This window comes from Deinococcus sp. QL22, from assembly GCF_023370075.1.
In the GTDB taxonomy this organism is placed as follows: Bacteria; Deinococcota; Deinococci; order Deinococcales; family Deinococcaceae; genus Deinococcus.
This window is the reverse complement of record NZ_CP097149.1, coordinates 1,365,001-1,421,244: the sequence shown is the minus strand read 5'-3', so window position 1 is coordinate 1,421,244 and position 56,244 is coordinate 1,365,001. Positions and strand designations below refer to the sequence as shown.

Sequence of the window (56,244 nt, the reverse complement as noted above, 5' to 3'; positions counted from 1 at the left end):
GCTTGCCGCCGCAACTGAAGCTGCACGGCGTCTATGACGGCCACAGCATGCCCGAACTGGCCCCCACCGACACCCGCAAACTGATGTATTCCATGATGAACGAACGTCAGCAGCGCACCTTCGAAGAACGGCGCGAACTGGATTTCAGCTTCGCTCTGGGAGAAAAAGCCCGTTTCCGCGTCAACGCCTTTATGCAGCGCGGCAATGTAGGCGGCGTCCTGCGACTGATTCCGACCCAGATCAAGAGCGCACAGGAAATGGGCCTGCCCCAAAATATCGTGGACATCGCCAATGCCCCGCGTGGATTGGTGCTGGTCACGGGGCCGACTGGATCGGGCAAAAGCACCACGCTGGCCGCCATGATCGACTACATCAACACGACCCGCAAGCTGCACATCGTGACGATTGAAGACCCGATCGAGTTCATGCACACGCACAAACAGAGCATCATCAATCAGCGCGAAGTCGGCTCGGACACCATGAGTTTCAACGACGCCCTCCGCGCCGCCCTGCGCCAAGCGCCCGACGTGATTCTGGTGGGCGAAATGCGCGACTACGAAACCATCAAGGCCGCCGTGACCGCCGCCGAAACTGGGCACTTGGTGATGGGTACGCTGCACACCAACTCTGCGCCGGAATCTATTGACCGAATCGTGGACGTGTTCCCCGAAGAACAGCAGGCACAGATCCGGGTGCAGCTCGCCAACAACCTCGTGGCCGTGATGACCCAGCAACTGTTGCCGCGTGCCGACGGTGCGGGCCGCGTGCTGGCCTACGAACTGCTGCTGGCCAATCCTGCCGTGCGTTCACTGATCCGCGAGGGCAAAACCTACCAGATCGTGTCGACGATGCAGACCGGGGCACGGGAAGGCATGGTCACGATGGACGCCTACCTTGCCAACCTGTACCGCCGCCGCATCATCGCCTACGACATCGGCCTGGAACGGTCTATTGATCCCAAAGAGTTTGCCCGCCTTGCCAACGACACCACCACCAGTTTGGGTGCGGCAGCCAATCTCGGCCCTCCCAGTGGCGGTGCGGGAGCAGCCGGTGGCTACGGCGGCAAACCTGCGGGCGGCACAACACAGGGCGGATACGGCGCGGGCCGGGAAGACGCGGGGCGCGGCGGCAACAGCACCGATACGCGAACCACGAGTACCACTTTGCCCGCCACCGGGCGCACGCCGTTTGGCCGGGGATAGGGCGCTGGAGACTCAGTTTCCTGAATGCTGAGTGTCTGACAAACCCAACTCCCGCGCCACTTTCCGCCTATTGCCTATGCCCACGCCCAAGCGAAACAGACCAGACAGGCCGATATGCAGCAAACCATAAAGCCTGATCATATTCACTGAAAGAGGAATGGAGCAGTAGGTAGGTTAAAACAGCGATCAAAAACCGATCCTGAAGGCGACGTCTTTTGGAGTACTATCAGTCAATTGGTTCAGGCTCCTCTCTCACCCATTCCAAGACAACAAGAATGCCCCACCCATCTTCCGGGTGGGGCATTCTTGTTGCTCTATTCCAGCCTGCGCTTATGCGCCAGGTTGGGTCACGCTCTGGCCTTTGGAAGGCGGAATAGTGGGCTGCACAGCGGGCGCGGGCAGCAGCAGCAGCTCCAGCACCTGGCCCACGCGCTCTACGGTATGGATCCGCAGGTCGGCGCGGATGCTGTCGGGCACGTCCTGAAGGTTCGGCTCGTTGTCCTTGGGCACGATCACTTCACGGATGCCGCTCTGGTGCGCAGCCAGCAGCTTCTCTTTCAGGCCGCCGATGGGCAGCACCCGTCCGCGCAGGCTGATTTCTCCGGTCATGGCGACATCGAGGCGCACAGGGCGGCCCGTGATGGCGCTGATGACGGCGGTGGAAATCGTGATTCCGGCGCTGGGGCCGTCCTTAGGCGTGCCGCCGTCAGGGAAGTGAACATGTAAGTCCATGTTCTTGTGGAAATCGGGGTCTGCGCCGTACTCGGCAGCGTGGGCACGCAGGTAGGCCACCGCCGCGCTCACACTCTCCTTCATCACGTCGCCCAGGCTGCCGGTCATGGTGATTTTGCCACTGCCGGGAGTGGCGAGGGCTTCCACGACCAACATCGTGCCGCCCACGCTCGTCCAGGCCAGACCCTGTGCCACGCCCACTTGCGGCTCTTTTTCCATCTTGTCGGGGCGGTGCAGGGGCACGCCGAGGTAGTCGGAGATGTCGGCAGCGTCGATCACGCGCAGGCCTTCCCAGGGTTGCTCCAGCAGGGTGCGGGCGGCTTTGCGGGCCAGCTTGCTGATCTGACGGTCGAGGTTGCGCACGCCACTCTCGGCGGTGTATTCCTCCACGATCCGGTTCAGGGCCGCGTCGGTAATTTGCAGCCTGTCGGTCAGGCCGTGCGACTTGATCTGGCGGGGCACGCGGTAACGCTTGGCGATCTGCACTTTTTCGGGCTGCGTGTAGCCGGGAATCTGAATGACTTCCATGCGGTCAAGCAGCGGGCGCGGGATGGTTTGCAGGCTGTTGGCCGTGGTAATGAACATGACCTGCGACAGGTCGTAGGGCACTTCGAGGTAGTGATCCTGGAAGGTGTGGTTCTGCTCGGGATCCAGGACTTCCAGCATGGCGCTGCTGGGATCGCCGCGCCAGTCGCTGCTCATCTTGTCGATTTCGTCGAGCAGGATCACGGGGTTTGCCACGCCCGCCGTCTTCATGCCCTGAATGATGCGTCCGGGCATACTGCCGATGTAGGTGCGGCGGTGGCCGCGAATTTCGGCTTCGTCACGTACGCCGCCCAATGCCATCCGCACGAATTTACGGTTCAGGCTGCGGGCCACGCTTTTGCCGAGGCTGGTTTTACCGACACCGGGAGGGCCGACAAGGCACAGAATAGGCGCACGCAGTTCGGCGTCGTCAATTCGTTCTTCGGCCGTGCGCTCCTGCTGCTGCTCGGCAGTTTCGCCGGGCTTGTGCGTCAGCTGGCGCACAGCGAGGAATTCCAGGATGCGGTCTTTCACGTCACCGAGGGCGTAGTGGTCAGCATCCAGAATGTCGCGGGTGCGGCCAATATCCAGAATCTCTTCGTCGCGCTTGCTCCACGGCACATCGATCAGCCAGTCGATGTAGTTGCGAACGACGGTACTTTCGGGGCTGCCGCCGGGCGTGCGCTCCAGCCTCAGCAACTCCTTCAGTGCCTTGTCTTTCACCGTTTCGGGCATGCCCGCCGCTTCAATCTTCTCGCGCAGGGCTTCGACCTCAGCGGGGCTGTCCTCGCCGCCGCCGAGTTCCTTGCCGATGGCCTTCATCTGCTCGCGCAGGTAGTACTCGCGCTGGTTGGCGTCCATCTGCTCTTTCACTCGGCCCGCGATCTTCTTGTCCATATTGAAGCGTTCGGTGTCGCGGCCCAGGAACTTCAGAACGGATTCCAGGCGCGGGCGAACAGCGGTTGCACCCAACACTTCCTGCTTCTCTTCGGGCGTCCAGGTGGCGTGGTGGGCCACCTGATCGGCCAACGCGCCGGCATCGGTCAGGGCTTTCAGGCCCTCCAGTTGGTAGTTATCAAGGCGCAGATTCTTGTTCTGGCGCTGGTACTCCTCAAACGCCGACTTGACCTCCGCCATGATGACCTGCACTTCACGGCTGTCATCGGCGGCCACAACCTGGGTTTCGGCCCGCACGCGCATATAGGCGGAAGGCACTTCACCGGTCACCAGGGCGCGTTCCTGCGCTTCCACCAAGACCTGATAGGTATTGTCGGGCATCCGCACAACCTGCTTGACCACGGCCAGCACGCCCATGTCGTACAACTCGGCACGGGTAGGATCGTCGGTGCGGGCTTCGCGCTGGGTCAGCAGCAGCACGCGGCGGTCAGAGGCCTGCGCCTCGTCTACGGCACGTTTGCTTTTGGGGCGGCCCACATCCACATTCATGGTAACGCCGGGCAGAATCACGATATTTCTCAGGGCGACAACGGGAAGTTCCCAGATCATACTTACTCCTTGAAAACTGGCCTCATTGGAAACCAATCCGGAGAGTGCACCGGAGGTCGAGAGGGGAAGAGTCTAATACGGGGAGTCTGACCGGAACCATACTTGGTGCCGGAGAACTACAGAACACCCCGCCCACGATGTCCCGAAGAATACGGGCATGGGCGAGGCGGCGCTGTAATCTCTATTGCGTTTAGGCAGACTTCTTGAGTCCCTTAGACTCAAGCAAGGTCATGGGGTCGTCAATGTGCGTGGCATCGAACCGCAGGTCAGTCAGGCCCTCGGTGGGCAATTCGAACAGCAGATCGGTCATGGCTTTTTCCAACACGGCACGCAGGCCACGCGCTCCGGTCTTGCGCTCTTTGGCACGGTGGGCCACTTCGCGCAGGGCGGCTTCGGTAAAGCTCAGATCCACGTCCTGAAAGCCGAACAGGGCCTGATACTGCTGCACGATCGCGCCCTGAGGCTCGGTCAGGATGCGAACCAAGGCTTCTTCGTCGAGGTCTTGAAGTTGCACGACCAACGGCAGGCGGCCCACGAACTCTGGAATCAGGCCAAACTTCACCAAGTCTTCGGGGAGGAAGCGCAGCTCATGGGTTTCTTCGCCCTTATGTTCTGCGCCGAAGCCCACGGCCCGCACGTTGGTTCGGCTGCGGGCAATGTCGGCCATGCTCTCGAAAGCTCCGCCCACGATAAACAGGATGTTTTTGGTGTTGACCTGCACCAATTCCTGCTGCGGGTGCTTGCGTCCACCCTGCGGCGGAACCTGTGCAATCGTGCCTTCAATAATTTTGAGGAGGGCCTGCTGCACGCCTTCGCCCGACACGTCGCGGGTAATGGAAGTACCTTCCGATTTGCGGGCGATCTTGTCGATTTCGTCGATGTAGATGATGCCGCGCTCGGCAGAGGCCACGTCGTATTCGGCAGCTTGCAGCAGGCGCACGATCACGTTTTCCACGTCGTCGCCCACGTATCCGGCTTCGGTGAGGGTGGTGGCGTCGGCAATGGCAAACGGCACTTCCAGCATCTCGGCCAAAGACTGGGCCAGCAGCGTTTTACCCGTACCAGTGGGGCCGATCAGCAGGATGTTGCTCTTTTGCAGGTTCACATCCGGATGGGCAAGGCGCTGGTAATGGCTGACCACGGCCACCGCGAGGGCTTTTTTGGCCTCATCCTGCCCAATCACGAATTCATCGAGGTAGGCCTTGATTTCGCGGGGCGTGGGCAGTTCGTCGAGGCTGAACTCGCTTCCGCCCTTCTTGTTCTGCTTGACCAGTTCGTGTGCCCGCTCGGTGCACTCGTTGCAAATGAACGCGGCGCGACCCGGAGCCTCGATCAATTGGGCAATCTGCGGGTGCTGACGCCCACAAAACGAGCAGCGATCCCCGCTGGTGGGGCCAGAACCCGCCGTATTGCCTGTCCCTGTGCGTCCGGTCATTGTACATCTCCAACTTGCCGCGTCTGCTCGATCACCGTGTCGATCAGGCCGTATTTCAGGGCCTCTTCGGGCGACATGAAGTAGTCGCGCTCCATGTCACGCATCAATTTCTCGTGGGGCAGGTCGGTGTGACGGTGGTAAATGCTGACCAGTTTGTCGCGCAGATGCAGCACTTCTTTGGCCTGCACTTCCAGGTCAGGGGTGTTGCCCCGGAAGCCCGCTGACCCCTGATGAATCATGATGCGGCTGTTGGGCAGGGCCATGCGCTTGCCTTTGTCGCCGCCCATCAGCAGGACGCTGCCCATGCTCATGGCGATGCCCACACAGATGGTGCTCACGGGAGCCTTGATGTAGCGCATGGTGTCGTAGATCGCCAGACCCGCGTACACCTCGCCGCCGGGACAGTTGATGTACATCTGAATCTCTTGCTCAGGGTTCTGCGAATCGAGGAGAAGCAGCTGAGCCACGATGGAATTTGCCATCTGCGACTCGATGGGGGTGCCCACGAAAATAATCCGGTCTTTGAGCAAACGGGAGTAAATGTCGTAACTCCGCTCGCCACGCCCGGTCTGTTCAATCACATACGGAATCACGCTCATGGGGCGCATTATCGCACGGGTTCGGGGAAGGAACGTGGGCAAAATGGGGGTTAAGACCGGGCGTGTCAGATGGGGGTCGGCTGCGGGGAGGGTGATGGGTAGTGGAGTGACGGGGGGCTGGGTCTAAGGGTCGAAGGGGCCAAGAAAGGGCAATTGCTGGCGCTCACTCACCCCTCCTCCCTCCCTTCGGGCTGTGCCAGTCAAGGGGGAGGGAGCAACACCATAGCTTTTAGCCCTTGTCTGTTGCCCTCACCCCTTGCGGAACTCGCAGTGCAGCGTTCCTGCCCCGCCCCACACCACCAGCAAAGCAAAAGGCCCAAGCAAAGGCATTCCCGCCCTTCCTTAGACCCTTTGACCCTAGACCCTTAGACTGTTGCGCCTAGACGCCCAACACTCAATCCACGATCATCGGAATAAGCACGGGATTACGCCCCGTCACCTTCCGCACAAAGCGCCGGACTGCGCCGTACATATCGTCGCGCACGTCTTCGAGGCGCTTTTTCTCGCGCATGCCTTCTTCTATGGCTTCAAGGGCCACGCGGCGAATCTGGTTGTCGAGTTCCCGGTTGGCCCGCACGAAGCCGCGCGATACGATTTCGACGTGTGGCACGGGGTGCAGCACCGCCGTCATGATCAGAATGCCTTCCTGACTCATGTTCACGCGGTCGAGCAGCACATCGTCGCCGATGTCGCCCACGCCGAGGCCATCTACGTACACGGCTCCGGCGGGCACAGTGCCGCTGACTTTGAATTCGTCTGGGCCCAGGCGCACCACGTCACCGTTTTTGGCGATCAGGGTGCGCTTGGGCGGGCGCGGCAAGGTCTGGGCCAGGCGGGCGTGGTTGATCTGGTGGCGGGGCTCGCCGTGCCAGGGCAGGAAGTATTTGGGGCGGGCCAGATTCAGCACCTGCGCCAACTCTTCCTGACTGCCGTGACCCGACGCGTGCACCTTGTGGTTGGGCGGGTAGTACACGTCCACGCCGATTTCGTACAGCCTGTTGATGACGAGGTTCACGGCCTCTTCGTTGCCGGGAATCGGGTTGCTGCTGAGGATCACGCTGTCGCCGCGCCGGAGCGCAATCTTGGCGTGCGTGCCGAAGGCGAGGCGCGACAGCACGCTCATGGGCTGGCCCTGCGATCCGGTACACACGAACAGCACTTGCTGGTCTTGCAGGCCGCCCACTTCTTCACTGGTCAGAAAGGGGTCGGGGGCCGTCATGTAGCCGAGCGTGCTGGCGACCTGCGCGTACTTCAGCATCGAGCGGCCTTCCATGACCACGCGGCGGCTCTGGCGGTGGGCCATATTTAGGATGTTCTGAATGCGGTGCACCTGCGAAGCGAAGGTGGTCAGGAACACGCGGCCCTTGCACCCGGCGATCACTTCTTCGAGGGCGCGGGACACGTCGGCTTCACTGGACGTGCGGCCCTGACGCTCGGCGTTGGTGGAGTCGCTGATCAGCAGCAGCACGCCGTCTTTGCCCGCCTGCTCTATCCGGGGCAAATCGCTGAGCAGGCCGTCGCTGGGGTGCTCGTCGAGCTTGAAGTCCCCGGTGTGCAGCACGCGGCCCACGGGCGTGGTCAGGATGTACCCGGCGTTGTCGGGAATGGAGTGGGTCATGCGGATAAATTCGACGTGAAAGTGCGTGCCGATCTGAACCTTGTCGTTCATACCGACTTCGCGCAGGTCGGTTTCTGAGTCCTTGATCCCGAATTCGCTGAGTTTTTCGCGCAGCAGACCCATGGTCAGTCCGCCGCCGTACACCGGCACGCGGGGCAAACGAGGCAAAATGTAGGGCAGGCCACCGATGTGGTCTTCGTGGCCGTGCGTCAAAATCCAGCCCTTGATCATGTGGGCGTTTTGCTGGAGGTAATCGATGCGCGGAATAATCAGGTCGATGCCCATCTGGTGCGAATCGGGGAAGGCGAGGCCTCCATCGACAACCATAATTTCGTCGCCGTAGCGGTAGGCAAAAATGTTCTTGCCGATCTCGCCCATGCCGCCGAGAGGAATGACTTCCAGGTAGGGCGTTTCGGGAGTGGGCGAGACTTGCGCCTCGGAGGACAGGTCGGTGTCTGTGGTGTTCATGTGGACTCCAATGGCCTCAAAAGAGAAGGAGTAGGCCATGTTGTGAATGGTGCAGCGGCGCATGGGGCGCAGCCCTAAAATTGCGGCGGTGTTGATCTTGCAGTGTTGGTGCAGCAGTGTTGAACCAGCAAGGGTGATACAGAAGGCTTGCAAATTGTGTCGCTCGGTCACAACAACAGACCAGAACGCGGTTCCCTTAACCTAGCACATGGCTGCTGGGGGTGTCCGGTCGATTCTTGACGCTGCCCCTAGACTCCGGTTCTGCTGTTTTAATCAAAGACGAGCGGTTCCGCAAAAAATGAGTTTTTTAAGAAATTTCGGCCTGTTGTCAGGCCAACCGTCCTGATGTCCTGAGGCGCGATCCAGACTGCATTAACCTCGACCGCAACTTTTATACTGTGTGACAAAGTCTTCATTTCATTGCACCAGACGCATCTCGCATGAATATAAGTTCATGAAGTCGTATCATGGGGGCGTGAGCGTACAACGGATTCTGGTGGTCGAGGACGACCTCGACATTGCAAATGTCCTGCGAATGGACTTAACCGACGCGGGCTACGGCGTCGATCACGCAGATTCGGCCATGAACGGCCTGATCCGTGCCCGCGAGGATCACCCCGACCTGATCTTGCTGGACCTGGGTCTGCCCGATTTCGACGGCGGCGATGTGGTTCAGCGCCTCCGCAAAAACAGCGCCGTGCCCATTATTGTTCTCACGGCCCGCGATACCGTGGACGAGAAAGTGCGGCTGCTGGGGCTCGGAGCCGACGATTACCTGATCAAGCCCTTTCACCCCGACGAATTGCTGGCCCGCGTGAAGGTGCAACTGCGCCAGCGCACCAGCGAGAGCTTGAGCATGGGCGACCTGACCCTCGATCCCCAGAAGCGCCTCGTGACCTACAAGGCCGAAGAACTGCGCCTGTCGCCCAAAGAGTTCGACATTCTGGCGCTGCTGATCCGTCAGCCGGGCCGGGTGTACTCTCGCCACGAGATTGGACAAGAAATCTGGCAAGGCCGCCTGCCCGAAGGCAGCAACGTCGTAGACGTGCATATGGCGAACCTGCGGGCCAAACTGCGTGACCTCGACGGTTACGGGCTGCTGAGAACCGTGCGCGGCGTTGGGTACGCCCTGCGCGGCTAAACTTCTCTGGATGGGAGCGGCCAGATGACAGCAGACCGGGCACAGGGTAAGGGCGAGGCGGCAGCAATGACTGATGCTGTAAACACCGACGCTGTGAGCGTGGCCCCGGCCTGGTCTGACGTACCCGCTGGGGGGTTGTTGGCTGCCCTACCCGATCCGGTGCTGCTGCTACATTCAGGCGGCACACTGCCCAATGCGGCGGCTGAGGCATTGTTTGGCCCACAGCTTGGCCTGCACGCCGAATTCTCAGACTGGATTTCTCTTGTCGATAAAACCGCTGCTCTCGCCGACGCCTTGCCCCGCGCACAGGCGGGCGAAACGATTGCCCTGCCGCTGACCATCAAGGGTGCGGCGTTTACGGCAACGCTCTCCCCTACTGGCCTCGCTTCAGAACTCTGCCCCGAAGACGGCGGCGTGCTGCTGCACTTGCGGGCCACTGTGCCCAATCCTCCTGTGCCCAATCCTTTGGACGCGTCTCTCAATTTGCTGGACAACCTGAATCTGGGCCTGACGGTGCAAGATCGTCAGGCCCGGATTTTGCATGCCAATACTGCGGCGCAAACAATTCTGGGCCTCACGCTGGATCAATTGACGGGCCGCGACTCGCTTGACCCGCGCTGGCAGGCGGTACATCCTGACGGCTCGCCTTTTCCGGGCCATACCCACCCCAGTATTCGCAGCCTGGAAACCGGAGAAATCCTGCGCGACGTGCCGATGGGGGTATTTACGCCCGCCACCGTCCAGCGCGAATCAGAGGAGTGGCGCTGGCTGAGCATTACGGCGCTTCCGCAGGGGCCGAGTGCGTGGCTACCGGAGGGCGGTGTGCTGACCGTATTTAGTGACGCTACCGCCGCCCAGCGCACGCGGGGGCAGCTCCACGGCACCGAGGCCCGCTTCCGGTCGCTGGTGGAGGCCACCTCGCAAATCGTGTGGGTGTCGGCTCCCGACGGCATGCTGCACCCGCCTCAGCCTGACTGGACGGCATTTACCGGGCAAACCGACGCGGAACTGGCTGGAACTGGCTGGATGAACGCCCTGCACCCCGACGATATCGTTCCTTCGGGTGAGGTGTGGGGCGAGGCGCTGATGCGGCAGGGGCTGTATGAAAACGAGTACCGGGTGCGCCGCAAAGACGGCGTGTATGTGACCATGCAGGCCCGCGCCATTCCAGTCAAAAATGCAGACGGCACGTTGCGTGAATGGGTCGGCACCAGTTCGGATATCAGTGCGGTGCGGGCCGCCGAAGCACGCCTGCGCGACCTGAACGCCACTCTGGAAGCCCGCGTGCAGGAGCGCACCGACGAACTGGCCCAAATTACGCGCTTTGCCACGCTGCTGCTGAGCGCGGCGGGCGAGGGCATTTTGGGACTAGATGTGAGCGGGCGCAATACTTTTGCCAACCCGGAGGCGGCCCGGATTTTGGGCTATGGCCGCGAACGCCTGATCGGAGCCGACCAGCACACCCTGCTTCACCATCATCACGCCGACGGCACGCCGCACGACCCATCGCAGTGCCCCATTCAGCAGACCATTCAGGATGGTCAAACCCGGCGCGTAGAAGCCGATGTGTTCTGGCACGCGCAGGGACAAGCGGTTCCGGTGGCTTACATCGTGACGCCAACCCAGGACGAAGCGGGAAGCGTGACCGGAGCTGTGGTGATGTTTCAGGACATTACTGAGCGCCAGTCGGCCCGCGCCGCCCTAGAAGACGCGATAGCCGACCTGGAGCGCAGCAACCGCGAGTTGGCCCAGTTTGCCTATGTGGCCAGCCACGACCTTCAGGAGCCGCTGAGAACGGTGGGCAGCTACGCCGAACTGCTCTCGCGCCGTTATCAGGGCCAACTCGACCCGCGTGCCGACCAGTACTTGGTCTTTATGCAAGAAGCAGTGGGCCGGATGCAAAGCCTGATCCGCGACCTCCTCAGCTTTGCCCAGATCGGGCGCAGCGACGCCCTGCCGCGCACTGTTTCGCTGGACGCTGTCCTTCAAGAAGCCGCGCAGAACGTACAAGCGGCGCTGCGAGAGACCGGCGGACACCTCACGTGGGAGACGCCCGGCACTGTGTTGGGACATCCGTCGCTGCTGGTTCAGTTGTTCACCAACCTGATCGGCAACGGCCTGAAATTTCACCGGGAAGGCGTGCCGCCACATGTCCGGGTAATAGCGCGGCCAGAGGGCACTATGCTGCGAATCCAGGTGATAGACAACGGAATAGGAATTGGCACCGAATACCACGAACGAATTTTCGCTATTTTTCAAAGGTTGCACCGGAGGGAGGCTTACCCCGGCACCGGCATGGGCCTCGCCATCTGCCGCAAGATCGCCGAGCATCACGGCGGCACACTGGAAGTCACCTTACCCCCGCCTGACCAATTTGGCAGTATTCTCACTCTCTCCTTCCCCATTCCAACTCCTCCTCAACCGGCATTGCCCCTGTGAGCCAGCCTGTGAATATACCCAACACATTAAATACGCACGTCACCATAGAAATTTTGCTTGTTGAGGACAGCGAACCCGACATCTTGCTGACCCAGGAAGCCTTTGCCGACGCCCGCGTGCCCAACCGCCTGCATGTGGCCCGCGACGGCGTGGACGCGCTAAATTTCTTGCGCCGCGAAGGCATTCATGCCAACGCCCCGCGCCCCGACGTGATTTTGCTGGACATTAATATGCCGCGTAAAAATGGTCTGGAAGTGCTGACCGAAATCAAGGCCGATCCCCTGTTGGGCAGCATTCCGGTGGTCATGCTCACCACCAGTCAGGCCGAGGACGACGTGCGGACTTCCTATGCCCGCCACGCCAGCGGTTACGTGATCAAGCCTGTCGGCTTCGATAATTTTCTGACGGCCATCCGCGCTTTCGAGGACTTCTGGATGACCTTCGTGCGGTTCCCGCCCCGTGCCTAGAGCAGTGGCCTGAATAACAGCGCCACAGAAAGAATGCTGGCGCTTGCATTCTCCCAGCTCCTCCAGAAATTCACGCACTTCATTCGGTCAACAAGCCAATACTGTTGACAGGTGCTTCAAGCAGACTCATTCGGGAACCGACCTGAAAGTGCCCTCGTGTGGGCTTGAAATCCGAGCGGGCTGGCAAGGCTGGGCAGCAGAGCAAGAAGGAAAGGCGAGGGGCTCCGGATTATGCAGGAGTGACCTGCCCCTGCGAGTCCGTTGACGACGATAGAGCCGCAAGTCGTGCTATGTACGGTTGAGGCGCAATGGAGCGTAGTCCGCAGCACGTTCCCAATTCAGCGAAAGACCAAGAGTGTAAAGACCAATTCAGAATGGTGACCGATTCAGAGCAGAAAAAGCCCCCAGCCGAGCAAGCTGGGGGAACCTTTGGGGGGGGGTAAAACGAGAGGTTAGCGGCGGTCAGTCGTGGTGGTCACGGTGGCGGGGCGGTTGCGGCCCAGCAGACCGAACAGGCCCAGCAAGCCCAGCAGACCCCAGGGGAACTCGCGGGTGTCTGCGGTACCGTTGTTGTTGGCGTCCACCACTCCGTCGCCGTTGGGGTCAATGGCTTCGTCGGCTCCGGTGAGGTTCGTGTCTACATTTTCTACAGCTTCGCCCGTGGCAGCAGCGGCGTCATCAACGGCCTCGCCCGTGGCAGCGGCAGCATCGTCTACGGCTTCGCCAGTCTCGGCAGCAGCGTTGTCAATGGCTTCGCCCGTTTCCTCGGCGACTCCTTCGGTGGTCTCGTCCTGCACCTGAATGTATGCAGAGGAAGGAGCGGTGGCGAGGGCAGTAGGGGCGGCAAACAACAGGGCGAGCGTCAACAGAGTTTTGTTCATGGGAGTTCTCCTAGGTCAGCCTCGCCGGGACGGGGCAGTGGGAATGTTCTCCGCCGTGCGGCGTGAGGAATGACCAGAGTGTGCCCTGTCTTGCAAAAGAAACGCTGAGATGAGGGCCAAGCCCGCCTTTAAGTGGCGTTTGTACAATCTGAATGTAGCGTGGCAGCGCCAAAAGACCGGTATTTGAGAAAAATTTGACAGACAAACTCTCGTCTTATCAGATGATTGGCCTGCTCTTCAATTAGGGAGCAATTGGAACGGCGGGACACACCGTTGGTGCCTAAAAAGCTGAGTTGAGAGCCATGGTTTATAGACAACGCCCTGACAGGCAACGCCAGTGCTGAGTACAACAGCAGTCACGACATGTGGAAGGGCATGAGAACACAGACCGCCTATGCCGTCTCACAGAACGGGCATTCTCCATCGGAACATGGGTAGGCCAAGGCTGTGTCTAGCCGGCGGCAGCTTCGGCCTGCGCCATATCCTGCATCGCACTCAGCACGTTTTGCATGTGCTGATCAAGGTCTACACCCAATTCTTCTGCGCCTTGCACCACTTCATCACGGTTCACGCCGCCCGCAAAAGCGCGGTTCTTAAATCGTTTTTTCAGGCTGGGCAATTCCACGCCGCGCACGTCTCGGTCTGGGCGCACCAGTGCAGCGGCCTGCACCAAACCCGTCAATTCGTCTACGGCAAACAGCGTGCGCGACAGCAGCGACGTGCGCGGCGTATTTGTGTAGGCAGCGTGTCCCATGATGGCGTCCAGCACGGCTTCCGGCGTATCGGTATTGGTCTTCAGGTAGTCCACGCCCCACTGCGGGTGGGTCTCTGGGCGCAGTTCGTAGTCGAAGTCGTGCAACAGGCCCGTGACGGCGTACAGGTCTTCGTCTTCGTTCCAGTGGCGTGCATACCAGCGCATGGCGGCTTCCACGTTCAGCATGTGCCGCCGCAACGACTCGGAGGGCGTGTGTTCCTGCATCAGGGCGTAGGCTTGCTCGCGGTTCATGCGGGCAGTGTAGCGGGCGGACAAAGGTGGAGAGGGAAGAATCCGCCTGCATAATTTGACTTACCCTGCATACCGCGCTATTATTTGTTCAGTCAAGTCAATCAAGCCGCCGCCAGAAGGCGGATTTTTTTTTCCTGAATTCCTGTGAATTGCCGGGGGGCGTCTCACGCCAAATGCTCTAGCCTGCGCCCATGACCGCGCTGCCGCCCCAGCCTGATGCCCCGTTAGATCAACTGCCAGATGTGCGGCCCGGAGGCCTACACGGCGCCGCGCTTTCAGAAGCTGAAGCGCCCCCCGAACGCGGCCCGGTGCGCCACCGCTCGCCGCTGCCCGATGTGTTGCGTGGGCTGGCCCTGCTGGGCATCCTGATCGTGAATGTGCAGGACTTCGCCGGGTTCCAGGTCTGGACGCAGGGTGGCCTAGACCGCGTGGTGCAAGTGCTGACCGACATTTTTGCCAACGGACGCTCTATAAGCTTGTTTGCCATGCTGTTCGGCTGGGGTGCGGCGGGGCTGCTGGCGCGGCAGGGTGTGGGCACGTTTTTGCTGAGGCACGCGGTCTTACTGATGCTGGGTACAGTGCACTTCATCTTCATCTGGCACGGCGACATCATTGCCAATTACGCGCTGCTGGCTGCCGCCCTGCTGCTGACGGCGAGGCTGACTGCGCCGACGCTGGTGCTGGTGGCCGGGGCACTGGGGGCGTGGTGGCTGGGGCTGGGCCTGCTGGAGTGGACGGCAGCCACCGTGTCCGAGACGCGTTTGGGGCGATTCGCGAACCTCCAGAACTTTACCCCCGGCATGACCTACCCGGAGGTGTTGGCAGACCGGGCGGGCGATTTCAGTACCAACCTGATCGGCGGGAGCATCTACAACGGGCCCTGGCTGGTGGCGCTGTTTTGCCTGGGAGCCGCCGCGTACCGCACGGGCCTGCTGCTGCGTCCGCACGAGCATCTGCCGCTGCTGCGCCGCCTGACCGTGTGGGGCTGGGGGCTGGGCTTGCCGCTGGGAATCTTGCTGGCGTGGCTGAATACGCGGGGCGACTACGCTTCCGGGCTGCTGGCGATTCCGGTCAGAATGGGCGGTGGGCTGGCGCTGGCGCTGGGGTACGTGGGCATACTGGGCACGTTGGCGGCGCAGGACAGATTGGGCAGATGGAAAGCCTTTGCTGCCAGCGGGCGCGTTGCCATGAGTAACTACATCGCCCAAAGTCTGGTGATGACCGCCGTGTATTATCCCTACGCAGGCGCACAATATGGACAGTGGGGCGCGGCAGCGGCGGTGGGGTTGGCGTTGGTGGTGGGGCTGGCCCAGTTGCCCCTGAGTGCGTGGGTGCTGCGGCGCTGGGGCATGGGGCCACTGGAACGGCTGGTGCGGGCGCTGGTGTACGGGGGGCGTTCGGGGTCAGGAGAAGCTTAGGCACAGAACGCACAGGCAACAGGTAGTGGAGGAACAGGCATTCCAGCCCCTCTTTTGGGCCGCTGCTTTAGAATGAAAAATGTTGTGCGCCTTCCACCTCAAGGAAGGCGCCGAACTTAAGGAGAGACAGAAACATGGCCGGTCACAGCAAATGGTCGCAAATCAAGCGAAAAAAGGGGGCCAACGACAAACGGCGTTCGGCCATGATCAGCAAGCACCTGCGGGCCATCACAGCGGCGGTGCGTTCGGGCGGCAGCGGCGATCCGGCGGGCAACCTCAGCCTGAAAAACTGCATCGCGGCGGCCAAAACCGACACAGTTCCCGTGGACAACATCGAAAGTGCCATCAAGCGGGCGTTGGGCGCGGGCGAGGGCGCAGCGGAGTACAAAGAAGTGAACTATGAGGGCTATGGCCCCGGCGGAACCGCCATTTTCATTGAGGCCCTGACCGACAACGTGAACCGCACGGTGGCCGAAGTCCGCAGCGTGTTTACCAAAAAGGGCGGCAGCATGGGCAACAGCGGCAGCGTGGCCTGGCAATTTGAGAAAAAAGGCGTGCTGCTGGTGCCCGACGCCTCGGAAGCCGCGCAGGAAGCCGCGATAGAACACGGCGCGGAGGACTTTATAGAGAGTGAGGATGGCCTGGAAATTACCGCCGCCCCAGCCGATCTGTACGCTGTGCAGGACGGCCTGACCGCCGCTGGCTTCCCCGTGGAAAGCGCCCAGATGACCATGATTCCCAGCAACACGGTGGCCGTCGCCGGTGACGACGCCCGCAAACTGATGGTGCTGATGGAAGCGTTGGAAGACCTGGACGACGTGCAGAACGTGTATTCCAATGCCGATCTGCCGGAAGACGAGGAAGAGTAGAACCAAAGGTGGGGAGAGGGGGAGCGTGCACAGACAGTTCTTGTACACGCTCCCCCTCTCGTCTTACCTTTAAGCTCCGATTCTAGAAAACCATCGCCCGAGCATTCCCGCCCAGCCTGTCCCACAACGTAAACGCTGCCCGTGCGCCGGGGCGAATGATGCCCTCATCTTCCCAACCTGCGGCCAGCGCCGGGCCGCGTGTATGGGCGTGCAGCACCTCCAGTTCAGTCAGCGCCTCCTGCGGGGCCACGCGGCCACCTTCATCGTCTACCCGGCTGATGGCGGCGGCAAAGTTGGCGCGGTAGTCGGGCGGGGTCACGGGGGCGTCGCTGCCAAAAGCCAGCACTGCTCCGGCATCCCGCAGAGCACGGAAGGCATAGGTTCCCTGCTCCAAGTGCGGCAACAGTTGGCGAATCATGCTGCCGTCGCCCTGAAGGTGCATGGGCTGAACGCTGGCCGTCAGTCCGGCAAACCGGGGAATGTCGGCGGGCCGCAGATGTTGGGCGTGTTCGATTCTGAGGCGTATCCCGCGTGCCTTGGCTGCCTCGCGCAGGCTGTCGTAGGCGTCCAGCACCTCGGTATTGGCCCGGTCTCCAATGGCGTGCGTGACAGGCGTGAGGCCCAGCGCGATGGCCTGGGCGCCCAGTTCGCGGATCAGTTCGGGAGAGTCCAGCGGAATACCGGTGCCGCTGCCATCAGCAAACCCCGGCGCGTGCAGCCAGGCGGTGCGGCTGCCCAGTGCGCCATCGGCAAAAAACTTGACGCCGCCCCACTGAAACAGGCCACCCGGATTGAGCGCGAGGCCCAACTCACGGGCCAGATGCAGGCGCTCGTGCGGCAGGCTGGCCCAGACCCGCAGCGGCAATTCTCCACGTGAGGCGAGGGTTTGCAGGGCGCGGGGCGCTTCGGACGATTCGAAGGCCATCGTGTGGGCGCTGACATAGCCGCGCGAGGCGAGGTCATTGGCTCCAGCACGGGCAGCCGCTAGATACTGCGCCTCACTGGGGGCCGGAATGACGCCCGCGACCAGATCGGTGGCACTTTCCAGCAAGGTACCGAGGGGCCGCACGATTTTTCCGCCCTCTGGATCGGGCGTGGTGTCCGAGATTCCGGCCAACCGCAACGCCAGCGAATTGGCCCACGCCGAATGCAGATCGCGCGAGTACAGCAACACCGGATGGTGTGGGCTGACTTCATCTAGCATGGCGGCGCTGGGGTACTCGTTCAGGCCCAGTTCGTTCATCAGAAAGCCGCCGCCGCGAATCCAGGTGCCGTGGGGTGTGTTCATGGCCCGCTGCGCCACCCGCGCCAACACCTCCGACACGCTGCGTGCGCCGTGCAGCCCCACTTGGGACAGGGAAAAGCCGTAGCCGACGAGGTGGATATGCGCGTCGGCCAGCCCCGGCGTCAGCAGCAGGTCGCGGTGATCGTGACGCTCGGCACGGGGAGCAAGAGCCTGCACTTCCTCGGCAGTGCCTACGGCCAGCACTCGCCCGCCGCCCACCAGCACGGCTCCGGCATGAGGTTGGGCAGGATCGAGCGTGAGGGTACGGGCGAGCAGCAGGTGCAGCGGGGAAGTCATGGCCCCAGCCTAGAACACGGGCGCGGAGACTGTCCGGCGTTTTGCCCCAGGCGATCCTCTGTGGCCAGAGCAGTCCTCCGATTCAATCACGTTGTTCGGACAGAAGAACAGGAAAATGGCACCTATTCTTCTGTCAAATAGTTTAGAAGTGTTAAAAATAATGCATTCGCGGTCACTTGATGGTACAGCCTATCAGCAGCCTGCTAGACTACCGCCATGCCGCGCATCCTTGTCGTGGATGACGACGCCGCCATCCTCAAGCTCATCAGTGTCATCCTGTCCCGTGCTGGGCATGAGGTTCGCACCAGCAACCATCCTGTCGAAGCCCTTGATCTGCTGAAAGTTTTCACGCCTGATCTGGTGATCAGCGATGTGGTCATGCCCTATATGACGGGCCTAGAATTTCTGGAAAAAGTGCGCGACAACGAGCAATTGGGCGCGTTGCCGTTTGTACTGCTGTCCAGCCATGCCGAGCGCGGAGACGTGCGCCGGGGCATGAATCTGGGGGCCGACGATTACCTGCCCAAACCCTTTACCCCGCTTGATCTGACCACCGCCGTGGACGCCCGTTTACGCCGCGCCGGGCTGACCATTCAGGGCGAAAGCGGGATGCTGGCTAAGGGCTTAGGCACGGCCCAGGTGGTCTGGAAGGGCGCGGCGGTGGCGTGGGTGTCGCGCAAGGCGCTGGAACTGTTCTTCTACCTGCTGGAACACAAGGAAGTGACCAGTTGGGAGGCCGCTGAAGCCCTCTGGCCCGAGAAAGACGAGGCCCGCGCCAGCAGTCTGTTTCATACGACCCTGCACCGCCTGCGCCGCAGCCTGAGCAACGAAGCGGTGGTCAGCACCAATCGCCGCTACGCCCTCGCCAGCGATCTGAGTCCTGAATACGACGTGCAGCGTTACGAACTGCTGGCGGGACAGGCCGAAAACGGCAGCCTCGGGCTGGAGGAACTGCGCGAACTGGCGGCCATCTACGGCCACTTTTTGCCCGGAGCCGATAGCCCCTGGGTAGACGATGTGCGCTCCCGGCTGGAGCAAAAGCAGCTGAGCATTCTGGGCCTCGCCGCCCGCGCCGCCACCGAAGCCGGACGCGCCAAAGACGCCGCCATGTTGCACCAACGCGCCCTGGCGATTGACCCCATGAGCGAACTGGATTGGCAGGGCCTGGCCCGCGCTCTGGACACCATTGGCGATCCCCGCGCCCGCCTTGCTGCACAGCGGGAAGCCTGGTGGGCTGTGGACTTGGACTGAGTAGACGAGTCAGATAACGCAGGAACGAGGGGACACTGAAAAGCTGTCCCCTTTTTCTTTGCCCGCCAATCTCTCTCCGTACCCCATCCAGCGGATTCACCCCTTCCCCGCCGCTGATAGACTGCACCCTATGACGGTTCCGCCCACCACTGCCCCAACGACGGCACAGATTCGCGAAAAGTATCTGTCTTTTTTCGAGAGCAAAGGCCACCTGCGCCTGCCCAGCCACAGCCTGATCGCGCCTGATCCCACCACGCTGTTTACGGTGGCAGGCATGCAGCCCTTCAAGCCGCAGTTTATGGGGGCGGCGGCCAAATTCCCCGGCTACGGCGACAACCCCCGCGTGACCACCGCCCAGAAGTGCCTGCGCGTGGGCGACATCGAGAACGTGGGGCGCACACTGCGGCACTGCTCGCTGCTGGAAATGCTGGGCAACTTCAGCTTTGGCGACTACTTCAAGCGGGACGCGCTGACGTGGGCGTGGGAATTCCTGACTTCCCCAGACTGGATGGGGCTAGACAAATCCAAGCTGTACGCGACCATCTACGAGGACGACGAGGAAGCGTTCGGCATCTGGACGAAGGAAATCGGGCTGCCCGCAGACCACCTGCTGCGCTTTGGGGCCGACGAGAATTTCTGGCCCGCCGACGCGCCCGCCAAGGGGCCAAACGGCCCGTGCGGGCCATGCAGCGAGATTTTTTATGACCGGGGGCCAGCCTACGGCGACGACACTTGGGCCGAGTACGCCGACACCCGCGAAAGCGCCCGCTTTCTGGAAATTTGGAACAACGTGTTTCCTCAGTTTGAGCGGCAGGAACCGCAGGCCGACGGTACGCCCACTCTGCTAGACTTGCCCGCCAAAAACATCGATACGGGCATGGGGCTGGAGCGCATCGCCACCGTTGTGCAGGACGTGTTCGACTTCTATTCCAACGATGTGTTTGCGCCGATTATTGCCCGCATTGTGGAACTGAGCGGCAAGCCGTACTTGGGGCCAGAAAGCATCTCTCACCGCGTGGTGGCCGAGCATGTGCGCTCTGTCAGCATGACGTTGGCCGACGGCGTGAGCCTCAGCAATACCGGGCGCGGCTACGTGATTCGCAAGATTCTGCGCCGGGCCAGCCGTCACGCCTACCTGTTAGGCCTGCGCGAACCCGTGCTGCACACACTGGTGCCGCTGGTGGTGGCGAGCATGGGCAGCGGCTACCCCGAATTGGTGACGGAAGAAGCCCGCGTGACGGCAGCGATTCGGGCTGAAGAAGAACGGTTCCTGAAGACGCTGGAAGGCGGGATTCAGCGGCTAGGCGGTTTGCTGGAAGGCATGCAACAGGGCGGCGTCCTGGGCGGCGAGGAAGCCTTTACCCTTTACGACACCTACGGCTTTCCCGTAGACCTGACCAAAGAAATTGCCGAAGAATACGGCGTGAGCGTGGACGAAGCTGGATACGCCGAGAGCTTGGAGCGGGCGCAGATGCTGGCACGGGCAGGCAGCAAGTACGGCAAATCGGAATTGTTTGGCGGGCAAGATACGGTGGGCGACCTGAGCGCCACCGCGTTTGTGGGCTACGACCAGTTGGAAGCCGAGGGGCAAGTGCTGGCCCTGATGACCTCTGAAGGCCGCGTGGACGCGCTGGAAGCAGGCACGGCGGGCACAGTGGTGCTGACGCAGACGCCATTTTATGCCGAGGGCGGCGGCGAGGTGGGCGACACCGGGCGGCTGGAATGGACGGGTGAGGACGGCCTCGCAGGTGCGGGCGTGGTGCGTGATACCCGCAAGACCCCCGGCGGCGTGTTTCTGCATGAGGTGGAGGTGCAGGCCGGAACCCTGACGCCTGACGTGACGGTGCGCGGCGTGGTCGACGGAGCGCGGCAGGCCACCGAGCGCCACCACACGGCCACGCATTTGCTGCACGCGGCTCTGCGTGCCGTGCTGGGCGACGGCGTGCGTCAGGCCGGATCGTTGGTGGCCCCGGATCGTCTGCGCTTCGATTTCTCCCACAGTGCGGCACTGAGCACCGCTGAGATGGCGGAAGTGGAACGATTGGTGAGCCGCTGGATCAGCGCCGACTTTGCCGTGAAGTGGCAGGAAATGCCCATTGCCGAGGCCAAAGCAGCGGGCGCGACGGCCCTCTTTGGCGAGAAGTACGGCGACACCGTGCGCGTGGTCAGCGTGGAAGGCGACGTGACCCTGAACGGCCACACGGTCAGCAGCAAGGAACTCTGCGGCGGCGCACACGTGACCCGCACGGGAGAAATCGGCGCGTTCGTGCTGCTGAGCGATGAAAACGTGGCGGCAGGCGTGCGCCGCATCGAGGCTCTGGCAGGTGAGGCCGCGACTGCGTGGCTACGCGACCGCCTGAACAGTGACGCCCGCCTTGCCGCCAGCCTGAACACCAGCCTGGACGGACTGGAAGTGCGTGTGGCGCAGCTTCAGGCCCAACTGAAGGCCGCCGAGAAGGAAACGGTGCAGGTGCGCCGTCAACTGACCGAGGCGCAGATGAGCGGCGGAAGCAGCGGCGGCACGGCTCCTCTGCGCGAGTTGGGCGGCTTCCGGGTGGCGGCGCTGAAATTGACCGGGATTGCAGGCAACGAACTGCGCGGAGCCGCCGACAAGTTGCTGGACACCAGCGGCGCAGACCTCGTGGTGATCGCCTCTGACGCCGGATTGGTCGTGAAGGCTACCAAAGAGGCCGTAGCGAAAGGCGCACACGCGGGCCAACTGGTGGGCAAACTGGCCGCCGCAGCGGGAGGCAAAGGCGGGGGCCGCCCCGATATGGCGCAGGCGGGGATTCAGAACCCAGACGCGGCACTAGAGGCGTTGGACACAGCGTTCTAAACAAACGATGACTGGAAGCGGGAGCCGGGGCGATTGCTTGCGGCTCCTGTTCTTTATGGCCTCAACACATCCAAGATCAGACTCGTGAATCCCAGCTTGCCCGTGCCCGCTCGCCAAGCCGAGTTTCGGTCATCCAGGTGGCTACAGCGGCCTATCGGTGCGTCGTCCGGGTTCCAGTCGGCACGGTGAAACTGGCCCGCCGCGTCCCACCATTCCAGCGGGCGCACGCGGAATCCGGCAGCCGCGAAGATGGGCGCGAAGGCATCAAGCGTGTACACCACCTGATGATCGGCAGCGGGGCCAGGGCCATTGACAGCCACTATTGCCTGATAAGCCGGATCGGGATGCAGGCCGTCTGGCACAGCTACGCGTAGGAATCCACCGGGCTTGAGATACGCGAAGACCAGCCGCGCCGCCGCTCTGCCCTGCTCAATACTCAAATGTTCCCAGACGTGTTCGCACAGAAACGCCTCGGCCCGCGCATCGCCAAAAAAGCGGGCGAACGTGGCAGGCTCCAGCAGATTCAGTTCGTCCTGCTGGGTAGAACTCCAGCCGTCCCAGTGTTTGTCGCCAGCACCGATGTTGGCCCTCACAGTTCTAGGTCTGCCCGCTGCGCCCGCGTAAAACTGGACAGCACCAGCGCGTGGCTTCCAGCCAACAATTCCTGCACCAACTCGCCCGGCACACGGCCGTCCAGCGTGACCGTGACCCAGTGGCGCTTGTTCAGGTGGTAGCCCGGCACGATCGCAGCGTGGACGGCCCGCAAGGTGTCGCCGTATTCGGGCCGAACCTTCAGCGAAAGCGTCAGCGGATCAGCGTTGATGCCGCTCAGCGCATACATTTTGGCGGCGTCGGGGCGACCCACCTTCCAAACCAGAGTGTCCATTCCAAACGGGAAGGTTTCGGAGGAATGGGGCAGGGCCGCGCACGCCGCACGCAGATCAGAAACAGAACGCATGGGTCAGTTTGGCACGCCCACAGGCCTCAGCTTTCGGTGATCGTATCCAGACCCTCCGCCGTGCCGAGGGCTTCATTGGCTTCGGTCATACTGGCGTCGCCGCCGAGCATGGTGCTGACCTCGCCTGCGCTGAGGCCTTCGGTGCTGGGGGTGGCCATGGGCGGAATGGGGCGCTGGGCAAAGTCGGCGGGAGCGTCGCCCTGCTCGGCAGGCGTGTGTTCAGCACTCGGCTCGGTTCGTACCGACAGCACAGGATTCACGGGCAGGGCGTCGTTGCGGTCATCGTTTCGGGTCATACCCCAGTTTGCGCGGGGCATGTCAGGAGCGTCTGACGGTTGGCTCAAGAAACCATGATCAAGTGGTGTCTATGCGCCGCCTGCTCGTGCCTCTGCTCTTGCCGCTTCTGCTGTCTGGCACGCCTTTGCCGCCCCCCGCCCCCGACCTCCTGCGCGTGGCCGTTCTCAGCGACTTTAACGGCGCTTACGGCAGCCTGACCTATCCGCCCGCCCTCAAGCCCAGCCTCAGCCGCATCATCAACACCTGGAAACCAGACCTAGTGCTGTCGGCGGGCGACCTGATCGCGGGACAGAAAGCCAGCCTGACCGACGCCAACGTGCAGGGCATGTGGGCCACCTTCGAGAAAGAGGTGCGCGGGCCTCTGGCAAAGGTCGGAATCCCGTTCGTGTTCACGCTGGGCAACCACGACGCCAGCCTCGTGCGAGATCGGCGGGAAGCGGCGGCGTACTGGACACGCTTTTTACCTGCCGGAACAGTTGTGGACGCCGCGCAGTATCCCTTCCGCTACAGCCTGACCCGCGCCGACAAGGCCGGACGTACCCTGTTTATAGCCGTGCTGGACGCCAGCGGGCCAAGGGTAGACGCGGCGCAACGGGCCTGGCTGGCCGCGCAACTCGCCACACCACAGGCACAGACGGCGGGCGTGCGATTGGTGGTGGGGCACTTGCCGCTGGCAGGCGTCAGCGAGGGCAAAAACAAACCCGGCGAGGTGATTGCCGAAGCCGCCACCCTGCGCGAGGTGATGGAGCGAGGGCGTGTGCTGGCCTACATCAGCGGGCATCACGCGGCCTACTACCCAGCCAGATTGGGCCGTCTGAATGTGCTGAGCAGCGGAGGCATCGGCGGACGCGATTACGTGGGCTTTCCCGGTACAGCCCGCAGCGTGGTCAGTGTGCTGGAGATCGATTTACAGGCAGCAACCGCCCGCGTCAGCGCCGTGAATGCCGACACCGGCGCGGCGATTGATCACAACAAATTGCCCGCCCGAATCAATGGATTGGGCGGGCCGTTGGTGCGGGTGGAAGAGTTTCGGTGAGGGGGGTGGCTTTTCGCCCTTACTTCGGCATCATCTTGTAAAACTCCATGCCCCGCGCGGTGCGGTTCTGGAATCCGGGCCAGTAGGTGTCGTCGGCTTTGGCCGTGCCATCGGCGTTACGGCTGAATTTGCCGTCGTTGGAGAGGGGCGTGGCGACGTTCAGGTAGGCGGCGGCAGAGGCCATGCCCTTCAGCTTGTTGTCCAGGAAAGCCGTCACGAAATGCTGGTTGATGTTGTTCAGGCGGCCCATGTCCCAGGCGGGTTCGGCGTAGTGCATGTAGTCGTCGAAGCTGTTCAGCGTGGCGGCGGGGGGCGGATTGGGGGCCGAGTTGTGACTGGCATTCTGGTAGACCAGCATGTACCGCTCGGCGTTCACAGCGTTCTCGAACAGGGATTTCACGCCGCCCGTGTAGCCTGCCACATCATCCTTGTCGCCCACGATGAACATGGTGGGCACCTTCAGCGCGGCCAGGCCAGCCTCATCCCAGAAGCCGTATTTGCCGCCAAAATTTACACCGATGGAGCGCACGGCGGCGTCGCTGCCCCAAGGAGCGAAGGCAACCACCGCCTTGATGCGGGGATCGGTGGCGTAGGCTCCGGTCTGGCGGGCGGCCAACGCGCCCCCGGGCACCAGCGGCAGCATCTGCGGGCCAAAGCCTGCGCCCGCCGCGTTCAGAGCGCCGTAACCGCCCATGCTGTATCCCACCAGCCCGGTCTGGTCGGCATTTACCATCCCGCTCAGGCCATTGCCGCTGCCTGCCGCTCCCAGCCGCGCCATTTCATTCAACACAAAAATGTCGTCCAGCGGGCGGTTCAGTAGCGTGCTGGCAAAGGCCACCTTGTCGCCGTGCGTGCTGTCGGTATGGTCTATGGCGGCCACGATGTAGCCCTTGCTCGCCAGATTCTCGGTGAGGTAGGTCATCAGGGAGCGGCTGCCAGGATAGCCGTGAGACACGATGACCAGCGGAAATGGCCCCCCCTGAAGGTTGGCCGCAGCGTTGCGGATGGCGCGTCCGGGCGTGGTGAACGGAGTGTTGGGCCGCTTGGGATCGTTGGGGCCGCTGCCCAGCACATCGGCGTAGGTGGTCGCGCCCACCCCACTCGCGCCCGCCGTGGGATACCAGACTTCCACCGTCAGCGGGCGGTCATAGCGCGGCGTGGCCCCCTCTTTGGGCGCGTTCACGATGTCCAGTTGGCCGGGATTCACCAGCTTCAGCGTTTGCACGCCGACTGCGTAGCTGCCGCGTGCGCTGAGGGTGGGTGCATCGGGGCGCAGGTCGCCGGGAACCGACAGAGGTGGCAACACCGTCATAGACGCTTTTCCCTGAGCCATGCCCGGAGCCAGCAGGCTGCAAGAGGTGAGAGAGCCAGCAGAGAGCAGCGCCGCAAATGTCATAAAGGAGCCAAGTCGTTTCATGGGAAAACCTCCGGGGAAAGGGTGGGCCGCGAACGGGGCCGGGGCAGCAACGCCTGAGCCAGCGCGGTCTGATGGGAACGTCTACGGGAAGACACTGAGAATTGTCTGTTGCGAGGTTCAGCGTAACGTCAAAGGTGAGGTTGGGGAGATAGTTAAAGGTCAGGTTTAGGTGGGAAGACGTCTAAGGGTCAAGGATCTGAGAGAAGAAAGCAGCGAAAAGCCGGAGCAGTTTTCCACCGCTCCGGCCTTCGCTTAATTTCTCCTGCTCAGCGGCTTACGCCTCGCTGTAGGTCTTTTCGATGGGCAGGCCGACGCCGTTGCCCCACTCTGTCCACGAGCCGTCGTAGTTGCGGACGTTGGGGTAGCCCAACAGTTCGCGCAGCACGAACCAACTGTGGCTGGAACGCTCGGCAATGCGGCAGTACGCGATCACGTCTTTGTCGGGCGTCACGCCTTCGCCGCCGTAGAGTGCGGTCAACTCGTCGGCGCTCTTGAAGGTGCCGTCTTCGTTGGTGGCCTTGGCCCAGGGGATGCTGCGTGCGCCGGGAATGTGGCCGCCGCGCAGCACGCCTTCTTGCGGGTAGGCAGGCATGTGCGTGACCTTGCCCGAAAACTCGTCGGGGCTGCGAACGTCTACCAGCGCGCCCGTTCCGGCCTTCACGCTCTCCAGGTGCGCCCGCACTTCATCGCGGTAGGCCCGCAGGCTCTCGTCGCGGGTCAGTTTGGGGTAGGTGGTGGGCGTGACTTCGGTAGCGTCCGTGGTCTGCTCACGGCCTTCTGCAACCCACTTCTGGCGGCCCCCGTTCATCAGCTTCAGGTGCTTCACGCCGCTGTAGCTCAGGAACCAGTAGGCGTAGGAAGCCCACCAGTTACTCTTGTCGCCGTACAGCACGATCTGGTCGTCTTCCTTGATGCCCAGACGGCCCAGCAGCGCCGACACTTCATCGGCGGTAATAAAGTCGCGCTCCACGGGATGCCAGAAGTCGCCCTGCCAGTCCACCTTCACCGCGCCGGGAATATGGCCGGTGTCGTACAGCAAGATGTCTTCGTTCACTTCGATCAGGCGCACGCCGGGAGTATTAAGGTTGGCGGCCACCCAATCGGTGTTAACCAGTACGTCTTTGGCATAGTTCGCTTGCTGGGTCATGGGAGTTCCTCCTAAGGAATGGGGCGCAGGGCTAGAGGGTCTACCTGTCCGGCAGACTGTCGGCCCCATTGTACCGAATGGGCAGATCAGTTGACAAAGTAGGTCAACTGGACAAGCCTTACCATATCCCGCCCAGCCTCAGGGGTACAGTGGCCCCATGACCGCCGACTCTACCCCCCCCACTGCGCCTCTGCCCGAAAAACTCCAAGTCATCGTGGACTTGTTCCGCCGTGCGCCCAAGCCGCTGCGCCTCCAGGCCCTCCTGGAATACAGCCGCAAATTGCCGCCCCTGCCGCAACACTACCTAGACCACCCCGAATTTTTGCAGCCCGTGCCGGAATGCGCCAGCCCATTTTTTCTGGTGACGAAAGAGGTAGACGGCGGCGTGCAAATGTTCTTCAAAGTGCCCGAAGAAGCCCCCACCGTGCGCGGCTACGCAGGTATTCTGAGCGAGGCGCTGAACGGCGAAAGCCCCGAAACCATCCTGAGTGTGCCCGATCAGTTTTATATGGATATGGGCCTGACCGAACTGATTACGCCCATGCGTCTGCGTGGCATGGGCGCCATTCTGATGCGGTTGAAGCGGGATGTGCAGACGCACGCTGAAGGCGCGTAAGGCCAGCGGGGGTCAACCCACGCCATCCCCTATCGCCGCAGCTTCCGTGCCGCCTCATCCGGCGTAATCTCTCCGCGTTCCAGCCGTTCCAGCACTTCCGACTGGGGGTCGGCGGCTTCGGGTTCGTAGCCGATGGCCCGCAGCAGGGTATCAAAACGGGCGCGGACAGTGGGGTAACTTACCCCCAGCACCCGCTCCACTTCCTTCAGGTTGCCGCGTACCCGCACGTACAGGCGCAGGAATTCCAGATTGTCAGGTGTGAGGGTCGCAAATTCGTTGAGGGTAAAATCGCCGCGCACCGTGACGCCGCTGCTGGGAAACCGCAGTTCAGTCACGGTGGGCGCTTCTGTTTCATCGGGGAAAGGGAGGGGCAGGGGGCGGGGCATGGGATTCACTGTAGGCGGTGGGGCGGGCGGGAGTGTGGATCGTGGGAACAGCCCAACCAGATTCCACACTCCGTTCCTCCTACGAAAGCGTCAGCTTCACGCTGTTGCCCTCATTGTCTTCGGCGTTGATCAGGTTACCGGGGGGCGGCGAGGCTTCGATCAGCAGTTGCAACGCCTCCAGGCTCAGGCCAGCCCGTTCCAGGGCGCGGATACCGTGCGGGGGAATCAGTTTGTGCAGATGCGGGGCAAGGCTCACAGGCAGGTTGGCGTCGTACTCGTCGCCCTCGCTGGATTCCACCTGCACGCGCAGGATTCGGGCGGTGGCTCCGGCGCGGGGACTGGGCGGGTGCGCCCCCCCACGACCCAGCACACTATTTAAGCGGTCATTGACTCGATCCATGATGCCCTCCAGATTCACGTCTACATTCATGCCGCGTCCGAAAGATTGTGAACCAGGAAACTGCTCATCCCACCCCGGATGACTGGGGGGAGTGGGGGGGCGCGGCGGGGTTGGGGGCGTATCGCGCACGCCGCGCAGCAACATCAAGTGCTCGGCCACCTGCCCAGTGTCCATCTCCTCGCGGGCCAGCAGCGATCCAATCAGTTCGCGGTCGGCGTCGGTCAGGGCCAGCCGGGTACTCAGGGCGGCCAGCAGCGGCGCGGCGTCGTTCAGATCAAGTTTTCCGGCCCGTACCAAATCCAAAATACGTTTGACTTTTTCTTTCATGACCCCACCCCCGATCCGCTCAGCACCTTGACCTGACCCGCCGTGACCCGGCAAGACAGTTGCGCTTCGCCGCTGCCCAGTTGCCCGCCATGCCGCGTGTTCAGGAACCCGCCTGATTGACTGGTGGCAAAGTCAGATTTGAAGGCCCCTACTGTTACTTCGGCCCGCAAAGTCACGTTGCTGCCCTCTTTGAGGTACACCGTTGCGTTTCCGGCATTCACCTCTAACCGGTGGTTACCACCCGTCAGCACACCCGCCCAGCGCAGGTTGCCGCCGTTGATACTGGCATTCAGGCTGCGTGCGCCCTCCAGCGTCAGGTTGCCGCCGTTCACGTTCAGGTGCGTGGGGCCGCCCAATTCAGTGGCGGTCAGATTGCCGCCGTTCACTTCGGCGTTCAGGCTCGCGGCGCGGCCCATTCGCACGTGGCCGCCATTGACTTCGGCCTGCATTTCGCCCGACACATCGGGCAGGGTCAGGCTGCCGCCCTCTACCTGAACATGCACATTGCGGGGCGCAAAGGGCAGAGCCAAAATCGCTTTCAGGCTAAAGGTGTGGTGGCCGGAATGGGTCAGGCGGCGCACGATCCAGCCGTTGGCGGTGGCCTGCAACGTCACTTCGCCGTCGCGGTTGGCGCTCAGTTGCGGGGCTGACAGGTGCGTGTCGTGCAGCACGGTCAGGCTGTAGCCACTGACATACAGATCAAGGTCGGGCGGCGTCTCGCTGAACTCGGCGGCGCTCTGGGTGGGCATCAGCGCCATCGGCTCTGTGCTGGCTTCTGTGGGTGAATCCCCCTCTAGCAATCCTGCCGCCTCATCGGGGGTGAGTTTGCCTTCGGCCACCAGACGCTGGACTTGCGAACGGAAATCTTCGGGTTGATGTTGTTCATTCATATTCGTCTCCTTTGGCTATATAGAAACACCAAACTCACAGATTGTCAAGCGCGGTTTTAGAGTTGATGAACTCTGGGCGGCGAATCTGTATGCCAGACAGGATTTTCTGGTGTAATGGTCGCAGCTTGCCGGAAGGACTAGCAAGACCAAGTTTCTATTCACTCAACTGCTGTCCGTTCCCCGGCCCGGCCCCGTATCCTTTGATTCATGACTCTGCCCCCCCTCACTGCTGATCAGCTCACACCGGCCCAGCGCACCGAAATAGAACTGCTGGCGCGGGGCAAGGCCGAAAAAAGCCGCACCCTGCGCGAACTCGGCCAGCAAGAAACCCCCGAATCGGCCCATGCCCTGCTGCTGCGGTTAGGGATATGGACAGACGCCCGCACACCGTACGCAGACCGTCTGGGCGCGGCATTAACCCCAGTGACGCTGCCCGTTCCGGACTTTGCCGACGAAGCCCGCCTTGACCTGACGCATCTGGAAGCCTTTGCCATCGACGATGACGGCAACCGCGACCCCGACGACGCGGTGGGCATCGAAGCCCTAGAGGGTGGCCTGACGCGCCTGTGGGTGCATGTGGCCGACGTTTCGGCGCTGGTGACGGCAGACAGCCCGCTGGACTTGGAAGCCCGCGCACGCGGCGCAACACTGTATTTGCCCGACCAGACCATCGGGATGCTGCCCGACGAGTTGGTGGAACGCACGGGCCTCGGCCTGCACGACACCATGCCCGCGCTCTCCATCAGCCTCGATCTGGATTCGGACGGCAACGCCGACGCCGTAGACGTGTGCCTGAGCCGCGTGCGCGTGACCCGGCTGACCTATTCGCAGGCACAGGAGCGGCTGGATGCGGGCGCAGAACCGTTTGTGACGATGGCCCGCCTCGCCCGTGCCAGCCGCGACCTGCGCGAATCGGAAGGGGCCATGAGCATAGACCTGCCCGAAGTGCGCGTGAAGGTAAATGCAGACGGCGTAGAGGTGTCGCCGCTGCCCAAGCCCGAGATGCGGTTTGTGGTGCAGGAATCGATGACGCTTGCAGGCTGGGGAGCCGCTATTTTCGGTGACGACCACAGCATCGCCCTGCCGTTTGCCACGCAGGATGCTCCCACCCGCGACGTACACGGCGACACCCTGCCCGCCCAGTGGGCCCGCCGCCGCACGCTGGCCCGCACGCGCTTTCAGCCCTCGCCGGGGCCGCATCACGGCATGGGGCTGGAATTATACGTGCAGGCCACCAGCCCTATGCGCCGTTACCTTGATCTGGTGGTGCATCAGCAGTTGCGCTCGCACCTGACCGGCACCGAACCGCTGGCGGGCAAGGCCGTGGCTGCCCGCGTGGCCGAGGCCCAGATGAACGCCGACGCCACCCGGCAGGCCGAACGCCTGAGCCGCAAGCACCACACGCTGCGCTACGTGGCCGCCCAGCCAGACCGCGTGTGGGACGCCGTGATCGTGGATCGGCGCGGCCCCCAAGCCACCCTGCTGATTCCCGACTTGGCCTACGACTTGCCGCTCAGTACCCCCGCCCCGGCAGGCACGGCGCTACGGCTGCGCATGACCGACGTGGATTTGCCCAAATTGACGGTGCGGGCCAGAGTCGTCACAGGGGAATGAAACTTTACAGGAGTGTGAGAAATTTTACGAAGATATAGCCTACACCCCCTGCCCCAAATCTTCAACAAAAGTCTGTACCGGCTTCAGGCAACGCTTGGAAACACACCTTTAACGCGCCAAATCCGGTTCACCTTTCATTCATCTGCTGCGCTACACGCTTAAAATCGGGGCCATGAACGGCGCGACCTCTGACGTGAACTTGCAAAGCGCACCCTCTGCCCATGCTGCCGGGAGCCTTCCCACCGACATCGTGGCCCTGCGGATCAGCCATTGCCGGGCCGAACATGCCGAGGGCGGGGCGCAGTATCACCTCGCTGTGCGCCATTACCGCGACTGCCTGGAAGCCGCCGAACGCCGCGAAGACGCCCGTGCCACACAGTTTTTTGCGCTGAAGCTGGCCGCCTGCTACGAGCAGATGGGCTTTGCCGAGAAAGCCGACGAATTCCGGGCGCTCGCCAGTACCGATCTGGGCGACACGCCTTTGCTGGGGTAAGTGGACTGAGCTAAATGAACGGAGATCAGACGGGCGAGGCGGCGATGCTTCGCCCGTTGTGGGTTGCCGGGGGCACGGCCCGTCACTTTCCCCAAATGCCGGAATGCGACAATGCCCCACGTGACCCGTTCTGACCTGTCCAGCTCTAGCTTGCCTGCCCCCGAACAGCACCTGCTGCCGCGAGACACGCCCGCCGCCCTGCTGGGGTTTGCCATGCCTGCCGAGTGGGCTCCGCACGCCGCCACCTGGATGGGCTGGCCCGCCAACGACGACCTGTGGTTCGGGCATCTGGACGCCGTGCGGGCCGAGTTTGCCGAGCTGATCCGTACCATTGCCCGCTTTGAAGCCGTGCATCTGCTGGTGCGCGATACCGAAAGTGAGCAGGACGCCCGCGAACGGCTGGACGGTGCGAACGTGTCCTTCCATCATGTGCCGCTGGACGACGTGTGGATGCGCGACAACGGCCCTATTTTCATCACGCGGGGCAGCGGCGCAGAGGCCGACCTGAGCCTGATCAACTGGCGGTTCAATGCCTGGGGCGGCAAGTTTGATTCGGGGCACGATGACCGCGTGCCGGAATACGTGGCGCAGTCCCTCAGCCTCACGCACTGGGATCGGCCCGAAGTGCTGGAAGGCGGCGGGCTGGAAGTGAACGGCGCGGGCATGGGCCTGACCACCCGTTCGTGTTTCCTGACCGACACGCGCAATCCGGGCCTGACCGAAGAGGGCTACGCCGAGCTGCTGCAAGGGACGCTGGGCATCCAGAAGCTGCTGTGGCTGGACGGCGGGCTGGAAAACGACCACACCGACGGCCACATCGACACCATCACGCGCTTTGTGGATGAGCAGACCATCGTAACCAGCGTGGAGCCGAATCCCGAAGACCCCAACCACACCACGATGGCGGGCAATCTGGCGCAGTTGCAGGCCATGACCGACCTCAGCGGCCAGCCCTTCCGGGTGGTGGAATTGCCACTGCCCGCGCAGCGCCTGGAGGGGGCAGAAGGCCGCTTACCGCCCACCTACGCCAACTTTTATATCGGCAACGGCTTCGTGGTAGTTCCCCAGTACGGCGACCCCAACGACATCCCCGCGCTGGAAGTCTTGCGTCCCCTCTTTCCGGGACGCGAGGTGATCGGCCTGAGCAGCCGCGCCATCATCGAGGGCGGCGGAAGCTTTCACTGCATCACGCAGCAGCAACCGCAGGGGCAGGCATGGAATGGCAAGTGAAACTTTCCCCTTACCAGACGCACAGGGCGCAGAAACCGATTTAGGCGGCGGCTACAGCCTGCGCCCCGTTACCAATGCCGACGCCTGGGCGGTAGCCGACAGGCTGGAAGTTGAGGCGTACCAGAGCGTGTCGTTCGATTGGCAGACCGACGCGCCTTTTGCCATGCCAGACGGCAAGCGTCATGCGTGGCTCGTGTTGCACGGCGGCGAGGTGGCAGGCTGGCAGATCTCGCGGCAGTGGGACGCCCGCACCGCCTACATGATCAATACGGCGCTGTTGCCAGAGCACCGCGGCAAAGGCGTCTATTCGCGCCTGCTACCCACTGTGCTGGACGTACTGAAGGCCGAGGGCTACACGCTGGTTCGCAGCCACCACCACGCCACCAACAACGCGGTACTGATCCCCAAGTTGCGGGCCGGATTCCGTCTTCAGGGCATGGAAATAGACCATCACGGGATGCTGGCGGTGCTGATCTACAGCTTTGATCCGGTGTACCGCGACTACATGGACGTGCGCTGCGGCCTGAAACGGGCGGGGGAAGAAGTGGCGCAGCGGCTGGGACTGGACGCGCTGGAGCCTACGCCTTCTTTGTCGGACGATTTTTTGCCCGCTTGACTGTGGCAATGCCTGCACCGGAGCGCAACACTTCTCCGTAGAGATTCCACCACACCAGCGCAGTTTCGGGGTCGCGGGTCAGGTTCTCGAAGCGGTAGTAGGCGGCGCTTCCGTCGGGCAGGACGAAGGTGGGCGTGCCGAAGACACCGATCTCGGCGGCCTCAGCCAGTTCGGCACGCAGGCTGGCGCGGAGGCCCGCTTCATCGGCGCGGGCGGCGGCGAAGGCGTCCAGATCCAGTCCGGCGGTGTGAGCGGCGTCGGTGATAGCAGCCTCATCCAGCGTCTTCTTGTCTTCATGCACAGCGCGGAACAGGGCCAGCGTAAACGCCCAGTGCAATTCCTCGCCCTGCTGCGCGGCGGCGTGGGCAGCCAGAAACGCGGCCAGACTATTCTGCTGGTAGGGACTGCCTTCCCCCAACGCCTGATCGGTCAGCCACCACACCACGCCCTCTTTGCCGCCGTTTTCTTCGTGGTTGCCCTAAACCAACGAAAAGTGCCGCAGCCGGAAGGCATGCCCCTGCGCCTGCAGTACGGCGGCCAGCTCTATCCCGCGCCAAGCGTAGGGACACAGAAAGTCAAAAAAGACGTCGGTGGGCGCATTGCTGTCTCGCTGGCTGAGGGTCATGCCGGAACGCTAGCACAGCAGCAATCAGGAATCCGGGGTGCTTGTTCCTCAATTCACACAGCCACTCAAGGGCTAAGAATCGGTCAAGTGGGCGGCAGCAGCAGAGGAATTGAGTGCCCCGCGTCTTGCCGATTCGATCACCAAACAGACGAACTCTGCCCTGATCACTTCCCTTTTTGGCTGGGTCAGGTAGCCTGAACGCATGATTCGTCCTGTCGATACCCTCAATCTGTCTGTGATCCAGATGCACGTGACCGACCAACTGGAAGACAACGTGGCCCGCGCCGAAGCCCATGTGCGGGATGCGGCGAAGGCGGGCGCACAGGTCATCTTGCTGCCCGAACTGTTCGAGAATCTGTATTTCTGTCAGGTGGAGCGCGAGGAATACTTTGAGCTGGCGCACCCGCTGGAAGACCATCCGTTTATCGGGCGCTTTCAGAATCTGGCGCGGGAACTGGGCGTGGTGCTGCCGCTGTCTTACTTCGAGCGGGCGGGGCAGGCCCATTACAACAGTTTGGTGTGCATAGACGCCGACGGCACGCTGCTGGGCAACTACCGCAAAACCCATATTCCAGACGGCCCCGGCTACGAAGAAAAGTATTACTTCAACCCCGGCGATACCGGATTTAAGGTGTGGGGTACGCAGTTTGGGCGCATCGGCGTGGGCATCTGCTGGGATCAGTGGTACCCGGAAACCGCCCGCGCCCTGATGCTGGGCGGGGCCGACTTCCTGCTGTATCCCACCGCCATCGGCAGCGAACCCGAGGGCGTGGAAAGCCCCAACAACCATTCCATGTGGCAGCGGGCCATGCAGGGCCACGCCGTCAGCAACTCGGCGTATGTGGGGGCCGCCAACCGAATCGGCACCGAAGTCGTGGGCGACTTGACCCAGACGTACTACGGGCATTCCTTCCTGGCCGACTACACCGGCGAAATCGTGGCCGAACTGGGCGACACAGAGGAAGGCGCACTGACCCACACCCTCAATCTGAAAGAAGCCCGCAAATTCCGCGCTGGCATGGGCTTTTTCAGAGATCGCCGCCCGGAGTTGTACGGCTCGCTGATGACGCTGGACGGGGTGACGCGGCGGGGCTAAGGCTCACTGGGCGAAGAGCGTCTAAGAGTCAAGGGTCTGAGGGTCTAAGAAGGTCAAGGGCTTCAACCCCTCACAGGCACAGCAGGCCCACCGTCACGTCCTGTTCGGAAAAGCGGTCTGCGGTGTCGAGTGCCAGTTTTCCGATGTAGGGCGTTGCCAGATACAGTTCCATGTTCATGCGGGTGCGGCCTGCCTCACTGGAACCCCACTGCACGCGGGCCAGCGTGGTAAAGCCGCCTTTCTGGGTCAGTTTCAGCACGGCCTCGGTCTCGCTGAGCGCGGTCAGGGCCACTTGCCCGACCACACCATTGGCAAACGAGTCTTCGGCGGTGGTCATCGCAAAGTTGCCGTTGGCGCAGAGGCCAAAAAATGCATAGTCTTTGTCCCGTCCCACCGTCACGAATGAACTGTTCTGGGCCACCTTCAGCCGTTCTTGCCACAGGGCGGGTAGGGTGGGCGCGGGCGCAGTGGGTTTCGCCAGCCCCAGCACCGCCTTCAGAGTGTCCAGAAGGCGGGCTTCCTGCCCTGCTGGGTGCGCCAAGGTGGCCATGATGCGGGTTCCATTGGGCAGCAGGGTGGCGGCGCGGCTCAGGGCGGCATTGGGCAAGGTGTAATGCCCGGTTTGCACTGCTCCGGCCAGCGCAGAACTGACCAACGTGGCTTCAGCTTGCCCCACACGTACACGGGCAGGAAAGGCGGCATCCAATGCTCCTGCAGGCGCGGCGGGCAACACGCTGAGTTGAATACTGCCGGTGCCCGCCGTTCGGATCAGCAACACGGCCATCCCCGGCGCGTCTTCGCTGGGCACCAACTGGGCGCGGAAACCGGGCGGCATCTCGATCTGCACGCCCAGCGCGGGCGCGTCTAGCGTGGCTCCAGCGGCGTACACGGCCCCCACCCGCAGCGGCTCGGCCTGACCCATTCCCCATACACCCGCAGCCAGAGCTGCCGCCAACACCCACCGCTTAACCGTCATGCTCCCAGCCTACGCAGCCGCTCTGACAAAACTTGGACGGCTGGGGCGGTGTCTATAGGGTCTAAAGGTCAAGAGTCTAAGGAAGGGCATTTCGCTGGCGCTCCCTCACCCCCTCCACAACCGCCACCAACCTGCACCTTCGACCCTGCATTCTTTGACCTTTTGAACGCCGCCGCCTGTTGAACTCTGTACCCACTTCAGCAGCCCGCCCCCGCACACTGCTACAGTCGCTTTTATGAGTATCAGCGTCGATCTGTCCAGCAAAACCGCCCTCGTGATGGGCGTCGCCAACGCCCGCAGCCTCGGCTGGGCCATTGCCGAGCAACTGTTGGCCGCCGGATGCCGCGTGGGGTTTTCCTATCAGGGCGAGCGCCTGAAGAGTGAACTGGACAAACTGCTGGCCGGGCGTGAAGGCGTGTGGACGCAGCAGGCCGACGCCACCAGCGAAGACGACCTGACGGCCCTGTTTGCCCGCGTGAAGGCCGAGTTCGGCACGCTGGACATGCTGGTGCATTCCATCGGGTTTGCGCCCCGCAGCGCGATGGATGGCCGCTTCGTGGACACCACGCCTGAAGACTGGAATACGGCCCTCAGTGTCAGCGCCTATACCCTCGTTTCTACGGCCCGCCACGCCGAACCGCTGCTGAATGCGGGCGGCAGCATCGTCAGCCTGACCTACCACGCTTCTCAGCAGGTGGTGCCCAAATACAACGTGATGGGTGTGGCCAAAGCTGCCCTAGAAGCCGCCACCCGCTACCTCGCCTCCGAGATGGGCGCGGCGGGCGTGCGCGTGAACACCATCAGCGCAGGCCCGATGAGAACCATCGCCGCCCGCTCTATTCCGGGCTTTGGGGCCATGTACGAAAAGGCCGCCGCCGCCGCACCCTTGGGCCGCAACGCCACCCCCGAAGAAGTGGGCAAACTGGCCCTATTCCTGCTGTCCGATCTGGGCAGCGGCATGACCGGCCAAACCGTGTACGTCGACGCCGGGGCCAGCATCATGACCATGAAGGTGGACTGAGAGGGAGAGCAACACCGCGTGTAAACCCCCCGTTGCTGACGCAACGCCCCCCTTTAGAGGGGAGGAAAGTGCATGGTTTGGGGGCATCATAGAGGCACCATGTCTACGCCCCGTATCCCTCTAGACCTTCCCTACACCCTCGATCTTCTGCTGCGCCTGCTGGACACCCCCAGCCCCACCGGATTCACGGGCGCGGCGGTGGCCCTGATCGAATCGGAACTCTCGGCGCTGGGCGTGCCTTTTGTTCGCACGCGCAAAGGGGCGCTGACTTGGGAAATTGGCGGCACTGATACAGGCCACGTCACGTTCAGCGGCCATGTGGACACGCTGGGCGCGATGGTGCGCGGCATCAAGGGTTCGGGCCGACTGACGCTGAGTGCGCTGGGCGGGTACGACTGGGCCACCGTAGAGGGCGAAGATGTGCGGGTGCATACCCAGTCGGGGTGGGTGGTGACGGGCACGGTGGTCAACATTCGCCAGAGTTTGCATGTACACGGCGCGGGCCTGCGCGAGCTGAAGCGGGAGCAGAGTGTGATGGAAGTCCGGCTGGATGAAGCCGTGTTTTCGTCTGCCGACACGTTGGCTCTGGGCATCGGCGTGGGCGATTTCGTCAGTTTCGATGCGCGGCCCCGCCTGACGCCTGCCGGATACCTCAAGGCACGGCATCTGGACAATAAGGCAGCGGTAGCGGTCTTTCTGGGCGTCACGCGCACGCTGCTGCACACGCCGCCCGCCCGCACAGTGGCCTTTCATGTCACCACCTATGAGGAAGTGGGGCACGGGGCCGCCACCGGGATTCCGCCGCATACCGACGAACTGATTGCGGTGGACATGGCCGCCATAGGCGACGGGCAGACCAGCAGTGAACACCACGTGACGCTGTGTGTGGCCGATTCGGGCGGCCCCTATGATCACGAATTGGGCAACCGGATCAGGGCAGCGGCAGCGCGGGCCGGAATCCCCTTGCGCGTGGACATGTACCCCTTCTACGCCAGCGACGGCACAGCGGCCTGGCGGGCAGGCGGAGACTATCCGGTGGCCCTGATCGGCCCCGGCGTGGACGCCAGCCACGCCTACGAGCGCACTCATACGGACGCGCTGGAGGCAACGGGGGCGCTGATGCTCAGCTACATCAACGGAGAAAAATTGTAGACCCAGACAGGTGGGCCAGGGTGACAATCTGTAGCCCCGGCCCACACTCTGCCCTCTTTTTTATTCCAGCACGTAGCCTGCGGCCACAGCCCTGTATTCCTGCACTGCCGCCGCCGCCCAAGATTCATCCTTGCCCAATTCCTCGGCCAGAATTGCGGCGGTGCGGGGCGCGGCGTCCATGCTGGCGCGGGCATTCAGCAGCAGGGCGCGGGTGCGGCGAGACAGCAAATCTTCGACGGTGCGTGCGCCTTCCATGCGGATTCCCCAGCGCAGTTCGGCCTCGGTGTAGGGCAAGTCGGGGTGAAGCTGAATTCCGGCGTCTGGCATGACCTGAATGCGTTCAGCGTCGGTGCCGTAGACCTTCCAGTGATCGGCCCGCTCATCGGTGCTGACCTGATCGCTCCAGCCGTGCAGCTTCAGCTTGGGCGTCAGCGTCAGGCGTTCCGGCAGGCCCGCCAATCCCTCGGCGCGGGTCACGGTGTCCTCTCCCATGCGGCGGTAAGTCGTCCATTTGCCGCCCGTGAGGGTAATCAGGCCGCCCTCCGAAATCCGGATGATGTGATCGCGGCTGATGGCTTTGGTATCGGCCCCGCCTTCTGGCTTGACGAGGGGGCGCAGGCCCGCGTACACGCTGCGAACATCGGCGCGGGTGGGCGCAGGCGAGAGGTAGCGGCCCGCCGTATTCAGAATAAATTCCACCTCATCGGCCAACGCCCTCGGCTCGAAACTGGCGCTGGGGACGGCAGTATCGGTGGTGCCGATGACCACATGATCGTGCCAGGGCACCGCGAACAGCACCCGTCCGTCATCGGTGCGCGGAATCATGATGGCGCTGTCTCCGGGCAGAAATTTGCGGTCTACGACGATATGCACGCCCTGACTTGGAGACAGCATATCGGGCGCGTCTGGGGTGTCCATGCGCCGGATTTCGTCCACCCAGACGCCCGTCGCGTTGACGACTGCCTTGGCCCGCACCTCGTGTTCCTGCCCCGTTTCACTGTCGCGGAAGCGTGCGCCCACCACTTTGCCCTCTTCCTTGATCAGACCCGTCACGGGGGCGTGGTTCAGCGCCACGCCGCCGTGGTCTTGCAGGGTTCGCAGCAGCGTAATCGCCAGCCGCGCATCGTCGAACTGGCCGTCGAAGTACAGGATGCCGCCCATCAGTCCTTCGGGTTGAAGGGTCGGCGTGCGTGCCAGAGCCGCTTCACGGGTCAGGTTCTTGCTGGTGCCGAGGTTCAGTTTGCCTGCCAGCACGTCGTACAACTTCAGGCCGATGCCGTAAAACGGGCCAGCCCACCAGTCGTAGGCCGGAACCACGAAGCCCAGATCGCGCACCAGATGGGGGGCATTTTGGCGCAGCAGGCCGCGTTCCCGCAGAGCCTCGCGTACCAGCGACACGTTGCCCTGAGCCAGATAGCGCACGCCGCCGTGAACCAATTTTGTGCTGCGGCTGCTGGTGCCCTTGGCGTAATCGTGGGCTTCCAACAGCAAGACGCTATGCCCGCGTGTGGCGGCTTCCACGGCGGTTCCCAGCCCCGACGCGCCCCCACCGATGACCAGAATGTCCCACTGGGCGGGGGTGGTGGCGGCTTGCATCACAGGAGTTCGGGGATCGACAGGCACAGAAGACATGTCTCTCATTCTGCACCCGCATCCGTCAGAAGAACGTCCTGCTGCGCCCAGTCTTTGGCCCGCAACACGGCCCGGCCCCAGCGTTCCATACGCTGCCCACGTTCGTCGGCGCTGGTGCGCGGCTCGAAGGCGCGGTCTTCCTGCCACTGCGCCGCGATTTCTTCTGCATCCTGCCAGTAGCCCACCGCCAAGCCTGCCAGATAAGCCGCGCCCAGCGCCGTCGTTTCGGTGATCCGGGGCCGCACCACAGGCACACCCACGATGTCGGCCTGAAGCTGCATCATCAGGTCGTTTCGGCTGCCGCCGCCGTCCACGCGCAGTTCGGACAGGGCCGGACTTCCCTGACTGCTCACGTCCTGTTCCATGGCCGCCAGCACTTCCGCCACCTGCATGGTCACGCCCTCCAGTGCGGCGCGGGCAATGTGGGCCGCAGTGGTTCCCCGCGTCAGTCCCAGCATCGTGCCGCGTGCGTGAGGATCCCAGTGGGGCGCACCCAGTCCCGCGAAGGCCGGAACCAATGTCACGCCGCCGCTGCTTTCTACGCTGGCCGCCAATGCCTCCACGTCGCCACTTTCGCGGATGATGCCGAGGCCGTCGCGCAGCCACTGCACGGTGGCCCCGGCGGTAAAGACACTGCCTTCCAGGGCGTAGGTGAGGTGCTGGCCCAAGCGCCAGGCCACCGTCGTCAGCAGGCGGTGCTGGCTGGTCACGGCCTCGCCCGCCGTATTCATCAGCAGGAAACAGCCCGTGCCATACGTGTTTTTGGCCATCCCGCGCTTCAGGCAGGCTTGCCCGAAGGTGGCGGCCTGTTGATCTCCGGCGATGCCCGCAATCGGCACCCGCGCCCCCAGCAAGCCTTCCGCCGTTTCGCCGTACACCTCGGAACTGGCCCGCACCTGCGGCAGCACGGCGCGGGGCACGTTCAGCAGGGCCAGCAATTCATCGTCCCAGTCTCCGGTATGAATGTTGAACAGCAGCGTGCGGCTGGCATTGCTGGCGTCGGTGATGTGGAGTTCTCCGCCCGTGAGGTTATAGGTGAGCCAGGAATCCATCGTGCCAAACGCTAATTCCCCGCGCTCGGCCTGCTGGCGTGCGCCCGGCACCTGATCCAGCAGCCACGCGACTTTGGTGCCCGAAAAATAGGCGTCCAGCACCAGCCCGGTTTTGGCCTGAAACGTATTCTCATGGCCCGCCGCCCGCAGCGAATCGCACAGGGGCGCGGTGCGGCGGTCTTGCCACACGATGGCCCGGTGAATGGGCCGCCCCGACGCCCGCTCCCAGATCACCACCGTTTCCCGCTGATTGGTGATGCCGATGGCCGCCACGTCTGCCGCCCGCAACCCCGCCCGCGTCAGGGCTTCCTGCGCCACGCCCACCTGCGTCCCCCAGATTTCCTGCGCGTCGTGTTCTACCCACCCCGGCTGCGGAAAAAACTGCGTGAATTCTTTTTGCGCGGCGGCCACCACGGCTCCCGCCCGGTCAAACACGATGGCGCGGCTAGACGTGGTGCCCTGATCCAGAGCCAAGATAAATTTCGGCGTACCAGCTATAGAAGACATAAGTGTTTCCCTCCGGCAGATAGTGCGTGGTTTGGCCTGCTTGATGAACGGTAAAGGCAGCCTAGCAGCCCCACTTACAGTTCGGCAGGCGGCGGGCAATCTGACGGGGAATCAAGGCCTCTTCACGCCCCTCTTGCCAGAATGGGATGGGCGCGGCGCACACTTGGGGCCATTCATCAAGCCCTATTTCAGCAAGGAGGCAACCATCATGACCGGCCCCTATGACCGCCCGCCTGCCCCGGCCACTGAACCCACCGACACGCCCCTGCCCCGCCCGGAGCGTCTGCCCGGCGGCGACGATACCGGCCCCATGACCGATCCGCCTGTGAATCCGGACACCCCCGGTTTCCCAGAGCCTCAGCCGACAGACAACCCAGATACTCCGGCGTGGCCGAATCCGATGCCGATGCCCGCGATGTAGAAACGACAGTCACCACTGACTGTTCTCAAAACTTCATCAGCCTATGCCCCTGCACCCGGAGCCACTCCCGGTGCAGTTTGTGTTGGGGCATCAGGCGGGACACGTGCGTCCAGTAGCGCGGTGAGTGGTTCATTTCCAACAGGTGCGCGGCCTCGTGCAGGGCCACATAGCAGGCCACGTCCAGCGGAGCGCGGGCCAACGCCCAATGCAGGCGAATCTGACCGTCGGCGGTGCAACTGCCCCAGCGGGTGCGGGTGTCGCTAACGTGTACGGACTTGAGGCGCGAGCGGGCGTTCAGCCCATCGGCGTAGATGTCCACCAGTTCTCGGTACCGGGGCAGGGCTGCCGTTTTATACCAGTCGGTCAGAGCCGTTTCCGGCGTGTCAGAGGGAATCCACAGGACGCTCCCGACGCGCTCGGCCTGTGTGCTGGGACTGTTCAGGCGCAGGGTCAGGGCTTCTCCCAGAAAACTCAGACTTACGCCATCTGACAGAGAAGAAACGGTAGGAATACGGGCCGCGTAGGTGGCGAGGTGTCCGGCGGCCCAGGCGCGTTTGGCGTTCAGGAAATCCAGGAGGGTCTTATCGGGCACCTGCGTGGGCGCGTGCAAAACGACCTCTCCGGGGCGAACTTGCAGGCCCAGCGTGCGCCGCCTCGCACTGCGCTGCACCCGCACAGGCACGCCGCCGATACTCCAGTCTTCTGCTCCGCCTTTGCCCACCGCCATAGCTATAGCAAACCGCACCGGGAGCCAAAGCGGGTGAGGAAAGAGGCACTTGAAGCTTGAACGGCCCAAGAATTTTGAACCCAGTTCACCAAATCGGGTTACACTTCAGGGCATGAGCAATTCAGCGCCCGAAGTCGGGCACGTGGGCGGGAGTGGGGCTGTCAGGCTGTCTCAGACGGCGGGTGTAGCCACGCTGACCTTTACCCATCCCAAAGCCGCATTTGGCCCGGCCACATGGCTAGAAACCGCGCAGGCCTTGGGGCAGTTGGGAGAGGCCCGCGTCCTGATCTTGCGTGGAGAACGCCATTTCAGCGTGGGGCTGGACGTGAAGGCCACCGCACCCAGTATTGCCGCCGCCCTGAGTCGACCAGAAGGCAAGCGCGCCGCGTTTAAGGCTGTGGTAGACGAGATGCACGCCGCCATAGAAGGTCTGGCCGCGCTGCCCATTCCGGTCATTGCGGCTATAGACGGCTGGTGCATCGGCGCGGGACTGGAATTGGCTGCCGCCTGCGATATTCGAATTGCCAGCACCTCCGCCCGCTTCAGCCTGCCGGAAGTGAGACTGGGGATTGCTGCCGACCTGGGTGGCCTGCAACGCCTGCCGGGTCTCATTGGCCGGGGCCGCGCGGCCCACCTTGCCCTGACTGCCGAACCCATTGACGCCGCCACCGCCGAACGCTGGGGCCTCGTGACCGAACTCCATGCCGACGCCGACGCGCTGTATGCCCGCGCCGAGGCTTTGGCCGCGCATTTGGCCGCCCTGCCGCCCAAAGCGTTGGAAGGCACCAAGCGCACGCTGAATGACAACCTCTCGCACGCCCAGAGTTTGGCGGCGGCGGTGGACTGGAACGCCGAACATATGACGGCGGAAGGGTTGGCGGGGGCGGTGAAGTGAGGCGCTGAGGGGCGGGACGCGCTGGTGGTCTGAGGGTCCAAGAAGGGCAAGAAGACACTGTCGCCCGAACGTCCTTGAATCGCCCCTTCCCAGCCCACCATACCTAGCCCCTCGACCCTTAGACCTGGCCCCCAGAAACTCAAAAATCAGCCACCTTCACCCCAACCCAAAAGGAGCGCCACATGACCCAAACCGCCGATCCCGCCACCACCTTCCGCCCTGACCTGCTGCGCGGCAAACACGCCCTGATTACGGGCGGCGGCAGCGGCATCAACCTTGGCATTGCCCAGAGTTTCGCGGCGCACGGCTGCGCGATTACCATTCTGGGCCGCAATCTAGAGAAGGCACAAAAGGCAGCGGCGGGCATCGTGGAAGCGGGCGGGCGGGCCATTGGCGTCAGTGCCGATGTGCGCGATTTTGCGGCCCTGCAAGCGGCGGTGGCATTGGCTATAGAAGCGCACGGCGATTTCGACATCGTGCTGGCGGGCGCAGCGGGCAACTTTCCCGCCCCGGTGGACGGCATCAGCCCCAACGGATTTAAGACGGTGGTGGACATTGATCTGCTGGGCACCTACAACACCATCAAGGCCGCCGCGCCGCACCTGAAGGCTCCGGGCGGCAACGTGTTGAGCATCAGCGCCTACGGCGTGCCCGTGCCGATGCAGGCGCATGTGGTGGCCGCCAAAGCGGGCGTAGATGCCCTGACCCGCACGCTGGCGGTGGAATGGGGCCTGCGCGGCATCCGCGTCAACGCCATCATTCCCGGCCCGATTGACGGCACCGAGGGCATGGCTCGCCTCGCGCCCGACGAGAAAACCCGCGCCCAATTTACCCGCACTGTGCCGCTGGGCCGTTTTGGCCTGCCGCAAGACATCGCCAACGCCGCGCTGTTTCTGGTGTCCGACGCAGCCAGTTACGTTACAGGCGTGATTTTGCCCGTAGACGGCGGCCAGAACATGCTGGGCGGTGCGCCGCAGTACCAGATGTTTTTGCAGATGACGCAATAAAGACGGTCTAAGGGTCGAGGGTCGAAGGGACTAAGAAAGGCAAAAGCTAGAGCGATAGCCATGCAGCATCAGCAGATGCAGACTTTCACGAGCCACCCTCAGACCGACAACCCCGTCGGAGCTTCACACGCTATCCTCTGCGGGTGCGCCGCCTGCTGACCATATGTACGCTTATCCTTCTTTCTGGCACTTTGGCGGCCCTTTCTCCCACCGTGCCCGTCGCGGTACATCTGGTGCGCGATCCCGGCCTCAGCGCAGGCGTTCGGGAAGTGCTGCGAGGTGTGCCAGACGGGGTTCAGGTGTCGGTGCTGGTGCGCGAAGTGGGCGGCGGCTCAGTGCTGGAAGCCCTACAACCCGACCAGGCCATGATTCCGGCCAGCACCCAAAAACTGGTGACGGCGGCATCGGTGTTGGTAGACCGGGGAGGCGCGGGCGGCTGGTGGAGTACCGAATTGACCGTGCCAGCGGCAGAAGTGGGCCAAAACAGTGTATCGGCCCTGACCCTGCGCGGCGGTGCTGACCCGACCCTGAGTGTGGCGGGCGGCCCCAACAGTCTGCGGTCTCTGGCAAAGCAAGCCTTTGCGCGTGGCCTGCGCCGCGTGAATGCCGTGCGGCTCGATGAATCTCAGATGCGGGCAGACGGCTGGACTGACCTGATCGTAGACGTGCCCATGACGGCGGTGCGCCTGAGTGAGTGGGCAAACAATCCGCCCCTATCGGCACAGGAAGCGCGGGCCAGAGCGGGGGCGGCGTTGGTGGCCGAACTGCGGCGGGCAGGGATACAGGTGGGTTCGGACGTGGTGGGCGTGGCTCCCAAGTTCACGCCTTACGTCGCCCCAGCCCGCGGAGATGAGGACGGCCAACCGCTGCCGCCTGACCCGCTGATTCCCGTCAAGCGTCGCCCTGAACAGGGCCTTGCCAGCGTCCGCAGTGGTTCGCCCGCGCCAGTGTTGGCTGCGGTTTTGCGTCCCAGCGACAATCTGAAGGCCGAGGAACTGCTGGGTACACTGGCCGCCACACCATTGGGGCGAGGCACGCTGGCAGGTGCCCTCTTGCGGGAGCGGGCCGCCCTGCGCCGCATGGGAGTAGATCTGACCGGAATCGAATTGGCCGATGGCAGCGGCCTGAGCCGAGCAAACCGCCTGACCGCCCGCGCGTTGGTGCAACTCCTGAGCGTGCTGCACGACTTGCCGTATGCCCAGTCTGGGGCGACTCCACCTCTGCCCGCCGCCGTGTACCGCACCCGCCGCAACGCTTTTGCCGAGGCCTTGCCCCAGGCTGGCACAGGCGACGACAACCCCGATCACACCGGACGCGGCGGCACGATGGCCCTGAGATTGCAAAATTCAGGGCTGGATGTGCGGGCCAAGACGGGCACGCTACCGGGGGTCAGTGCGCTGGCGGGGTATGTGACTGCCAAAAGCGGCAAAACGCTGGCCTTTTCTATCCTGATGAACGGCCCCGAGACCACCCCGATTCTGACCCTGCGCGGTGTGCAAGACCAGATGGTGCGGGCGGTGGCGGCGGCGCACTGAATGGGGTGGGGGTTGTCGGTTGTGGGCCCGAGAAAAGGCGGCTAAGGGCCGGGGGAAGGATGATAACCAGACTCATCTCCAGGGCTAGAAAAGCAGCCACCCCGTAACCGAACCCGCCCCAGCACCTTAGACCTCTTCCATACACCTCCTGAGCTTCCTTTAAGAGCAACCTCAAGGCAAACTCTGGCCGCGTTGGTAGGCTCGCGCCCGATATTTGCCGCCCCATGCCGCTAGGGTGCAGGCATGACGTTCAAGCGGTGCGGGTTCGGCGTGGCAATTACGGCTCTCCTTATTTCTTCCCCGGCACAGGCGCAGTCGGCGGCGGCACTTGCCAGATTGGACGCCTCCCAGATGAGCATTCCGGCGGCGCGAACCAAAACCTATGCGGCAAGCGCCCTGACCGTGCAACAAACGTTGCGGGCTGGAACCAACTATTCCCGGCAAGTGGTCAGCTACCAGTCCGATGGATTGCGGATTAATGCCCTGCTGACCGTGCCCAACGGTACGCCGCCCAAAGGGGGCTGGCCCACCATCGTGTTCAATCACGGCTACATCCCGCCCAAGGTGTACCGCACCACCGAGCGTTACGTGGCCTATCAAGACGCCTTTGCGCGGGCCGGATTCATTACCCTGAAAAGCGATTACCGCGGGCACGGCAGCAGCCAGGGGGAGGCGCTGGGCGGCTATTTTGCCCCCGATTACACCACCGATGTGATGAACGCGCTGGCCAGCCTGAAGGCCGACAAGCGCGTGAATCCGGCCCGAATCGGGATGTGGGGCCACTCTATGGGCGGTTTCCTGACCCTGCGGGCCATGGTGATAGACCGGCAAGTCAAGGCAGGCGTGATCTGGGCGGGCGTGGTGGGCGATTACAACCAGATCATGAACGAGTGGCCCAGTCCTGTTCCGGCGTCTATTCCCAAGTCGGTGCTGGCCCTGCGCGAGAAAGCCGTCGCCAAATACGGCACACCGAGATCCAATCCCAAATTCTGGGATACGTTGGCGGCCAATTCGTACCTCAGCGACCTCAGCGGCCCGATACAGCTGCACATCGGTACGGCAGACAACGACGTACCCGTGGCCTTCCATACGCGCCTGACCGCGCAACTGAAGGCCGTCGGGAAGCCTGTGCAGAGCTACGTGTATCCCGGCGACAACCACGACCTCAGCCGCAACCTGTACACCGCCCTCAGCCGCAGCGTGGCGTTCTTTAAGGCCAACCTGTAAGCCCCATGCGGCGTCTGGTGCAACTGGGATTGCTGCTGCTGGTGGCGGGCGCGGGCTGGGTGGCCGTGACCCAGCCGGAGAATCTGCCGTTCGCGCTGCCGGGAAGCTCTTCATCTGAACGGCCCACCGCCCCTTCTTCTGAACCCACACCTGAACCCGGCAGGCCCGCCCCAAACGGCACCCTGACCGACGCGGCGCTGAGAGCCCTGGTAGCGCGGCAACCCATCAGCGTGCAGGCGCTCCGGGCGCGGAAGTACCCCGGCAGTGCCCTAACGGTGCGCGAAACCTTGCGGGCAGGCGTGAACTATTCGCGGCAGGTGGTGAGCTATCAATCCGATGGACTACGGATCAATGCCCTGCTGACCGTCCCCAACGGTACGCCGCCCAAGGGGGGCTGGCCCGCCATCGTGTTCAATCACGGCTATATTCCGCCCGACGAGTACCGCACCACCGAACGCTATGTGGCCTATCAGGACGCCTTTGCCAGAGCCGGATTCGTGACCCTGAAAAGCGATTACCGGGGGCACGGCAGCAGTGAGGGCGAGGCGTTGGGCGGCTATAACGACCCGGGCTACACGGTAGATGTGCTGAACGCCGCCGCCAGCCTGAAGGCCGATAAGCGTGTAAATCCGGCGCGGCTGGGGCTGTGGGGCCACTCCATGGGCGGCCAACTGAGTTTGCGGGCCATGCTGGTCGACGACAGCCTGAAAGCCGCGTCGCTGTGGGCGGGCGTGGTGGCAGGTTACGATGTACTGGCCACCGATTGGAATCCGCCCGCCTCTGGCCCCAAACCCACGCTAGACCGACTGAACCGCCGCTATCTGCGGGCACTCAGTCCCAATGCCCTGCTACGCGATCTGAAGGGCAGGCCCATTCAGCTACATCACGGCACCAACGACGCCGATGTGCCCTATTTATTTCAGAAAGCCTTGGCCGACGACTTGAGGGCCGCCGGGCAGGGCGTGGAAGCCTACCGCTACGAGGGCGACAATCACAACCTGAGCCAGAATTTGCAGGTGGCTCTCCGGAGAAGCGTGGCGTTTTTTAAGGCCAACCTGTGAAGGGAAAATCCGAAACCGCCCTGCTGACTGGAATGTCAGACAGGGCGGATGGAGTGGGCAGAGTTTGACCCACGAACCTCAGCGGCTCAGATCGTAGCCCGTGACTTTCTGGCCGGGGCGTGGGTTGCCAGTGCTGATCGCCTCGCGCTTGTCGTACAGGTTCCAGCCCTGCGTCACGTTCATTTCGGGCGTGAAGCGTGTGGCGGGAACGTTGCCCCCGACCTGGCTGTAAATGAGCCACTGCTGATTGCGGGCCACGCTGTCCACTTCGGTGCCGTCCAGAGTGGCGTTGTTGTTGGCGTCGTTGTAGGCAACCACCTGATACACGCCCGCCACGCCCGGCACGTTGGGCAAATCCACGCCAAAATTCCAGGCGTTGAGGCCCGTGCTGACCACGTTCTGGGCCAGATTGCTGTTGTTGGTCACGACTTCGGGGAATCCTGCACCCACAAGGGCCAACCGCAGACGGGGCTCGGTGCCCCAGCTCCCGCCCAGGCTGCCGCTGACATCGTAGGCATCAGGCGCTTGGATGGTGCGGGGCCCGCAAGCGGCGAGGGCCAGAGGAACGCACAGGAGTAGAAGGGCAGATTTTCTCATATGTCTAGCTTAAAGCGTGAAACTGATGGGGGCGTGAAGTGGCACTCATTCCGGACGGTTTGGTCGGCCCCAATGCGCCACTTTGCCGATGTGCCGGGGCAGGAGAACACGGCAGACTGACGATGAACAGAGAATCAACCACAGGGGAGGGCGCACAGTGATAGAGAGAACAGCAGACACAGATTCGGACGATTGGCGAAGGACACCCACGGGCAAGAGCGTGAACCTACGCCGCGCCCCCACCCCCTAACACGCGGGCAAGTCCCCATTGAGCAGCACAGAGGCTTCCCGCACGAGGACTGACGATGAACGGGAAGCAAATTACCAAACTTGGATTTGAGCGCAAAGCGATTGCGTTGGCCCTCTCTGCCGCTACCTTGCGCGAGAGCGCAGGCCTGAGCCGCGACGAGATTTTGAACGAACTGCGCGGCGTGCAGGCCAACCCTGACGCCTTTCTGGGCGGAGTGTATGACCACCTGGCCGCCGAACTGATCGCCGTGCGCAGTGTGCAGGAAGCGCGGGCCTCCAGCGACCTGCGGCCCACGCCCCTGCCCTACCCGGTATGGGGCGCAGACCTGATCGACCCCGGTGCACACACGCAGATGGACGTGGCGATGCGCCTGCCTATCTCACGTGCGGGTGCGCTGATGCCCGACGCGCATGTGGGCTACGGCCTCCCCATTGGCGGCGTGCTGGCCACCGAAAACGCCGTGATTCCGTATGGCGTGGGCGTGGATATCGGCTGCTCCATGATGCTGAGCGTGCTGCCCCTGCGCCCCGACGCACTGAAGACCGAAGAAGCCAAAGCCCTGCTGATGCGGCATACCCGCTTTGGCGCGGGCGTGGGCTTCGAAAAGCGTGACCGTGAAGACCACGTTGTGCTGCACGAAGACAGCTGGGACGCCCTGCCCTTGCTCCGCCACCTGCATGAGAAGGCCATCAACCAGATCGGCACGAGCGGCAGCGGCAACCACTTTGCAGAATTTGGGGCGTTTACCCTCACGGCGGCTGACCCAGAACTGGGCCTGGAAGCGGGTGAGTATCTGGCCCTGCTGTCTCACAGCGGCTCGCGGGGATTTGGGGCACAGGTGGCCAACCATTTTACGCGGCTGGCCCAAGACCTGCACCCCACGCTGGACAAGAGTGCCCAAAAACTGGCCTGGCTCCCGCTGGACACCGAGGAAGGCCAGGCCTACTGGCTCGCCATGAACCTGGCTGGCCGCTACGCCCTCGCCAACCACGACCTGATTCATGCCCGCCTGGCCCGTGCGCTGAGCGAAACCCCGCTGCTGCGCGTCAGCAACAGCCACAACCTGGCCTGGAGGCAGCAAGTAGACGGCAAGGAACTGATCGTGCACCGCAAGGGCGCAACCCCCGCCGCTGCCGGACAACTGGGCCTGATTCCCGGCAGCATGGCCGACCCCGGCTTTCTGGTGCGTGGGCGCGGCAATCCGGCAGCGTTGGCGAGTGCCAGCCACGGCGCAGGCCGTCAGCTTGGGCGCAAAGCCGCCATCAACGCCCTTGCCAAAAAGGACGTGCAGGCCTACCTGAATCGTCACGGCATCACCCTGATCGGCGGCGGCATAGATGAAGCGCCGCAAGCCTACAAGCGCATTGAGGACGTGATCGCTCGCCAGACGGATTTGGTAGATGTGCTGGGTCAATTCATGCCCAAAGTGGTGCGAATGGACACGGGCAACGAGGATGTTTGAAGACTGCTAGCGGTGAGCAAAAAGACCGGGAAACGCTGAGGCACAGGCGTTTCCCGGTCTTTTTTGTGGCAACCTCTACTCGTCGCCGCTCAATTGCATGTGAGACTCCAAGGTGCGTGCAACCCGCGGGCCAATTGCATTTCCGAATGAACTGGCAACTCTGCTTCAGATGGATGATTCAGCCGACTTAGACGCGACAAGATCAATCTTCCTCAGCGGTCAGGGGGATAGGGAAACCAATGGAGGATAAGCCCAACGCTCCCCAAATCCAATTCGTTAAAGCCCCCGGCCCAACCGCTCCAACAGCGCCACCCCAAACGCTACACCCTTTTCAAAGTGCACCTTCAGGATGTTTTCGTTCGGCGCGTGAATCCTCCCGGCCAGATTGCCGATGCCCATTGCCACGCAGGGCACACCCAAAAACTCGTTGAACGGCGACATCGGCCCGCTCGCGGCGCTACTGGGGTGAATGATCGGCTCCGCGCCATGTGCTTCCCGCGCCGCCTCCAGGCAGGCGACCACAAAGGGATGCCCGGCATCGGCACGCGCGGGCTTCTGGTGAGATTCCAGTTCCACGACTTCCACATCACTCAGACCCTGTGTATCCAAGTGGGCACGCAGCAGCGCCAGAATCTGCTCTGGATCCTGGTCAGGCACCAGCCGGAAATCCAGCTTGACGCTGCCGTGCGCAGGCAACACGGTTTTGCTGCCTTCGCCCTGGTAACCGCCGCTCCAGCCGTTCACGTTGACCACCGGGAGCAGGTTGGTGCGCCGGAAATAGTCGGGGCCAGTGGCGAGGGGCCGGGTGACGCCGTAGGTATCGCGCACGGCCTGACCGTCGCCGGGGATGGTGGCAATGGCGGCCAGATCGGCGGGGCTGGGGTCGCGCACGGCGTCATGGAAGCCGGGAATGGTCACGCGGCCCGTATCGTCGCGCAGAGAGGCCACCGCGCGGGCAAGGCGGTACAGCGGATTGTCGATCACTGCGCCCAAACTGCTGTGCAGGTCGGAGTCGGCCACGCGGCAGCGCAGTTCCACGCACATCACGCCCTTGAGACCTAATGAAGCCACCGGGCGGCCTTCGGGCGTAATAGAGCCGAATTCCCACCAGCAGCCGTCCGCCCGCAGTTCGTCGGCGTGGGATTCCACAAAGGCGTCCAGGCTGGGGCTGCCTACCTCTTCCTCGCCTTCCAGCAGCCAGCGCACCCGCAAGGGCAACTGCCCACCGTGCCGCTCCCGCACTGCCCGAACCGCCGCCAACCGCGAAATGAACTCGCCCTTATCGTCGCTGACGCCGCGTGCATACAGCCGCCCGTCCCGCTCGGTCAGGGCAAAGGGCGGGCTGTCCCAGAGTTCGGTGGGGTCTTCGGGTTGCACGTCGTAATGGTTGTAGATCAGCAGCGTGGTGGGGCCACTGCCTGCCTCGGCCACCAGCACAGGCGCAACTGTGCCCGGATACTGGCGTACGGTAAAGCCCTCGGCCTCCAGAAGTCGTGTGACGTAGGCCGCCGCTTCGGGCAGCATCCGGCCCTGTGCGCTCACGCTTTCTATGGCGACAAATTCGGCCAAATCCGACAGCCCGCGTGCAATGTGGGCCGTCAGGTCGCTGGGTTGGGGGGAAGTCATGGCCCCTAGGGTAACGGCTGGCGGGGGGCTTGAGCGGAATCGGAAGGGCAGTCTAAGGGTCTAAAGGTCTAGGGTCTAAGGAAGGTCAAGAACTTAAAAGCTGTTCTTAGTCCCTTAGACACTAGACCCTTAGACGCCTTTCACACCGACCAAACGCCGAATCTACTGTTCAAAGCCTTGTGGGTGGGTGCGGTGCCATTCCCACGCACTCGCCACAATTTCTTTCAGGTCGGTGAACTTGGGGCTAAATCCCAATTCTTTGACGATCAGGTTGGCGTCGGCCACCAAGCGCGGGGGATCTCCGGCGCGGCGTGGGGCCTGTTCACGGGTCAGGGGCGTGCCCACCACCGCGTCTACGGCGTCCAGCACCTCGCGGACGCTGAAGCCGTGACCGAGGCCCACGTTGTAGGTGGTCGCCACTTGCCCACCGCCGTGCAGGGCTTCCACGGCCAGCACATGCGCGTCGGCCAGATCCTGCACATGCACGTAATCCCGGATACAGGTGCCGTCGGGCGTGGGGTAATCGTCGCCAAAAATCATCATCTTGTCGCGCTGGCCGAGGGCGGTCAGGCAAGCCAGCTCGATCAGATGGGTCTTATTGGCGTGCGCTTCGCCAATGGTGCCGCCCGGAGCCGCGCCACACACGTTGAAGTAGCGCAGGATGGTATAGGGCAGGCCGTGCGCCGTGCCGAAGGCATGAATCATCTGCTCGGTCATCCACTTGGTCTCGCCGTACACGCTTTCGGGCTGCTTGGTGGCCGTTTCAGGAATTGGCACAGCATCGGTGGTGCCGTACACGGCGGCTGTGGAAGAAAACACCAGCGGAATCTTGCGCGTTTCGACGATGGCTTGCAGCAGGTTCAGGCTGCCCAGCACGTTGTTGCGGTAGTAGCGCCCCGGTGCCCGCATGCTCTCGCCTACTTCGATCAGCGCGGCAAAATGAATCACGGCGTCGGGCTGATGTGCGTTCAGCGCGGCTTTTACGGCTTCGGCGTCCAGCAGGTCAGCCTTCACCAACGTCACTTCGGGGGGCAAGGCTTCCGGGTGGCCACTGGACAGGTTATCCAGCACCACCACGTCATGTCCTGCCGCCCGCAATTGCCGCACCGTATGCGACCCGATGTAGCCCGCTCCGCCCACCACCAGAAGTTTCATGGGGGTAGGTTAGCAAAGGATTTCGGGGTGGCGAGTTGGCAATCTAAGCTATGGGAAAGTTTAAGGGTCGAGGGTCTAAGAACGGCAGAGGCAAGAGCAAAAGCCGCCAAGGATCCGCAAAGGTGAACTTTCACGGGTCACCCTTAGACCCGCCGCCCCGTACTTCCCCGCACCACTAAAGTCGTCGGCAACAACACGTTCGGCGGCGTTTCTCCAGCCAGCAAGGCCAACAATGCACGTCCAGCCTGCTCTCCTTTCTGCGCGGTCGGCTGGCGCACTGTGGTCAGATTCAGTGCGGCACTGCTGGGTATGTCGTCGAATCCGGTGAGGCTCAGGTCTTCGGGCACGCGCAGGCCGAGGGATGCCGCCGCCGCCAATGCCCCCTGTGCCAACACGTCGCTCATGCACAGCAGGGCGGTGGTGTCTGGACGCGCCGCGAGTAAGGCGTGGGCGGCTGTCTGTCCACCTTCGGGTGTGTTGTCAGCTACCTCGTACACAGGCAGATCTGCCGCTGCCGTACCCTGCAAAGCGGCGCGGTAGCCCTGCAAGCGGGCCAGAATATGGGTGTTGGTGGCCCGGCGTTCCCGCTCCAGCGTGATCATGCCGGCCACACCATCGGCCCGCAGCGGCAACGCCAGCACCCCGATAGATTCGTGGCCCAGCGCCAGCAGATGCTCGGCAGCCTGTGTGGCACCGTCCGCGTCGTCGATGCCGATGACTGGATGATCGAGGCGGGGAACGCCGGAGGCGGCGGCGTCCGGGCGCACTGCATGATCGACCAACACTGTCGGCAGATTTCGGGTCAGAGCGGCGTCTAACAGCGGGCTCCCATGAGCAGTGGCGTAACTGATGAACCCGTCTACGCTGGCACTGCGGGCGGCGTCTCCGGCGGGCGCGGCTTCACTGCGGCCCGACAACAGCAGCAAACTGAGGCCCGCATCTTGAAGGGCGTGCGCCACACCGCCCAAAAACAAACTGGCGGCAGGATCGGCAAAGGCGTAAGACAGAGGCGCGTCGTACAGCACGCCGATGACCTGGGTGCGCCCGCGCCGCAAACTGCGGGCCAAAGGATCTGGCCCCGTGTAGCCCAGGTCCGCCGCTTGCTCGAAGACCCGCTCACGCAGGTCGGGGGAAAGTTGGTCGGGGCGGTTATAGGCATTGCTGACCGTCGCTACCGACACGCCGAGAGCCTGAGCCACATCACGTAGAGTCGTTCGGCGGGGGGAAGGTGGTCTCATCCTCTCTGCAGCTCCAGTTGGCTGCTGCGCCCCGGATTCAGAAGACGGCGCGGCGGGCACTGGGGTCTTGGCGGACGGCATAAGGAATGCTACCGTATACCAGAGTGGTCTGAATCGTTTCAGACCCTGATACCCCCTTCTCCCCCATTGCCGCTGTTCCGTAGAGGTTTTGCTATGACTGACGCCCAGGTTGCTCCCTATACGCCCCGACACTCTGAAATGGCTCGGCAAGCGCTGGGGCTGGTCTTTCTGACCAATGGCGCGGTCTTCGGAACTTGGGCAGTCAATATTCCTAGCGTCCGTGACGCCCTTAATCTCAATGAAACACAGGTGGGATTGGCGCTCCTGGCGATTGGGTTGGGCAGTTTAGTCACCATGCCCGTGACTGGAGGCTGGACTTCACGCTACGGCAGCCACCGCGTCACGTTGATTTCCATGTTCGCCTTCATCTTTGCACTGGCGTTGCCTTTTCTGGCTCCGAATCTGCTGGTGCTGGCCTTGGCCCTGGCGGTCATGGGGGCCGCCAACGGCGCAATGGACGTAGCCATGAACGCGCAGGGTGTCACCGTAGAACGGGCTTTGGCTCGTCCGGTCATGAGTCGCTTTCACGCTTATTTCAGCCTCGGGAGTGTCACGGGCGCGCTGCTGGGCACCGTGTTGGTGGGCCGTGTGCCTATGCTGACGCACGCGCTGATCGTGGTGGCGGCGGCTGCCTTGGCCGCATTTTGGGCAGGCCGGCGGCTGCTGCCCGATCAAATTGTGGCCACTTCACCTAGCCCTGCTGGACAAGACCAGGTCTCACCGTCCGGCAAGAATAACGCACACAGCGGCCCCCGCTTTAGCTCCGCCGTTGTATTGCTAGGCACACTCTGCTTTTTGGGCATGCTCTCGGAAGGCGCGAATTACGATTGGGCGGCCCTGTATTTCCGCGATACCCTGGGCTTGGCGGGTGGCAGCGCAACGTGGGGCTACACAGCCTTCGTGATCGCCATGACACTGGGCCGCTGGTTCGGCGACATTGTCCGTACCCGCTTAGGAGACGAACGCACGGTGCGGGGCGGCGCACTCCTGACGGCAGGCGGCTTGGCCCTAGCACTGTTGGTGCGTGACCCTTGGCTGGCAACTTTGGGGTTTGCGCTGTCTGGCTTGGGTCTCAGCAACGTGGTTCCTGTGATGTACGGCACCGCTGGGCATGCGTTGGCGGGGCACGGAATCGCGCAAGTAGCGACTATCGGTTACGCCGGATTCTTGCTGGGACCACCCGCGATCGGATTTGTCGCGCAGCATGTCGGCTTACCCGCCGCTCTGGGAATTGCTTTGGCCGGAGCAGTCATCATCGCTGTCTTCGGCGGACAAGCTTTCGCACTGGTGCGGAAAAAGGCAATGCCACCTAGCTGAATTGGTTGAAATTAATTTGTACATCGGGTGTAAGAATCGGGGATTGAACAGGGGCGTGGCAGCACAAGTGGAGTCCAGTTTGGCTAGCACTGTACCCTCCCGATTCGCAAGCCACGCCCAATACCCGGTGTTCGGCAACATGCTACGCTCCCCGGCATGAATACCGACCAGTACCGCGTTAA

General features: G+C 63.0%; 51 protein-coding genes (2 of these 51 cut by a window edge). 26 read left to right on the top strand and 25 right to left on the bottom strand.

Annotation, left to right across the window (positions count from 1 at the left end; genetic code table 11):
• Positions 1-1,202: the 3' portion of a type IV pilus twitching motility protein PilT gene (locus M1R55_RS06890; RefSeq protein ID WP_249393940.1), read on the top strand. Its footprint begins 82 nt before the window's first position; only the last 1,202 of its 1,284 coding nucleotides appear in the window; its start codon lies off the left edge, out of view; its stop codon occupies positions 1,200-1,202.
• Between the two features lie 330 nt (positions 1,203-1,532).
• On the opposite strand, the gene lon is transcribed toward M1R55_RS06890, so the two are convergent.
• From lon to M1R55_RS06870, 4 genes are all read right to left on the bottom strand, one after another.
• A complete protein-coding gene (lon, locus tag M1R55_RS06885) occupies positions 1,533-3,965 on the bottom strand; it encodes an endopeptidase La (protein WP_249393939.1) in 2,433 nt (810 codons plus the stop codon).
• Positions 3,966-4,155: 190 nt separating this feature from the next.
• Positions 4,156-5,400: an ATP-dependent Clp protease ATP-binding subunit ClpX gene (gene clpX, locus M1R55_RS06880; protein WP_249393938.1), complete on the bottom strand. Its 1,245-nt coding sequence runs from the start codon at positions 5,398-5,400 to the stop codon at positions 4,156-4,158.
• The gene (gene clpP, locus M1R55_RS06875) at positions 5,397-6,008 is read right to left on the bottom strand and encodes an ATP-dependent Clp protease proteolytic subunit (RefSeq protein ID WP_157451025.1); all 612 of its coding nucleotides are present in this window, start codon (positions 6,006-6,008) and stop codon (positions 5,397-5,399) included. Before clpP ends, clpX begins: the two co-directional genes overlap by 4 nt.
• 385 nt (positions 6,009-6,393) lie before the next feature.
• Positions 6,394-7,995, bottom strand: coding sequence for a ribonuclease J (locus M1R55_RS06870; protein WP_240740835.1), 1,602 nt, complete (start codon positions 7,993-7,995; stop codon positions 6,394-6,396).
• Between the two features lie 544 nt (positions 7,996-8,539).
• Here M1R55_RS06870 and M1R55_RS06865 point away from each other — a divergent pair.
• From M1R55_RS06865 to M1R55_RS06855, 3 genes are all read left to right on the top strand, one after another.
• A complete protein-coding gene (locus M1R55_RS06865; protein ID WP_371827170.1) occupies positions 8,540-9,226 on the top strand; it encodes a response regulator transcription factor in 687 nt (228 codons plus the stop codon).
• Between the two features lie 66 nt (positions 9,227-9,292).
• On the top strand, positions 9,293-11,665 hold the full coding sequence (locus tag M1R55_RS06860; protein ID WP_249393937.1) for a PAS domain-containing sensor histidine kinase: 2,373 nt from the start codon (positions 9,293-9,295) through the stop codon (positions 11,663-11,665).
• A gap of 8 nt (positions 11,666-11,673) precedes the next feature.
• Complete coding sequence (locus tag M1R55_RS06855) at positions 11,674-12,132, top strand: response regulator (protein ID WP_249393936.1); 459 nt, start codon at positions 11,674-11,676, stop codon at positions 12,130-12,132.
• 452 nt (positions 12,133-12,584) lie between these two features.
• Here M1R55_RS06855 and M1R55_RS06850 read toward each other — a convergent pair whose 3' ends face one another.
• Both M1R55_RS06850 and M1R55_RS06845 read right to left on the bottom strand, forming a co-directional pair.
• The gene (locus M1R55_RS06850; protein WP_249393935.1) at positions 12,585-13,013 is read right to left on the bottom strand and encodes a hypothetical protein; all 429 of its coding nucleotides are present in this window, start codon (positions 13,011-13,013) and stop codon (positions 12,585-12,587) included.
• Between the two features lie 451 nt (positions 13,014-13,464).
• Complete coding sequence (locus M1R55_RS06845; protein ID WP_249393934.1) at positions 13,465-14,019, bottom strand: HD domain-containing protein; 555 nt, start codon at positions 14,017-14,019, stop codon at positions 13,465-13,467.
• Positions 14,020-14,210: 191 nt separating this feature from the next.
• On the opposite strand from M1R55_RS06845, the gene M1R55_RS06840 reads away from it, so the two are divergent.
• Both M1R55_RS06840 and M1R55_RS06835 read left to right on the top strand, forming a co-directional pair.
• Complete coding sequence (locus tag M1R55_RS06840) at positions 14,211-15,437, top strand: DUF418 domain-containing protein (RefSeq protein WP_249393933.1); 1,227 nt, start codon at positions 14,211-14,213, stop codon at positions 15,435-15,437.
• Between the two features lie 134 nt (positions 15,438-15,571).
• On the top strand, positions 15,572-16,306 hold the full coding sequence (locus M1R55_RS06835; protein ID WP_249393932.1) for a YebC/PmpR family DNA-binding transcriptional regulator: 735 nt from the start codon (positions 15,572-15,574) through the stop codon (positions 16,304-16,306).
• An 82-nt stretch (positions 16,307-16,388) separates the two neighbouring features.
• On the opposite strand, the gene M1R55_RS06830 is transcribed toward M1R55_RS06835, so the two are convergent.
• The gene (locus tag M1R55_RS06830; RefSeq protein WP_249393931.1) at positions 16,389-17,888 is read right to left on the bottom strand and encodes an amidohydrolase; all 1,500 of its coding nucleotides are present in this window, start codon (positions 17,886-17,888) and stop codon (positions 16,389-16,391) included.
• A gap of 216 nt (positions 17,889-18,104) precedes the next feature.
• On the opposite strand from M1R55_RS06830, the gene M1R55_RS06825 reads away from it, so the two are divergent.
• Positions 18,105-19,139: a response regulator gene (locus M1R55_RS06825; RefSeq protein ID WP_249393930.1), complete on the top strand. Its 1,035-nt coding sequence runs from the start codon at positions 18,105-18,107 to the stop codon at positions 19,137-19,139.
• A 130-nt stretch (positions 19,140-19,269) separates the two neighbouring features.
• Positions 19,270-21,975 carry an alanine--tRNA ligase gene (gene alaS, locus M1R55_RS06820; RefSeq protein WP_249393929.1) on the top strand — a complete coding sequence of 902 codons (2,706 nt, stop codon included), beginning with the start codon at positions 19,270-19,272 and terminating at the stop codon, positions 21,973-21,975.
• 53 nt (positions 21,976-22,028) lie between these two features.
• On the opposite strand, the gene M1R55_RS06815 is transcribed toward alaS, so the two are convergent.
• The 3 genes from M1R55_RS06815 to M1R55_RS06805 are packed head-to-tail and all read right to left on the bottom strand — an operon-like array spanning position 22,029 to position 23,229.
• Complete coding sequence (locus M1R55_RS06815) at positions 22,029-22,568, bottom strand: hypothetical protein (RefSeq protein WP_249393928.1); 540 nt, start codon at positions 22,566-22,568, stop codon at positions 22,029-22,031.
• Positions 22,565-22,933, bottom strand: a complete 369-nt coding sequence (locus M1R55_RS06810; protein ID WP_249393927.1) for an MmcQ/YjbR family DNA-binding protein — start codon at positions 22,931-22,933, stop codon at positions 22,565-22,567. Before M1R55_RS06810 ends, M1R55_RS06815 begins: the two co-directional genes overlap by 4 nt.
• Positions 22,934-22,959: 26 nt before the next feature.
• On the bottom strand, positions 22,960-23,229 hold the full coding sequence (locus M1R55_RS06805) for a hypothetical protein (protein ID WP_249393926.1): 270 nt from the start codon (positions 23,227-23,229) through the stop codon (positions 22,960-22,962).
• Between the two features lie 71 nt (positions 23,230-23,300).
• Here M1R55_RS06805 and M1R55_RS06800 point away from each other — a divergent pair, with 71 nt between their 5' ends.
• The gene (locus M1R55_RS06800; RefSeq protein WP_249393925.1) at positions 23,301-24,266 is read left to right on the top strand and encodes a metallophosphoesterase; all 966 of its coding nucleotides are present in this window, start codon (positions 23,301-23,303) and stop codon (positions 24,264-24,266) included.
• A 19-nt stretch (positions 24,267-24,285) separates the two neighbouring features.
• On the opposite strand, the gene M1R55_RS06795 is transcribed toward M1R55_RS06800, so the two are convergent.
• Together M1R55_RS06795 and M1R55_RS06790 are read right to left on the bottom strand one after the other, a co-directional pair.
• Positions 24,286-25,683 (bottom strand): dienelactone hydrolase, encoded by a 1,398-nt coding sequence (locus M1R55_RS06795; RefSeq protein WP_249393924.1) that lies wholly within the window; start codon positions 25,681-25,683, stop codon positions 24,286-24,288.
• Between the two features lie 274 nt (positions 25,684-25,957).
• Entirely contained in the window at positions 25,958-26,830 is an 873-nt protein-coding gene (locus tag M1R55_RS06790; protein ID WP_249393923.1) for a sulfurtransferase, read from the bottom strand.
• A gap of 157 nt (positions 26,831-26,987) precedes the next feature.
• Here M1R55_RS06790 and M1R55_RS06785 point away from each other — a divergent pair, with 157 nt between their 5' ends.
• Positions 26,988-27,446 (top strand): SufE family protein, encoded by a 459-nt coding sequence (locus M1R55_RS06785; RefSeq protein ID WP_249393922.1) that lies wholly within the window; start codon positions 26,988-26,990, stop codon positions 27,444-27,446.
• A 29-nt stretch (positions 27,447-27,475) separates the two neighbouring features.
• On the opposite strand, the gene M1R55_RS06780 is transcribed toward M1R55_RS06785, so the two are convergent.
• The 3 genes from M1R55_RS06780 to M1R55_RS06770 form a co-directional block, all read right to left on the bottom strand.
• A complete protein-coding gene (locus M1R55_RS06780) occupies positions 27,476-27,832 on the bottom strand; it encodes a DUF2089 domain-containing protein (RefSeq protein ID WP_249393921.1) in 357 nt (118 codons plus the stop codon).
• A 79-nt stretch (positions 27,833-27,911) separates the two neighbouring features.
• On the bottom strand, positions 27,912-28,559 hold the full coding sequence (locus tag M1R55_RS06775; RefSeq protein ID WP_249393920.1) for a hypothetical protein: 648 nt from the start codon (positions 28,557-28,559) through the stop codon (positions 27,912-27,914).
• Positions 28,556-29,449 carry a hypothetical protein gene (locus M1R55_RS06770; RefSeq protein WP_249393919.1) on the bottom strand — a complete coding sequence of 298 codons (894 nt, stop codon included), beginning with the start codon at positions 29,447-29,449 and terminating at the stop codon, positions 28,556-28,558. Before M1R55_RS06770 ends, M1R55_RS06775 begins: the two co-directional genes overlap by 4 nt.
• Positions 29,450-29,656: 207 nt before the next feature.
• Here M1R55_RS06770 and M1R55_RS06765 point away from each other — a divergent pair, with 207 nt between their 5' ends.
• The 4 genes from M1R55_RS06765 to M1R55_RS06750 all read left to right on the top strand — a co-directional run bounded on the left by M1R55_RS06765 (position 29,657) and on the right by M1R55_RS06750 (position 33,402).
• A complete protein-coding gene (locus tag M1R55_RS06765) occupies positions 29,657-31,063 on the top strand; it encodes an RNB domain-containing ribonuclease (protein WP_249393918.1) in 1,407 nt (468 codons plus the stop codon).
• 172 nt (positions 31,064-31,235) lie between these two features.
• Complete coding sequence (locus M1R55_RS06760; RefSeq protein WP_249393917.1) at positions 31,236-31,556, top strand: hypothetical protein; 321 nt, start codon at positions 31,236-31,238, stop codon at positions 31,554-31,556.
• 111 nt (positions 31,557-31,667) lie between these two features.
• Positions 31,668-32,786, top strand: coding sequence for an agmatine deiminase family protein (locus tag M1R55_RS06755; RefSeq protein WP_371827169.1), 1,119 nt, complete (start codon positions 31,668-31,670; stop codon positions 32,784-32,786).
• Complete coding sequence (locus tag M1R55_RS06750) at positions 32,776-33,402, top strand: GNAT family N-acetyltransferase (RefSeq protein ID WP_249393916.1); 627 nt, start codon at positions 32,776-32,778, stop codon at positions 33,400-33,402. The genes M1R55_RS06755 and M1R55_RS06750 overlap by 11 nt, the downstream gene beginning before the upstream one ends.
• Here the strand turns inward: M1R55_RS06750 and M1R55_RS06745 are convergent.
• Together M1R55_RS06745 and M1R55_RS32065 are read right to left on the bottom strand one after the other, a co-directional pair.
• Positions 33,365-33,844 carry a DsbA family protein gene (locus tag M1R55_RS06745; RefSeq protein ID WP_371827168.1) on the bottom strand — a complete coding sequence of 160 codons (480 nt, stop codon included), beginning with the start codon at positions 33,842-33,844 and terminating at the stop codon, positions 33,365-33,367. The genes M1R55_RS06750 and M1R55_RS06745 overlap by 38 nt on opposite strands.
• Positions 33,845-33,880: 36 nt before the next feature.
• The gene (locus M1R55_RS32065; protein ID WP_371827167.1) at positions 33,881-34,027 is read right to left on the bottom strand and encodes a hypothetical protein; all 147 of its coding nucleotides are present in this window, start codon (positions 34,025-34,027) and stop codon (positions 33,881-33,883) included.
• A gap of 202 nt (positions 34,028-34,229) precedes the next feature.
• On the opposite strand from M1R55_RS32065, the gene aguB reads away from it, so the two are divergent.
• A complete protein-coding gene (gene aguB, locus M1R55_RS06740; protein WP_249393915.1) occupies positions 34,230-35,123 on the top strand; it encodes an N-carbamoylputrescine amidase in 894 nt (297 codons plus the stop codon).
• A 70-nt stretch (positions 35,124-35,193) separates the two neighbouring features.
• On the opposite strand, the gene M1R55_RS06735 is transcribed toward aguB, so the two are convergent.
• Positions 35,194-36,099 carry a hypothetical protein gene (locus M1R55_RS06735; protein WP_249393914.1) on the bottom strand — a complete coding sequence of 302 codons (906 nt, stop codon included), beginning with the start codon at positions 36,097-36,099 and terminating at the stop codon, positions 35,194-35,196.
• Positions 36,100-36,334: 235 nt separating this feature from the next.
• Between M1R55_RS06735 and M1R55_RS06730 the strand changes: the two genes are divergently transcribed.
• Positions 36,335-37,120 (top strand): enoyl-ACP reductase, encoded by a 786-nt coding sequence (locus tag M1R55_RS06730; protein ID WP_249393913.1) that lies wholly within the window; start codon positions 36,335-36,337, stop codon positions 37,118-37,120.
• 99 nt (positions 37,121-37,219) lie between these two features.
• The gene (locus M1R55_RS06725) at positions 37,220-38,272 is read left to right on the top strand and encodes a M42 family metallopeptidase (protein ID WP_249393912.1); all 1,053 of its coding nucleotides are present in this window, start codon (positions 37,220-37,222) and stop codon (positions 38,270-38,272) included.
• Between the two features lie 60 nt (positions 38,273-38,332).
• On the opposite strand, the gene M1R55_RS06720 is transcribed toward M1R55_RS06725, so the two are convergent.
• Both M1R55_RS06720 and glpK read right to left on the bottom strand, forming a co-directional pair.
• Positions 38,333-39,913, bottom strand: coding sequence for a glycerol-3-phosphate dehydrogenase/oxidase (locus M1R55_RS06720; protein WP_249393911.1), 1,581 nt, complete (start codon positions 39,911-39,913; stop codon positions 38,333-38,335).
• Complete coding sequence (gene glpK, locus M1R55_RS06715; RefSeq protein WP_249393910.1) at positions 39,910-41,463, bottom strand: glycerol kinase GlpK; 1,554 nt, start codon at positions 41,461-41,463, stop codon at positions 39,910-39,912. Before glpK ends, M1R55_RS06720 begins: the two co-directional genes overlap by 4 nt.
• A gap of 208 nt (positions 41,464-41,671) precedes the next feature.
• Here glpK and M1R55_RS06710 point away from each other — a divergent pair, with 208 nt between their 5' ends.
• Positions 41,672-41,884, top strand: coding sequence for a hypothetical protein (locus M1R55_RS06710; protein ID WP_249394155.1), 213 nt, complete (start codon positions 41,672-41,674; stop codon positions 41,882-41,884).
• A 25-nt stretch (positions 41,885-41,909) separates the two neighbouring features.
• On the opposite strand, the gene M1R55_RS06705 is transcribed toward M1R55_RS06710, so the two are convergent.
• Positions 41,910-42,611 (bottom strand): M48 family metallopeptidase, encoded by a 702-nt coding sequence (locus tag M1R55_RS06705; protein ID WP_249393909.1) that lies wholly within the window; start codon positions 42,609-42,611, stop codon positions 41,910-41,912.
• Positions 42,612-42,723: 112 nt separating this feature from the next.
• Here M1R55_RS06705 and M1R55_RS06700 point away from each other — a divergent pair, with 112 nt between their 5' ends.
• The 5 genes from M1R55_RS06700 (at position 42,724) to M1R55_RS06680 (ending at position 48,336) form a co-directional block, all read left to right on the top strand.
• Positions 42,724-43,506: an enoyl-CoA hydratase-related protein gene (locus tag M1R55_RS06700; RefSeq protein WP_249393908.1), complete on the top strand. Its 783-nt coding sequence runs from the start codon at positions 42,724-42,726 to the stop codon at positions 43,504-43,506.
• Between the two features lie 182 nt (positions 43,507-43,688).
• Positions 43,689-44,513 (top strand): SDR family oxidoreductase, encoded by an 825-nt coding sequence (locus M1R55_RS06695; RefSeq protein WP_249393907.1) that lies wholly within the window; start codon positions 43,689-43,691, stop codon positions 44,511-44,513.
• Between the two features lie 191 nt (positions 44,514-44,704).
• The gene (locus M1R55_RS06690; protein WP_249393906.1) at positions 44,705-46,048 is read left to right on the top strand and encodes a D-alanyl-D-alanine carboxypeptidase/D-alanyl-D-alanine-endopeptidase; all 1,344 of its coding nucleotides are present in this window, start codon (positions 44,705-44,707) and stop codon (positions 46,046-46,048) included.
• A gap of 243 nt (positions 46,049-46,291) precedes the next feature.
• Positions 46,292-47,275, top strand: coding sequence for a S9 family peptidase (locus M1R55_RS06685; RefSeq protein WP_249393905.1), 984 nt, complete (start codon positions 46,292-46,294; stop codon positions 47,273-47,275).
• A 5-nt stretch (positions 47,276-47,280) separates the two neighbouring features.
• Entirely contained in the window at positions 47,281-48,336 is a 1,056-nt protein-coding gene (locus M1R55_RS06680) for a S9 family peptidase (protein WP_249393904.1), read from the top strand.
• Positions 48,337-48,414: 78 nt separating this feature from the next.
• Here the strand turns inward: M1R55_RS06680 and M1R55_RS06675 are convergent, their stop codons facing one another.
• Complete coding sequence (locus tag M1R55_RS06675) at positions 48,415-48,933, bottom strand: hypothetical protein (RefSeq protein ID WP_249393903.1); 519 nt, start codon at positions 48,931-48,933, stop codon at positions 48,415-48,417.
• A 305-nt stretch (positions 48,934-49,238) separates the two neighbouring features.
• Between M1R55_RS06675 and M1R55_RS06670 the strand changes: the two genes are divergently transcribed.
• Positions 49,239-50,645: an RtcB family protein gene (locus M1R55_RS06670; RefSeq protein ID WP_249393902.1), complete on the top strand. Its 1,407-nt coding sequence runs from the start codon at positions 49,239-49,241 to the stop codon at positions 50,643-50,645.
• Between the two features lie 276 nt (positions 50,646-50,921).
• On the opposite strand, the gene M1R55_RS06665 is transcribed toward M1R55_RS06670, so the two are convergent.
• The 3 genes from M1R55_RS06665 to M1R55_RS06655 all read right to left on the bottom strand — a co-directional run bounded on the left by M1R55_RS06665 (position 50,922) and on the right by M1R55_RS06655 (position 54,664).
• A complete protein-coding gene (locus tag M1R55_RS06665; protein WP_249393901.1) occupies positions 50,922-52,271 on the bottom strand; it encodes a M20/M25/M40 family metallo-hydrolase in 1,350 nt (449 codons plus the stop codon).
• 162 nt (positions 52,272-52,433) lie between these two features.
• On the bottom strand, positions 52,434-53,426 hold the full coding sequence (gene galE / locus M1R55_RS06660) for a UDP-glucose 4-epimerase GalE (RefSeq protein ID WP_249393900.1): 993 nt from the start codon (positions 53,424-53,426) through the stop codon (positions 52,434-52,436).
• Between the two features lie 143 nt (positions 53,427-53,569).
• The gene (locus M1R55_RS06655) at positions 53,570-54,664 is read right to left on the bottom strand and encodes a LacI family DNA-binding transcriptional regulator (protein WP_249393899.1); all 1,095 of its coding nucleotides are present in this window, start codon (positions 54,662-54,664) and stop codon (positions 53,570-53,572) included.
• Positions 54,665-54,838: 174 nt separating this feature from the next.
• Here M1R55_RS06655 and M1R55_RS06650 point away from each other — a divergent pair, with 174 nt between their 5' ends.
• Both M1R55_RS06650 and M1R55_RS06645 read left to right on the top strand, forming a co-directional pair.
• On the top strand, positions 54,839-56,062 hold the full coding sequence (locus tag M1R55_RS06650; protein ID WP_249393898.1) for an MFS transporter: 1,224 nt from the start codon (positions 54,839-54,841) through the stop codon (positions 56,060-56,062).
• A gap of 156 nt (positions 56,063-56,218) precedes the next feature.
• Positions 56,219-56,244 carry the beginning of a polyphosphate kinase 2 family protein gene (locus M1R55_RS06645; protein ID WP_249393897.1) on the top strand. Its footprint extends 781 nt past the window's final position, so the window shows 26 of its 807 coding nt (coding positions 1-26); it begins with the start codon at positions 56,219-56,221; the stop codon falls past the right edge of the window.

What these genes read in the sequence shown, in the direction of transcription:
- lon (WP_249393939.1), bottom strand. Translation starts at nt 3,965, where the DNA reads ATGATCTGGGAACTTCCCGTTGTCGCCCTGAGAAATATCGTGATTCTG.
- clpX (WP_249393938.1), bottom strand. Translation starts at nt 5,400, where the DNA reads ATGACCGGACGCACAGGGACAGGCAATACGGCGGGTTCTGGCCCCACC.
- clpP (WP_157451025.1), bottom strand. Translation starts at nt 6,008, where the DNA reads ATGCGCCCCATGAGCGTGATTCCGTATGTGATTGAACAGACCGGGCGT.
- M1R55_RS06870 (WP_240740835.1), bottom strand. Translation starts at nt 7,995, where the DNA reads ATGGGCGAGATCGGCAAGAACATTTTTGCCTACCGCTACGGCGACGAA.
- M1R55_RS06865 (WP_371827170.1), top strand. Translation starts at nt 8,540, where the DNA reads ATGAAGTCGTATCATGGGGGCGTGAGCGTACAACGGATTCTGGTGGTC.
- M1R55_RS06860 (WP_249393937.1), top strand. Translation starts at nt 9,293, where the DNA reads ATGACTGATGCTGTAAACACCGACGCTGTGAGCGTGGCCCCGGCCTGG.
- M1R55_RS06850 (WP_249393935.1), bottom strand. Translation starts at nt 13,013, where the DNA reads ATGAACAAAACTCTGTTGACGCTCGCCCTGTTGTTTGCCGCCCCTACT.
- M1R55_RS06845 (WP_249393934.1), bottom strand. Translation starts at nt 14,019, where the DNA reads ATGAACCGCGAGCAAGCCTACGCCCTGATGCAGGAACACACGCCCTCC.
- M1R55_RS06840 (WP_249393933.1), top strand. Translation starts at nt 14,211, where the DNA reads ATGACCGCGCTGCCGCCCCAGCCTGATGCCCCGTTAGATCAACTGCCA.
- M1R55_RS06835 (WP_249393932.1), top strand. Translation starts at nt 15,572, where the DNA reads ATGGCCGGTCACAGCAAATGGTCGCAAATCAAGCGAAAAAAGGGGGCC.
- M1R55_RS06830 (WP_249393931.1), bottom strand. Translation starts at nt 17,888, where the DNA reads ATGACTTCCCCGCTGCACCTGCTGCTCGCCCGTACCCTCACGCTCGAT.
- M1R55_RS06825 (WP_249393930.1), top strand. Translation starts at nt 18,105, where the DNA reads ATGCCGCGCATCCTTGTCGTGGATGACGACGCCGCCATCCTCAAGCTC.
- alaS (WP_249393929.1), top strand. Translation starts at nt 19,270, where the DNA reads ATGACGGTTCCGCCCACCACTGCCCCAACGACGGCACAGATTCGCGAA.
- M1R55_RS06810 (WP_249393927.1), bottom strand. Translation starts at nt 22,933, where the DNA reads ATGCGTTCTGTTTCTGATCTGCGTGCGGCGTGCGCGGCCCTGCCCCAT.
- M1R55_RS06805 (WP_249393926.1), bottom strand. Translation starts at nt 23,229, where the DNA reads ATGACCCGAAACGATGACCGCAACGACGCCCTGCCCGTGAATCCTGTG.
- M1R55_RS06800 (WP_249393925.1), top strand. Translation starts at nt 23,301, where the DNA reads ATGCGCCGCCTGCTCGTGCCTCTGCTCTTGCCGCTTCTGCTGTCTGGC.
- M1R55_RS06795 (WP_249393924.1), bottom strand. Translation starts at nt 25,683, where the DNA reads ATGAAACGACTTGGCTCCTTTATGACATTTGCGGCGCTGCTCTCTGCT.
- M1R55_RS06790 (WP_249393923.1), bottom strand. Translation starts at nt 26,830, where the DNA reads ATGACCCAGCAAGCGAACTATGCCAAAGACGTACTGGTTAACACCGAT.
- M1R55_RS06785 (WP_249393922.1), top strand. Translation starts at nt 26,988, where the DNA reads ATGACCGCCGACTCTACCCCCCCCACTGCGCCTCTGCCCGAAAAACTC.
- M1R55_RS06780 (WP_249393921.1), bottom strand. Translation starts at nt 27,832, where the DNA reads ATGCCCCGCCCCCTGCCCCTCCCTTTCCCCGATGAAACAGAAGCGCCC.
- M1R55_RS06775 (WP_249393920.1), bottom strand. Translation starts at nt 28,559, where the DNA reads ATGAAAGAAAAAGTCAAACGTATTTTGGATTTGGTACGGGCCGGAAAA.
- M1R55_RS06770 (WP_249393919.1), bottom strand. Translation starts at nt 29,449, where the DNA reads ATGAATGAACAACATCAACCCGAAGATTTCCGTTCGCAAGTCCAGCGT.
- M1R55_RS06765 (WP_249393918.1), top strand. Translation starts at nt 29,657, where the DNA reads ATGACTCTGCCCCCCCTCACTGCTGATCAGCTCACACCGGCCCAGCGC.
- M1R55_RS06760 (WP_249393917.1), top strand. Translation starts at nt 31,236, where the DNA reads ATGAACGGCGCGACCTCTGACGTGAACTTGCAAAGCGCACCCTCTGCC.
- M1R55_RS06755 (WP_371827169.1), top strand. Translation starts at nt 31,668, where the DNA reads ATGCCCCACGTGACCCGTTCTGACCTGTCCAGCTCTAGCTTGCCTGCC.
- M1R55_RS06750 (WP_249393916.1), top strand. Translation starts at nt 32,776, where the DNA reads ATGGCAAGTGAAACTTTCCCCTTACCAGACGCACAGGGCGCAGAAACC.
- M1R55_RS32065 (WP_371827167.1), bottom strand. Translation starts at nt 34,027, where the DNA reads ATGACCCTCAGCCAGCGAGACAGCAATGCGCCCACCGACGTCTTTTTT.
- aguB (WP_249393915.1), top strand. Translation starts at nt 34,230, where the DNA reads ATGATTCGTCCTGTCGATACCCTCAATCTGTCTGTGATCCAGATGCAC.
- M1R55_RS06735 (WP_249393914.1), bottom strand. Translation starts at nt 36,099, where the DNA reads ATGACGGTTAAGCGGTGGGTGTTGGCGGCAGCTCTGGCTGCGGGTGTA.
- M1R55_RS06730 (WP_249393913.1), top strand. Translation starts at nt 36,335, where the DNA reads ATGAGTATCAGCGTCGATCTGTCCAGCAAAACCGCCCTCGTGATGGGC.
- M1R55_RS06725 (WP_249393912.1), top strand. Translation starts at nt 37,220, where the DNA reads ATGTCTACGCCCCGTATCCCTCTAGACCTTCCCTACACCCTCGATCTT.
- M1R55_RS06720 (WP_249393911.1), bottom strand. Translation starts at nt 39,913, where the DNA reads ATGAGAGACATGTCTTCTGTGCCTGTCGATCCCCGAACTCCTGTGATG.
- glpK (WP_249393910.1), bottom strand. Translation starts at nt 41,463, where the DNA reads ATGTCTTCTATAGCTGGTACGCCGAAATTTATCTTGGCTCTGGATCAG.
- M1R55_RS06710 (WP_249394155.1), top strand. Translation starts at nt 41,672, where the DNA reads ATGACCGGCCCCTATGACCGCCCGCCTGCCCCGGCCACTGAACCCACC.
- M1R55_RS06705 (WP_249393909.1), bottom strand. Translation starts at nt 42,611, where the DNA reads ATGGCGGTGGGCAAAGGCGGAGCAGAAGACTGGAGTATCGGCGGCGTG.
- M1R55_RS06700 (WP_249393908.1), top strand. Translation starts at nt 42,724, where the DNA reads ATGAGCAATTCAGCGCCCGAAGTCGGGCACGTGGGCGGGAGTGGGGCT.
- M1R55_RS06695 (WP_249393907.1), top strand. Translation starts at nt 43,689, where the DNA reads ATGACCCAAACCGCCGATCCCGCCACCACCTTCCGCCCTGACCTGCTG.
- M1R55_RS06685 (WP_249393905.1), top strand. Translation starts at nt 46,292, where the DNA reads ATGACGTTCAAGCGGTGCGGGTTCGGCGTGGCAATTACGGCTCTCCTT.
- M1R55_RS06680 (WP_249393904.1), top strand. Translation starts at nt 47,281, where the DNA reads ATGCGGCGTCTGGTGCAACTGGGATTGCTGCTGCTGGTGGCGGGCGCG.
- M1R55_RS06675 (WP_249393903.1), bottom strand. Translation starts at nt 48,933, where the DNA reads ATGAGAAAATCTGCCCTTCTACTCCTGTGCGTTCCTCTGGCCCTCGCC.
- M1R55_RS06670 (WP_249393902.1), top strand. Translation starts at nt 49,239, where the DNA reads ATGAACGGGAAGCAAATTACCAAACTTGGATTTGAGCGCAAAGCGATT.
- M1R55_RS06665 (WP_249393901.1), bottom strand. Translation starts at nt 52,271, where the DNA reads ATGACTTCCCCCCAACCCAGCGACCTGACGGCCCACATTGCACGCGGG.
- galE (WP_249393900.1), bottom strand. Translation starts at nt 53,426, where the DNA reads ATGAAACTTCTGGTGGTGGGCGGAGCGGGCTACATCGGGTCGCATACG.
- M1R55_RS06655 (WP_249393899.1), bottom strand. Translation starts at nt 54,664, where the DNA reads ATGAGACCACCTTCCCCCCGCCGAACGACTCTACGTGATGTGGCTCAG.
- M1R55_RS06650 (WP_249393898.1), top strand. Translation starts at nt 54,839, where the DNA reads ATGACTGACGCCCAGGTTGCTCCCTATACGCCCCGACACTCTGAAATG.